The organism is Aeromonas sp. Marseille-Q7275, assembly GCF_965119515.1.
In genome coordinates this window covers 1-56,354 of sequence record NZ_CBCPLW010000001.1, presented here as the reverse complement: position 1 = coordinate 56,354, position 56,354 = coordinate 1, and the positions used below count along the sequence as shown (strand labels likewise).

The 56,354-nt window shown below is 64.6% G+C and carries 44 protein-coding genes and 2 riboswitches (1 of these 46 running past the window's edge); of the genes, 21 read left to right on the top strand and 23 right to left on the bottom strand.

The features are described from left to right. On the bottom strand, positions 1-549 hold the 5' portion of the coding sequence (locus tag ACWPWQ_RS00220; RefSeq protein WP_454008725.1) for a patatin-like phospholipase family protein. Its footprint begins 288 nt before the window's first position; the window shows 549 of its 837 coding nt (coding positions 1-549); it begins with the start codon at positions 547-549; the stop codon falls past the left edge of the window. 143 nt (positions 550-692) lie between these two features. On the opposite strand from ACWPWQ_RS00220, the gene ACWPWQ_RS00215 reads away from it, so the two are divergent. Then, positions 693-2,060 carry an endonuclease/exonuclease/phosphatase family protein gene (locus ACWPWQ_RS00215; protein ID WP_454008724.1) on the top strand — a complete coding sequence of 456 codons (1,368 nt, stop codon included), beginning with the start codon at positions 693-695 and terminating at the stop codon, positions 2,058-2,060. Between the two features lie 62 nt (positions 2,061-2,122). Here the strand turns inward: ACWPWQ_RS00215 and ACWPWQ_RS00210 are convergent, their stop codons facing one another. The 3 genes from ACWPWQ_RS00210 to dsrO are packed head-to-tail and all read right to left on the bottom strand — an operon-like array spanning position 2,123 to position 7,123. Next, positions 2,123-5,230 carry a molybdopterin dinucleotide binding domain-containing protein gene (locus ACWPWQ_RS00210; protein WP_454008723.1) on the bottom strand — a complete coding sequence of 1,036 codons (3,108 nt, stop codon included), beginning with the start codon at positions 5,228-5,230 and terminating at the stop codon, positions 2,123-2,125. Continuing rightward, entirely contained in the window at positions 5,230-6,351 is a 1,122-nt protein-coding gene (gene nrfD / locus ACWPWQ_RS00205) for an NrfD/PsrC family molybdoenzyme membrane anchor subunit (protein WP_454008722.1), read from the bottom strand. Before nrfD ends, ACWPWQ_RS00210 begins: the two co-directional genes overlap by 1 nt. Next, complete coding sequence (gene dsrO / locus ACWPWQ_RS00200) at positions 6,338-7,123, bottom strand: sulfate reduction electron transfer complex DsrMKJOP subunit DsrO (protein WP_454008721.1); 786 nt, start codon at positions 7,121-7,123, stop codon at positions 6,338-6,340. Before dsrO ends, nrfD begins: the two co-directional genes overlap by 14 nt. 291 nt (positions 7,124-7,414) lie before the next feature. Between dsrO and ACWPWQ_RS00195 the strand changes: the two genes are divergently transcribed. The 3 genes from ACWPWQ_RS00195 to pepE all read left to right on the top strand — a co-directional run bounded on the left by ACWPWQ_RS00195 (position 7,415) and on the right by pepE (position 10,746). Continuing rightward, positions 7,415-9,250 carry a sensor histidine kinase gene (locus ACWPWQ_RS00195; protein ID WP_454008902.1) on the top strand — a complete coding sequence of 612 codons (1,836 nt, stop codon included), beginning with the start codon at positions 7,415-7,417 and terminating at the stop codon, positions 9,248-9,250. A gap of 1 nt (position 9,251) precedes the next feature. After that, positions 9,252-9,863 (top strand): response regulator transcription factor, encoded by a 612-nt coding sequence (locus tag ACWPWQ_RS00190; protein ID WP_454008720.1) that lies wholly within the window; start codon positions 9,252-9,254, stop codon positions 9,861-9,863. A 142-nt stretch (positions 9,864-10,005) separates the two neighbouring features. Beyond that, a complete protein-coding gene (pepE, locus tag ACWPWQ_RS00185) occupies positions 10,006-10,746 on the top strand; it encodes a dipeptidase PepE (RefSeq protein ID WP_454008719.1) in 741 nt (246 codons plus the stop codon). 90 nt (positions 10,747-10,836) lie between these two features. On the opposite strand, the gene ACWPWQ_RS00180 is transcribed toward pepE, so the two are convergent. Genes ACWPWQ_RS00180 through ACWPWQ_RS00170 form a run of 3 tightly spaced genes read right to left on the bottom strand, consistent with a single transcriptional unit; the run spans position 10,837 to position 13,907 of the window. Beyond that, positions 10,837-12,372, bottom strand: coding sequence for a DHA2 family efflux MFS transporter permease subunit (locus ACWPWQ_RS00180; RefSeq protein ID WP_454008718.1), 1,536 nt, complete (start codon positions 12,370-12,372; stop codon positions 10,837-10,839). Position 12,373: 1 nt separating this feature from the next. Continuing rightward, entirely contained in the window at positions 12,374-13,441 is a 1,068-nt protein-coding gene (locus ACWPWQ_RS00175) for an HlyD family secretion protein (RefSeq protein WP_247627154.1), read from the bottom strand. Between the two features lie 37 nt (positions 13,442-13,478). After that, complete coding sequence (locus ACWPWQ_RS00170; protein WP_139434935.1) at positions 13,479-13,907, bottom strand: MarR family winged helix-turn-helix transcriptional regulator; 429 nt, start codon at positions 13,905-13,907, stop codon at positions 13,479-13,481. Positions 13,908-14,029: 122 nt separating this feature from the next. Between ACWPWQ_RS00170 and fumC the strand changes: the two genes are divergently transcribed. Beyond that, positions 14,030-15,421, top strand: coding sequence for a class II fumarate hydratase (fumC, locus tag ACWPWQ_RS00165; protein ID WP_454008717.1), 1,392 nt, complete (start codon positions 14,030-14,032; stop codon positions 15,419-15,421). A 203-nt stretch (positions 15,422-15,624) separates the two neighbouring features. Here the strand turns inward: fumC and ACWPWQ_RS00160 are convergent, their stop codons facing one another. Then, on the bottom strand, positions 15,625-16,062 hold the full coding sequence (locus tag ACWPWQ_RS00160) for a VOC family protein (protein WP_454008716.1): 438 nt from the start codon (positions 16,060-16,062) through the stop codon (positions 15,625-15,627). A gap of 143 nt (positions 16,063-16,205) precedes the next feature. Between ACWPWQ_RS00160 and ACWPWQ_RS00155 the strand changes: the two genes are divergently transcribed. After that, the gene (locus tag ACWPWQ_RS00155; protein ID WP_454008715.1) at positions 16,206-16,391 is read left to right on the top strand and encodes a hypothetical protein; all 186 of its coding nucleotides are present in this window, start codon (positions 16,206-16,208) and stop codon (positions 16,389-16,391) included. A 79-nt stretch (positions 16,392-16,470) separates the two neighbouring features. Continuing rightward, the gene (putA, locus tag ACWPWQ_RS00150) at positions 16,471-20,424 is read left to right on the top strand and encodes a trifunctional transcriptional regulator/proline dehydrogenase/L-glutamate gamma-semialdehyde dehydrogenase (RefSeq protein WP_454008714.1); all 3,954 of its coding nucleotides are present in this window, start codon (positions 16,471-16,473) and stop codon (positions 20,422-20,424) included. Between the two features lie 151 nt (positions 20,425-20,575). Here putA and alr read toward each other — a convergent pair whose 3' ends face one another. Together alr and dnaB are read right to left on the bottom strand one after the other, a co-directional pair. After that, a complete protein-coding gene (gene alr / locus ACWPWQ_RS00145) occupies positions 20,576-21,649 on the bottom strand; it encodes an alanine racemase (protein WP_454008713.1) in 1,074 nt (357 codons plus the stop codon). 147 nt (positions 21,650-21,796) lie between these two features. Beyond that, on the bottom strand, positions 21,797-23,191 hold the full coding sequence (gene dnaB / locus ACWPWQ_RS00140) for a replicative DNA helicase (RefSeq protein WP_005330482.1): 1,395 nt from the start codon (positions 23,189-23,191) through the stop codon (positions 21,797-21,799). 426 nt (positions 23,192-23,617) lie between these two features. Here dnaB and ACWPWQ_RS00135 point away from each other — a divergent pair, with 426 nt between their 5' ends. Further along, positions 23,618-24,469, top strand: a complete 852-nt coding sequence (locus ACWPWQ_RS00135) for a Tim44 domain-containing protein (RefSeq protein WP_454008712.1) — start codon at positions 23,618-23,620, stop codon at positions 24,467-24,469. A 207-nt stretch (positions 24,470-24,676) separates the two neighbouring features. Here ACWPWQ_RS00135 and ushA read toward each other — a convergent pair whose 3' ends face one another. Next, on the bottom strand, positions 24,677-26,347 hold the full coding sequence (gene ushA, locus ACWPWQ_RS00130; protein ID WP_342058799.1) for a bifunctional UDP-sugar hydrolase/5'-nucleotidase UshA: 1,671 nt from the start codon (positions 26,345-26,347) through the stop codon (positions 24,677-24,679). 252 nt (positions 26,348-26,599) lie between these two features. Here ushA and ACWPWQ_RS00125 point away from each other — a divergent pair, with 252 nt between their 5' ends. The 3 genes from ACWPWQ_RS00125 (at position 26,600) to ACWPWQ_RS00115 (ending at position 28,357) form a co-directional block, all read left to right on the top strand. Then, entirely contained in the window at positions 26,600-26,941 is a 342-nt protein-coding gene (locus tag ACWPWQ_RS00125) for a DUF2956 domain-containing protein (RefSeq protein WP_319917088.1), read from the top strand. A gap of 117 nt (positions 26,942-27,058) precedes the next feature. Then, positions 27,059-27,394, top strand: coding sequence for a hypothetical protein (locus ACWPWQ_RS00120; RefSeq protein ID WP_043132774.1), 336 nt, complete (start codon positions 27,059-27,061; stop codon positions 27,392-27,394). 99 nt (positions 27,395-27,493) lie between these two features. Then, a complete protein-coding gene (locus tag ACWPWQ_RS00115; protein ID WP_454008711.1) occupies positions 27,494-28,357 on the top strand; it encodes a hypothetical protein in 864 nt (287 codons plus the stop codon). Positions 28,358-28,569: 212 nt separating this feature from the next. Here ACWPWQ_RS00115 and ACWPWQ_RS00110 read toward each other — a convergent pair whose 3' ends face one another. Both ACWPWQ_RS00110 and fkpA read right to left on the bottom strand, forming a co-directional pair. Beyond that, entirely contained in the window at positions 28,570-29,973 is a 1,404-nt protein-coding gene (locus tag ACWPWQ_RS00110) for a sigma-54-dependent transcriptional regulator (RefSeq protein ID WP_454008710.1), read from the bottom strand. A 149-nt stretch (positions 29,974-30,122) separates the two neighbouring features. Continuing rightward, positions 30,123-30,929, bottom strand: a complete 807-nt coding sequence (gene fkpA, locus ACWPWQ_RS00105; protein ID WP_454008709.1) for an FKBP-type peptidyl-prolyl cis-trans isomerase — start codon at positions 30,927-30,929, stop codon at positions 30,123-30,125. Positions 30,930-31,048: 119 nt separating this feature from the next. Here fkpA and ACWPWQ_RS00100 point away from each other — a divergent pair, with 119 nt between their 5' ends. Together ACWPWQ_RS00100 and ACWPWQ_RS00095 are read left to right on the top strand one after the other, a co-directional pair. Continuing rightward, on the top strand, positions 31,049-32,017 hold the full coding sequence (locus tag ACWPWQ_RS00100) for a WD40 repeat domain-containing protein (RefSeq protein ID WP_454008708.1): 969 nt from the start codon (positions 31,049-31,051) through the stop codon (positions 32,015-32,017). A gap of 14 nt (positions 32,018-32,031) precedes the next feature. Next, positions 32,032-32,247, top strand: coding sequence for a SlyX family protein (locus ACWPWQ_RS00095; protein WP_005330500.1), 216 nt, complete (start codon positions 32,032-32,034; stop codon positions 32,245-32,247). Between the two features lie 59 nt (positions 32,248-32,306). On the opposite strand, the gene ACWPWQ_RS00090 is transcribed toward ACWPWQ_RS00095, so the two are convergent. Both ACWPWQ_RS00090 and ACWPWQ_RS00085 read right to left on the bottom strand, forming a co-directional pair. Next, positions 32,307-32,939 carry an FKBP-type peptidyl-prolyl cis-trans isomerase gene (locus ACWPWQ_RS00090; RefSeq protein WP_005330502.1) on the bottom strand — a complete coding sequence of 211 codons (633 nt, stop codon included), beginning with the start codon at positions 32,937-32,939 and terminating at the stop codon, positions 32,307-32,309. A gap of 453 nt (positions 32,940-33,392) precedes the next feature. After that, positions 33,393-33,599 (bottom strand): YheV family putative zinc ribbon protein, encoded by a 207-nt coding sequence (locus tag ACWPWQ_RS00085; protein WP_033130616.1) that lies wholly within the window; start codon positions 33,597-33,599, stop codon positions 33,393-33,395. 39 nt (positions 33,600-33,638) lie between these two features. On the opposite strand from ACWPWQ_RS00085, the gene ACWPWQ_RS00080 reads away from it, so the two are divergent. The 3 genes from ACWPWQ_RS00080 to ACWPWQ_RS00070 all read left to right on the top strand — a co-directional run bounded on the left by ACWPWQ_RS00080 (position 33,639) and on the right by ACWPWQ_RS00070 (position 36,433). Continuing rightward, entirely contained in the window at positions 33,639-34,328 is a 690-nt protein-coding gene (locus ACWPWQ_RS00080; RefSeq protein ID WP_454008707.1) for a hypothetical protein, read from the top strand. Positions 34,329-34,490: 162 nt separating this feature from the next. Then, positions 34,491-35,390, top strand: a complete 900-nt coding sequence (locus tag ACWPWQ_RS00075; RefSeq protein ID WP_005330506.1) for a chemotaxis protein CheV — start codon at positions 34,491-34,493, stop codon at positions 35,388-35,390. A gap of 59 nt (positions 35,391-35,449) precedes the next feature. Continuing rightward, positions 35,450-36,433, top strand: coding sequence for a hydrolase (locus ACWPWQ_RS00070; protein WP_247627164.1), 984 nt, complete (start codon positions 35,450-35,452; stop codon positions 36,431-36,433). Here ACWPWQ_RS00070 and ACWPWQ_RS00065 read toward each other — a convergent pair. Next, positions 36,415-37,566, bottom strand: a complete 1,152-nt coding sequence (locus ACWPWQ_RS00065) for a membrane-associated sensor domain-containing protein (protein WP_454008706.1) — start codon at positions 37,564-37,566, stop codon at positions 36,415-36,417. The two genes, ACWPWQ_RS00070 and ACWPWQ_RS00065, sit on opposite strands and share 19 nt — an antisense overlap. 89 nt (positions 37,567-37,655) lie before the next feature. On the opposite strand from ACWPWQ_RS00065, the gene ACWPWQ_RS00060 reads away from it, so the two are divergent. The 3 genes from ACWPWQ_RS00060 (at position 37,656) to ACWPWQ_RS00050 (ending at position 39,596) form a co-directional block, all read left to right on the top strand. Continuing rightward, positions 37,656-37,901, top strand: a complete 246-nt coding sequence (locus ACWPWQ_RS00060) for a YheU family protein (RefSeq protein WP_139434965.1) — start codon at positions 37,656-37,658, stop codon at positions 37,899-37,901. A 276-nt stretch (positions 37,902-38,177) separates the two neighbouring features. After that, positions 38,178-39,047, top strand: coding sequence for a phosphoribulokinase (locus ACWPWQ_RS00055; RefSeq protein ID WP_005330514.1), 870 nt, complete (start codon positions 38,178-38,180; stop codon positions 39,045-39,047). Between the two features lie 15 nt (positions 39,048-39,062). Continuing rightward, on the top strand, positions 39,063-39,596 hold the full coding sequence (locus ACWPWQ_RS00050; protein WP_139434967.1) for a DUF4136 domain-containing protein: 534 nt from the start codon (positions 39,063-39,065) through the stop codon (positions 39,594-39,596). 67 nt (positions 39,597-39,663) lie between these two features. Here ACWPWQ_RS00050 and ACWPWQ_RS00045 read toward each other — a convergent pair whose 3' ends face one another. Beyond that, positions 39,664-39,963, bottom strand: coding sequence for a hypothetical protein (locus ACWPWQ_RS00045; RefSeq protein WP_025328080.1), 300 nt, complete (start codon positions 39,961-39,963; stop codon positions 39,664-39,666). A 48-nt stretch (positions 39,964-40,011) separates the two neighbouring features. Further along, complete coding sequence (locus ACWPWQ_RS00040; protein ID WP_454008705.1) at positions 40,012-40,416, bottom strand: OsmC family protein; 405 nt, start codon at positions 40,414-40,416, stop codon at positions 40,012-40,014. 373 nt (positions 40,417-40,789) lie between these two features. Between ACWPWQ_RS00040 and crp the strand changes: the two genes are divergently transcribed. Continuing rightward, positions 40,790-41,428 (top strand): cAMP-activated global transcriptional regulator CRP, encoded by a 639-nt coding sequence (gene crp, locus ACWPWQ_RS00035; protein WP_025328082.1) that lies wholly within the window; start codon positions 40,790-40,792, stop codon positions 41,426-41,428. Positions 41,429-41,550: 122 nt separating this feature from the next. After that, the gene (locus ACWPWQ_RS00030; RefSeq protein ID WP_454008704.1) at positions 41,551-42,351 is read left to right on the top strand and encodes a putative RNA methyltransferase; all 801 of its coding nucleotides are present in this window, start codon (positions 41,551-41,553) and stop codon (positions 42,349-42,351) included. An 89-nt stretch (positions 42,352-42,440) separates the two neighbouring features. Here ACWPWQ_RS00030 and ACWPWQ_RS00025 read toward each other — a convergent pair whose 3' ends face one another. The 5 genes from ACWPWQ_RS00025 to ACWPWQ_RS00005 form a co-directional block, all read right to left on the bottom strand. Beyond that, on the bottom strand, positions 42,441-44,807 hold the full coding sequence (locus tag ACWPWQ_RS00025) for a M66 family metalloprotease (RefSeq protein ID WP_454008703.1): 2,367 nt from the start codon (positions 44,805-44,807) through the stop codon (positions 42,441-42,443). A gap of 188 nt (positions 44,808-44,995) precedes the next feature. After that, on the bottom strand, positions 44,996-47,674 hold the full coding sequence (locus tag ACWPWQ_RS00020; protein WP_454008702.1) for a PKD domain-containing protein: 2,679 nt from the start codon (positions 47,672-47,674) through the stop codon (positions 44,996-44,998). A gap of 376 nt (positions 47,675-48,050) precedes the next feature. After that, positions 48,051-48,136: riboswitch (cyclic di-GMP riboswitch) on the bottom strand. A gap of 328 nt (positions 48,137-48,464) precedes the next feature. Beyond that, the gene (locus tag ACWPWQ_RS00015) at positions 48,465-51,062 is read right to left on the bottom strand and encodes a glycosyl hydrolase family 18 protein (RefSeq protein ID WP_454008701.1); all 2,598 of its coding nucleotides are present in this window, start codon (positions 51,060-51,062) and stop codon (positions 48,465-48,467) included. Between the two features lie 111 nt (positions 51,063-51,173). Continuing rightward, positions 51,174-51,260: riboswitch (cyclic di-GMP riboswitch) on the bottom strand. Between the two features lie 202 nt (positions 51,261-51,462). Further along, positions 51,463-54,936 (bottom strand): hybrid sensor histidine kinase/response regulator, encoded by a 3,474-nt coding sequence (locus ACWPWQ_RS00010; protein WP_454008700.1) that lies wholly within the window; start codon positions 54,934-54,936, stop codon positions 51,463-51,465. Positions 54,937-55,018: 82 nt separating this feature from the next. Next, positions 55,019-56,161 (bottom strand): 3-phenylpropionate MFS transporter, encoded by a 1,143-nt coding sequence (locus ACWPWQ_RS00005; RefSeq protein WP_247627171.1) that lies wholly within the window; start codon positions 56,159-56,161, stop codon positions 55,019-55,021. Between the last annotated feature and the right edge of the window lie 193 nt (positions 56,162-56,354).

The window sequence follows — 56,354 nt, the reverse complement described above, 5'->3', positions numbered from 1 at the left end:
CACTGTGATGTCCCGCGCCCCCTGCTCATAGGCGTGGCGCACCGGGATGGAGTCAGCTACCCCGCCGTCGGTCATCGCCTCGCCCCCCAACCGCACGAAGTCGCGATAGGCTAGCGGCACCGAGCAGGAGGCCTTGATCTGCTGCTCCAACTCCTCCACCGTCGCCTTGAGATAGGCGGCCTGCCCGTCCGAGACTCTGGTGGTCACCACCGTCAGCGGCACAGGGTTAGCGGCAAACCGCGCCAGATCGAGCCGGCACTCGCGGATGGTGATCTCCCACAGCCAGTCGAGATCCAGCCAATGACCGCCGCGCATGAACTTCGCCAGGCTGATGAACTCGGGGCGACAGGAGTAATCCGTGATGACTCTGTGGTTGCGCCCCTGCTGGCCGGCCAGGAAGGCCGCCAGATTGACCGCCCCCGCCGAGACACCTATGCAGTGATCGAACGCCGTCACTCCCCTGGCCATGAAGGCATCCAGCACCCCGGCGGCAAAGATACCGCGCATGGCGCCCCCCTCGACCACCAGGGCCGTTTGTTGCCGACTCATCTCCTCTCTCCTCCGCGCTACGCTGTGAATGGACTCACACTTTGGCTCATTCAGAGCCCGTTTCAGATCTGCATCTCTATAATGGGCCCGCCTGGGCCTCTTCGGTGCCCTGGCATAACCTGTTGATGCTACGGAATATTACAATGAAAAATAGCCACAAGACCCTGCTCGCCGCTGCCATTTCCCTCGGATTGATGGCAGGCTGTCACAGCAACAATGACTCCAAGGCCCCCGATCCCATGGTTCGCTTCGCTACCTTCAACCTCTCCTTCGATCGCACCGCCCCCGGCATGCTCTCCGGCGAACTGGCGCTGGACCGCGCCGCCCAGGATGCCCTGCTGGCCCGCCTCGCCGACGGCACCTTGAGCGGGGCAGAGAAGACCAGGGCCCTCGACGTGCAGCAGATCCGCAACATCGCCGAAATCATCCAGCGCACCCGGCCGGATGTCTTCCTGCTCAACGAGTTCGACAACGACGGCAAGGGGGAGAGCGCAGCCGATCTCAAGGCCTTCAACGACAACTACCTGGCCCATGCCCAGCACGGCGAGGTTCAGGCCATCAGCTACCCTGTGATGCAGAATTTCGCCACCAACACAGGGCTGATGAGCGGCCATGACCTCAACCTGGATGGCAAGCGCAACAGCGGGCCTGACGACGCCTGGGGCTTTGGCAACTACCACGGCCAGTACGCCTTCGCCCTGATGTCGAAGTATCCCATCGACACCAAGGGGATCCGCACCTTCCAGCACTTCAAGTGGAAGGACATGCCGGGCGAGACGAACCCTGTCATCGACGACTGCAACAACCCCAGGGCGCCGATCCCGGCTGGCCGCCAGTGCGGCGAACCCTGGTATGACGACGCCGCCTGGGCGCAGTTTCCACTCTCCTCCAAGAACCACGCGGACGTGCCGGTGCGGGTCAAGACCGCCAAGGGGGAAGAAGTGATCCATTTCCTCATCTCCCACCCGACGCCCCCCATCTTTGGCAATGCGGCGCGCCACAACGTCAAGCACAACAGGGCCGAGGTCGCCTTCTGGCAGGACTATGTGGAGAGCGCCAGCTACATGGTGGACGACGCCGGCAAGGCGGGCGGCCTGCCACAGGGTGCCCGCTTCGTCATCGCCGGGGATCTCAACGCCGATCCTCAAGCAGGCGATGGGGATCTCAGTGCTATCCAGGACTTGCACAACCATGTGCTGGTCAATCAGGCGGTCACCAATGGCGCCCTGATCCCGGTGAGCCAGGGAGGCCCGGAGTGCCTCGCCAGCCAGCCGGACCTGTGCAAGCGCAACAACAACCGCACCACCCCGGAGCGCATCACCAGCAGCAGCGGCCTGCAGCTCGATCACCTGATCCCCTCAGCCAACCTCAATGCCATCGCCTCTGGGGTGTTCTGGCCCGCCAGCTTCGAGCCGGGCTACCACCTGGTGTATGACGCCAAGCTGGGCATCGCCAAGGGGGTCAGCTCGGATCACCGCCTGGTGTGGGTGGACTTCGAACTGGACCAGTGATGTTCAGGAGCACGCAATGAAAAGCGGGGCCATGATGGCCCCGCTTTTTTTTGCCTCTGGCGCTACACCAGCTTCTCCACCCGGGCTGGCAGGCCCTGGCGCGCCGAGGAGCCGATGGCCCAGTCCACCAGGGGGTAGCGGCCGTGGCGACTAGGATCCAGCACCGCCAGATCGTTGAGGTTCACCCCGGCGCCGCGCAGGGCACTGGCCACCACCTCCTTACCGTCGACCCAATGCGCCCGCGCCCCCAGCTCCTTGTGACCGAAGCCGTGCTCGATGGCGATGGCATCTTCCTGCACCCCGGCCACGCACTCGGCCAGCCCGATCACGCTGCCATTGGGGGTGCTGACCCGCACCCTGTCCCCGCTCACTATGCCAAGGCGGGCCGCCGTCTCCACGTTGAGCCGCACCCCGTTGCTGGGGTGCACCTGGCGCAGGCGATCCGAGCCTATGCTCATGGAGCTCATGGTGTGGGACTTGTAGCTGGTGAGCAGCAGGGGCCACTGGGCCGGCTTGAACGCCTCGTTGAGCTGCGTGCCGTCCGCGAGCTGGGGGCGGAAGAAGCGCGGGGTGCCGCTCAAGTATTGACCGCTCTGGCTGTGGCGCCGGCTGCCCACCGCCGGGTTCCACAGCATCAACGGCTTGGGCCAGCGCTTGCTCGGCTGACCCGATTCATCGCGCCCCTTGGCCACCGGCTCGAAGCGCCCGCCTCGAGCGAAGAGGTAGGCGGCGCGGCCCGCCTCCTCCGCACTCAGGGTGGCATTCAGCACCGGCAGGATCCGCTCTACCCCGGACCAGGCGAGATCCTCAGGCCCGATGGGAGGCACAGGCTCGCCGAGATAGGCGACGTTGGCCGCCCCGTAGAGGGAGAAGTCCGCCGCCTTGTTCAGGGCGTGCAGCTTGCCATCCGCCCCTTTGAGGGCCTCCTCGCCAAAGCCCGGCAACCCCAGGCGCTTCGCCACGGCGATGAAGAAGGACTCCATACAGACCGGATCCCCCGAGGCTGTCTTGGCGACTCTTGGCTCCACCACGGGCCAGCGGCCGGTGGAGACCTTGGTCATGACCCCGTGCCAGGCCGTGGCCCAGCCCCAGGACTCATAGGTCAGGGTGTCAGGCACTATGTAGTCCGACAGCGCCGAGGATTCGTTGATGAAGCTGTCGATGCTGACAAAGAGCGGCAGCACGCCCGGGTCCTTGAGCTGCTCGCCGATGGCATGGCTGAGCCCCGCCTGACCATAGAGGGGGTTGCCCATGTGGTTGATCCAGGCCTTGGCGCGGTAGGGATAACCGCTCACCGCCGCGGTCAGGTGCTCGCCGAGCAATGGGCCGGAGAGTGGGAACCAGGGCTCGTGGGCCGGATAGGGATTCTGGCCCGCCTCGCGCTTGCGGCGATATTCCGAGGTCTTCTCGTAGGGGAACCTGGAGCGCGACAGGAAGACCCCGGCGGGTTTGACCATGCCGGGGAAGCTCGCGAGATCGTAGCGCGGCCCGGCCCCGAAGGGGTCGAACTTGCCGCCGCTCGCCACGGCGCCGCCCCGGGCGTTGAGGTTCCCTATCATGGCATTGAGCATCATGATGGCCCAGGCCGAATAGAAGCCGTTGGCGCTCATGGTGCCGCCATGGGTGATCACCGCCGCCCGGGTGCCGTGGCTGGTGAACTCCCGCGCCAGCTCGACGATGTCGCTTACCGGCACGGCGCACTCGGCGCTGTATTGCTCGAGAGAGTGCTCCCGGCTCGCCTCGGCCAGCAGCTGGAAGCTGCTCTTGACCATCAGCTCCCCCTTGGGGCCCTGAATGGGGCGATCCACCCAGAGCCGGGCCCGCTCACACTGGCCTGCGGGTCTCGGCTCATCGCTCCCCTCCTCGACCACCAGCACCGCATCCCCCTCGCCATAGGGCTCACCGCCGTGGGGCAGCCCCAGATCGCTGGCGTGCAGCATCTGGCCGAAGCGGGGGTGGGACTCGTCGCAGACAACCAGATGGCTGGCGTTGCAAAAGCCGCGATAGCCGGCCCGCTCGGCGGCCTCGGCATGGGGGGCCGCCAGGAAGGGCTCGGCGTAACGCTCGTTGTCGATGATCCAGCGCAGCATGGCCATGGCCAGGGCCGAGTCGGTGGCGGGGCGGATGGGCAGCCAGCGGTTGGAGGGGGCGGACGGCAGGTTCACCGTGTTCGGCAGGCTGGGGGCCACCACCACGTAGGAGAAGGGCTTGCCCTGCCGCGCCCGCCCCGCCGCCAGCTGGCGGGACTGGCGCTTGAAGGGGTTGCCGGACTGCTGGGGGGAGGTGCCCATGAACAGCAGGAAGTCGCTCTCGTCCCAGTCCGGCTTGAGGTGGGCGTTCTTCTCCAGATCGTCCAGCAGGGCGCCGGCCCCGACCCGGAACGACAGGCCGCAGTAGGCGCCGTGGTTCGCGAAATTGCGGGTGCCGAAGCTGTTGAAGGTGAAGCGCTTGATGAAGGCGTCGCGCCCCTCGTCCGAGGCGTTGCTCACCAGCAGCTGGTTGGCCCTGGGGCCGTACTCCGGGTTCGCCGGGTCCAGCGGCTCGGCGAGGTTGCGGATGGCCCTCAGCCCCTCCACTTTTCCCTCCCCGAACAGGTCGCCCCCCTCCACCACCTCCTCGATCAGCTGCTCGAAGGGGATGCTCTGCCAGCGGCCGCTGCCGCGGGGGCCGACCCGCTTGAGGCAGCGGGTGACCCTGTGGGGGCTGTCGAGCTGCTCCAGCATGGCGTTGCCCCGGGCGCAGGCGGTGGAGCGCCCCTCCAGCCCTCCTTCCTGATAGCCGCTGGTCGCGAGCAGCGCCTGCTTGACTGGCGTCTTGAAGTCGATGTGGTGCAGGGCCGAGAGGGGGTGATAGGGGTTGCCCAGGATGCGCACTATCCTGTCGCTCTCGTTGTCGATGCGGGCCCGCACCCCGCACAGGGTCCAGCAGCCGAGGCACATGGTGTTGGCGAGGCGCTGATCCGGGTTGGGGTGAAGCTCCCCCTGCCCGTCGACCCTGTACTCCACGGCGAGCGAGTTGCCGTGAATGGGATCCCGGGTCGGCTTGCCGGAGCTGCCGGTGGCCACCCCGCTCGCCACCTGCTTGAGGGTGTCGCTGTAACCGGCGACAAACAATCCGGTGCCCCCGGCGATGGCGGCCCCTTTGAGAAACTTGCGTTTGCTGTGATCCATCAGAGTGCCTCGCGAGCGGAGTTGGCTGCCTGGGTGGCAGAGGAAGTGGTGGTGGATGGCAGAGCCGGAGCGCGCACCAGTTCGGAAAGCGCCACCAGCAGGGCCAGCAGCAGGCCGAAGGTGCCGAGAATGCCGAGCACCCCAGCCGGTCCCCAGGCGATGTCGTAGAGATAGACCCCGGCCCCGTATTTCGGGACCAGCTGCCCCTGGATAAGCACCAGCCAGCGCAGGCCCCACACCAGGTGCAGTGCCAGCAGTCCCAGGCCCCAGGTTTGCAGGCGGGGGGAGAGTCTTGCTCCAGCCAGCAGCAGCAGGCCGAGCAGACCCAGGGTCAGCAGCAGCCAGTGAGCCGCCAGCCGCCAGCTGGGATCCAGCCGATAGAGGGCACTCGCCTCAGCCGCCGAGGCGCCGCCAGCCAGGGCCCAGCCCAGCAGGGAGAAAGCGAGCAGCGCCAGGGTCGGGCGGATCTGGCGCAGCAGCCCCGTCTCGGTGTGCTGCTGCCAGCCGGCCAGCAGGCGGTTGAGCAGCAGCAGGGCGCTCTGGGCCGCCAGCAGGGCGCTCAGCGCCAGCAGCCAGGGCAACCAGGGGGTATGCCAGAGCGGGCGTGCCTGCACCGCCATGGTCTCGAGCCCGGTGTAGAGGGCGATGCTGAGACCGCTCAAGGCAGCCACCACCGCAAGGGGCCTCAGCCACGCATCGCCGGACCAGCTTCCCAGGCAGAGCAACCGCGCCAGGGCGGCCACCCTGTCATGCTCCTCGCCGCGCCTGGCCAGGGCGGGCCTGAGCAGCAGCCAGCCGAGCAGCATGGAGAGCAGGCTGAACAGGGGCAGCAGGTAGGCGCCATACCACATGACGGAGGTGAAGCGGGTCTGGGCGTAGAAGTGCCAGGCCCGGGCCGGCTGGTGCAGATCCGCGGTCAGGGCGATGGGAGCCACCAGGCCGGCTGCCACCATCAGCACGGCGGCCAGGGTCTGCAGCCGCGGGTCCTGCGCCTTGCGCCACAGATCAAAGGCGCCGAGCCAGAGGGCACCGTAGGCGAGGCCGATGAGGAAGAAATATTGTACCGCCCAGGGCAGCCAGGTGATGGGTTGATCCGGGGCCAGCAGTTCATGAATGGTCATGGGCTATCTCCTTGCCGTCGTCGCCGAGCAGGGTGCGCTGCGGCGGATGGCCGTCGATCTTGCTGACGAAGGCCTCGTCCATCCCGAGATAGAAGACCCGTGGCTGGGTATGGGCCTCGGGCTTGAGCACCTTGATGGCGGGCTCGTGTTCCTGCAGCAGCCGGCTTATCCGGCTTTTGGGATCGCTTAAGTCCCCTATGATGCGCGCCTCGCCGACGCAGCTCTCCACGCAGGCGGGCAAGAGTCCCGCCTCCAGCCGGTGGGCGCAGAAGGTGCACTTGTCGGCGGTGTTGGTCTCGTGGTTGATGAAGCGGGCGTCGTAGGGGCAGGCCTGCACGCAGTAGCCGCAGCCGACGCACCAGTCGTTGTTGACCACGACGATGCCGTCGTCGCGCTGGAAGGTGGCTCCAGTGGGGCAGACATCGAGGCAGGCGGGCTCGGCGCAGTGGTTGCACAGCCTCGGCAGCATCAAGAGGGAGGCGGGAGCCTCGAGGGCCGCCACGTCGCTCACCTCGTACTGGCTCACCGTGGTGCGAAACTGGCCGAGGGGGGGCTGGTTTTCCATGGTGCAGGCCACGGTGCAGGCCTGGCAGCCGACGCAGCGGCGCAAGTCGATCAGCATGCCGTAACGCTTGCGCCCGTCCCCGCGACTGATGGCCGCCCGCCCATTGCGGGGAACGGGGACGGACTGGGCCTGAGTCACGGGGATCAGGGCCGCCCCTGCGGTGAGGGCGGCGATCCCGGATAACAATCGGCGCTTGCTGGGCTCCATGGCGTCTTTCCTTCTGCTGAGCTGGCTTCCCCGAAAGGGGGGTTGGGCCGATTGTCCGCAACGCAGGAAGTCGCCTCTATTGTGGTTTTCCACATACCGGGAGCCGGGTTGATCCAGCGCAATAAAACCGGCCCCATAACCGCCAAACTGTGACCAAAACCCCATTCGCCGCCCCATCACGGCGCCAGGGCGGCCCAGCACATCGCCCCGGTGATAGACTGGCCTCCCCATCAGCCGCCCAAGGAGAGCGCCCTGTTCCGTCACGCCCCCTCATCGCCCGCCCGCAAGTCCCTGCTTGCCCTGTTGCTCTGGCTCTGGCTCGCCCCCGCCCTGGCAGGGCCTGTGCCGCCCCAGGCAGAGTCGGTGCTGGCCCGGAGCGAGCCGGTCCGCATAGGGGTGCTGGCGACCCGCGGCCCGGCGCTGGCCAGGGCACAGTGGCAGCCGCTGATGGCGTGGCTGGACGAGCGCGTGCCTGCGCGGCGCTTCGCGCTGGTGCCCCTGGAGCTCGATGCGCTGGCCGAGGCCGTCGCGCAAAGCAGGCTCGACTTTGTCATCACCAACCCGGGCCAGTCGGTGAGCCTGGCGCGCCAGTATCCGCTGGCCTGGCTCGCCACCCTCAAGAGCCCGGCGGGGGGTGACAACCTCGCCATCGGCGCCGCCCTGGTGGTGCGCGCCCAGGCCCCCTACCTGCACTGGCAGGATCTCGAGGGGCAGCCGGTCGCCGCCGTGTCGGAAAACGCCTTCGGCGGCTACCTCGCCTACCGCTTCGAGGCAGACATGCAGGGGATCAGGCTGGAGCGCTTCTTCTCCGCCGTGCGCTTCACCGGCTTCCCGCTGGACAGGCTCATCGAGCAGCTGGCGGCAGGGGACGTCGCCGCCGCCATAGTGCCGGTGTGCCAGCTGGAGCGCATGGTGCGGGAGGGCAAGGTCGCCGCCTCGGATTTTCGGGTGCTGGACAACCAGGCACCGGCGGGCTTTGGCTGCCAGAGCTCGACCCGGCTCTACCCGAACTGGGCCTTCGCCCAGACGGAGCAGGCCTCCCCTGCGCTCGCCCTGGCGGTGACGCGAGCGCTGTTCGACCTGCCTGCACACAGCGAGGCGGCCATGGCCGCCGATTCGGCGGGCTGGACAGTGCCCACCAGCCAGCTCGCCATCGACCGCCTGCTCAAGGCGCTGGATCGCCACCCCCTGCAGGGCCCCTGGTGGCAATCGGCCTGGCACTGGCTGCGCCAGCATCAGCAGTGGGGCTGGGGGGCCCTGGCGCTGGTGCTGCTGCTCGGCGGTCACCACCTGCTGCTGCAACGGCTGTTCAACCGCAGCCAGCGCCGACTGCTCGCCACCCGCCAGCAACTCGAGGAGAAGGGGCGCCAGCTCGAGCAGGCCAGACGCCTCGCCGAACTCGGTGAACTCGGCGCCAACGTGGCCCACGAGATCAACCAGCCTCTCACCGCCATCGCCAACTACAGCCAGGGTGCCCTACTGCGTCTGGCGAGGCAGGGGCAGGATCCCTCCCAGGAACCCCTGCGCCAGGCCCTGGAGCAGATAGGGCTCCAGGTCCAGCGCATCACCCAGACCGTCAACCGGCTGAGATCCCGGCTGCAGAAGCGCCCCCGCCAAGCCGGGCCCACTGACCTGGTCGCCCTGGTGGAGGGGCTGCAACCCCTGCTCGGTCAGATGCTGGCCCCCCTCGGGGTCGCCTTCGCCCTGCGCTGGCAGGGGCAGCCGCGCCTGCTCCCCCTGGATGGCACCGGGGTGGAGCAGTTGCTGATGAACCTCATCAAGAATGGCGCCGAGAGCGCGGCTCGAACGGGCGGCCCAGCGGCGCAAAGGGCTGAGCCGGGCCGGGTCGAGCTGCTTGTCTCCTTCGAGGCGGCGCTATTGGTCTTGGAGATCCGTGACAACGGCCCCGGCCTGAGGATGCCAGAGGCCTGGCTGCAGCAGGCGTTTCACAGCGACAAGGACGACGGCATGGGGCTGGGGCTCGCCATCTGCCGGGACGTGGTCGAGTGTCATCGGGGCCAGCTCGCCTTGAGCAACCTGAGCCCCCATGGCTGCCTGGCCCGGGTGACCCTGCCCGCCCCTCGGCAGCGGCTTGGGGCCGCGTCCCCTCTCAATCCAAGGAGCTGATATGCAGTCCACTGACCGCCCTCCCCTCTATCTGGTCGATGACGACCAGGCCGTGCTCGACTCCCTGCGCTTCATGCTGGAGAGCTGCGACGAGCGGCCGCTGCACTGCTTTGCCGACGGCGAGCGCTTCCTGGCCGAGGTCGATCTGCGCCTGCCCGCCTGCCTCATCCTGGATTGCCGCATGCCGGGGCTGTCGGGCCCCGAGGTGCAGCAGCGGCTGAAGGCGGCCCGGAGCCCCATCGCCATCCTGTTTCTCACCGGTCACGGGGAGGTGCCCCTGGCGGTGGAGTCCCTCAAGCAGGGGGCGGTGGATTTCTTGCAAAAGCCGGTGCAGCTTGCCCCTTTGCTCGCCGCCATGGCGCGGGCCGAACAGGCGACGCAGAGTGCGGCCACCCGTTTCGCCCAACTGGCCGCCTATCAGCGGCTCACCCCCCGCGAGCACCAGCTGTTGCAGCTCATCGCCCGGGGTCACAAGAACCAGCAGATAGCGCAGGATCTCTGCATCTCGGTGCGCACCGTCGAGGTGTGCCGCGCCAGCCTGATGAAGCGCCTCGAGGTGGGCTCACTGGCCGAGCTGATGCTGCTCTATGCGGCGGTCAACGGGCAGCCCTGACTGGCCCACGCCATGGGCGAACCCCAACCCCGGGACACAAAACGCGGCGAGATCACACACTTGGTACCGTCTTGGGGGTAGAGTAGCCCCTTCCCTTTATCAGGACGGACCGAGGTCCTGCGCATTATTTCGAGGAGACAACATGGAACTGCTTCTGCTTAGCAACGGCAAAACCACAGAACACCCGGGCCTGCTCGGCTGGGCCCGCGACCGGGTGCAGACCCTGCTCGCCCGCAAACAGGTCAAGCGCATCCTGCTCATCCCCTATGCGGTGATCCGCAGCGACTGGGATGCCCGCGCCCAGGATCTCACCGAGAGCCTGGGGGTGGAGACCATCAGCATCCACCAGTTCGACGATCCCGTGGCGGCCATCAATCAGGCAGACGCCATCTTCATCAGCGGCGGCAACACCTGGCGCCTGAACCAGCTGCTGCACGAATACGGCTTGGTGGTGCCCATACAGCGCGCCGTGCGCGAACGGGGCGTGCCCTATGTGGGCTGGAGCGCAGGCTGCAACGTGGCGACCCCCAGCATCCGCACCACCAACGACATGCCGGTGTGCAACGCCGCCGTGCTGCCGGCCCTCGGCCTGTTCCCCCAGCAGATCAACCCCCACTATCTGGACGCCAGCATCAGCGGCCACATGGGGGAGACCCGGGACGAGCGCCTCGCCGAGTTCTGCGCCATCAACCCGAGCGAATCAGTAGTGGCCCTGCGCGAGGCCAGCCTGCTGCAGATCAGTGGCGAGAGCGGCGGCGAGACCGTCGAGTACTGGAGCGTGCGCGGCGAGGGCTTCAAGATCTTCAAGCACGGCGAGGCGATCCAGGAGCATGAGGACGCCGCTCCCCTGGCCGCCCTCACCCCCTTCACTCCCAAGATCTGAGTCAGGGGCGCTGCAATGAAAAGAGGGATGGCCAAGGCCATCCCTCTTTCGTATGCCCGCTCGCGCCGGGGTGATGCCCCGCAAGGGCCCTCACTCCAGGATCGCCAGCGCCTCCTTGCCGCCGAGTTTGGGGGCCTTTAGCAGCAACACCAGCGGAATGGCGCACAGGCTGACCCACATCATCAGGCGGAAGTCCTGCAGGTAGGCGAGCAGGCTGGCCTGGCGGGTCACCTCGCCGTTGAGCATGGCGAGCCCCTTGGGGGTGATCAGCGCCGCCGTCCCCATCCCCTGCTGCAGACCGGCATTGAAGGGATTGATGTAGGAGGCGAACACCTCGTGGTTCATCTGGGTGCGCTGGGCCAGGTAGGTGATCACCACCGAAATGCCGATGCTGCTGCCGATGTTGCGCACCAGGCTGAACAGTGCCGTGCCCTCGTTGCGAAAGCGCGGCGCCAGGGTCGCGAAGGTGATGGTGGAGAGCGGCACGAAGATGAAGCCGAGCCCCAGCCCCTGGACTATGCCGGTGCGCACTATGTCCCAGCTGCCGATGTCGGTGTTGAACAGGGTCATCTCCCACATGGAGAAGCTGGTGAGCAGCAAGCCCAGCAGGATCAGGATGCGCACATCCACCCGGCCCGACAGCCTGCCCACCAGCATCATGGCGAACATGGTGCCGACCCCGCGCGGTGCCAGCAGGTAGCCGACGTCGATCACCGGGTAACCCATCAGCCCCTGCATGAAGGGGGGCAGCAGCGTCATGGTCGCCAGCAGTATGATGCCGACGATGAAGATGAACACCAGGCCGACGCTGAAGTTGCGATCCTTGAACAGGGCCGGCTCTATGTAGGGATGGGGGTGGGTGAAGATGTGCACCACGAACAGATAAAACGCCATCACCATCATGACGGTCTCGATCACTATCTCCCGGCTGGCGAACCAGTTCTGGGACTCCCCGTGGTCCAGCGCCATCTGCAATGCCCCTATGCCCAGGCTCAGCAGGGCGAACCCCAACAGATCGAAGCGGCGGCTGGCGTCTATCCTGGTCTCCTCGATAAAGGCGGCAAGCCCGAACCAGGCCAGCAGGCCGAACGGCAGATTGATGTAGAAGACCCAGCGCCAGTTGTAGTACTCGGTGAGCCAGCCCCCCAGCGAGGGCCCCAGGATGGGGCCCACCATAACCCCTATGCCCCACATCGCCATGGCGGAGCCGTGCTTCTCCGGCGGATAGGTATCGAGCAGCACCGCTTGGGAGAGGGGCACCAGGCTGGCGCCGAAGATCCCCTGCAGCAGGCGGAACAGCACTATCTGATCCAGGCTCTGGGCCGCGCCGCACAGCATGGAGGCGACGGTAAAGCCCGCCACCGACCACATGAACAGTCTTTTGCGACCAATTCTTGCCGAGATAAAACCGGTCAGCGGCATGAAGATGGCGGCCGCGACTATGTAGGAGGTGAGCACCCAGGAGATCTGATCCTGGGTCGCCCCCATGGCCCCCTGCATGTGGGGCAGGGCCACGTTGGCTATGGTGGTGTCCAGCGCCTGCATGATGGTGGCCAGCATCACCGACAGTGTGATGAAGGTGCGGCGGGAGACTTGGCCGGCCTCCTCTGTGCCTGCTGTCGTCATATCAACCTCGACCTGACAAGCCGGGCAGAGTGCGCTGGTGGCCGGTATCGATTTCGGCGGTGGCGCTCAGGCCGGCGCGCAGGGTCGGCAGATCCGCCCCCTCGTCCAGCTTGATCCGCACCGCGACGCGCTGGGCTATCTTGACCCAGTTGCCGGTGGCGTTCTGGGCCGGGATCACCGAGAACTCGGAGCCGGTGGCCGGGCTCAGGCTCTCCACCACCCCGTGCCAGCGGGCATCCGGGTAAGTGTCCACGCTGATGTCGACCCGCTGGCCCGGCTGCACATGGGTCAGCTCGGTCTCGGTGAAGTTCGCCTCCACCCAGGGGGTGTCCGTCTCCACCAGCATCATGGCGGTCATGCCCACCAGGCTGTACTGGCCGGGCTTGGGCAGCTGGCTGGCGATGCCGTTGGCGGGGGCATAGATGGTGGTGCGGGCCAGATCCAGCCTGGCCTTGGCCAGACCGGCGGCGGCTTCTCGATAGGCGGGCTGCTGCTCCACCGGCAGGTTCACATCCCCGTTCAGGGAGGCTTCGATCTTCTTGAGCCCCTCCTCCAGCGCCACCTGCTGCTGGGCAGTCTGTATGGTGAGCTGGCGGGCGTCATCGTAGTTGGCGGTGGAGGTGAAGTGCCTGGCCACCAGATCCGCCTGGCGACGCTCCTCCTTCAGGGCATAGGCATGGCGAGTGCGGGCCACGTCTATCTCGGCCTGCTGGCCGCGATAGCTGGTCTGCAGCGCCACCAGATCGGTGCGCACCTTGGCGAGTTCCGCCTCGGCCTTGGTCACGGCGACCCGGAAGGACTCGGGGTCCAGCTCGAACAGCGGCTGGCCGGCCTTGACCTGCTGGTTTTCAGCGACGAACACCTTGGCCACTCGGCCCAGCACCTCGGTACTGATGGGCACCTTGTCCGCCTTCACATAGGCATTGTCGGTCTCCACATAGCGTCCGCCATGAAGATAGATTGCGCCCGCCCCGACCAGGGCCAGTGCAGGTACCACCACCAGCAACAGCAGGCGGGTACGGCGCCGGTTCATCCTGGGACGGGGGGAGGAGGGTGAGTCAGTGGTCATAGCATCGCTCCGCTGTGTGTTGCGTCAAAATGAGAAATCAGGGATGAGAGAGGTTGGCGCGCAGGATCTTGAGGGAGTGGCAGAGCGCGTCCGTCGCCTCCTCCCCCAGCTCGCCGATGGCGCGCTGATGCACCAGATCGGACGCCTGCTTGATCATCGCCAGATAGGGGGTCGCGGCCTCGGTCAGGTAGAGCTGATAGGCCCGGCGGTCGCTGGGATCGCTGCGCCGCTCCACCAGGCCGTTCTCGGCCAGCTGATCCAGCTGGCGGGCCAGGGTGATGGGCTGGATATCCAGGCCGTCGGCCAGCTCCACCTGACGGATCCCCTCGCTGCGCGCGATGTGTACCAGGGCGCGGGCCTGGGCCAGGGTCAGACAGCTCCCTTCCAGCTGCTGCTGGAACTGGCGGCGCATCAGACGCTGTACGTCACCGATCAGGAAGCCGAGGGAGTCGGGTTGTTTGTTCATAGCATGTAACCTATATAGTAAGCTTTGCTTATTATAAGCCATGAACCGACATATGCAAGCTGGCCCCGGCCGCCGTTTGGGTTCATGCTGGGGAGCACCACCTCAACGGCAGGAGAAATGTCATGGATATCAGGATGGAGCGGGACAGTCTGGGGGAGATAGCCGTCCCGGCGGCGCGGCTTTGGGGGGCCCAGACCCAGCGCTCCCTGCACCACTTCAACATCTCCGGAGAGCGCCAGCCCATGGAGATCATCCATGCCCTCGCCCGCATCAAGTCCGCCTGCGCCAGGGTGAACCATGCCCTGGGGCTGCTGCCCGCTCGCAAGGCCCAGGCCATCATGGCCGCCGCCGACGAGGTGCTGTGCGGCCTGCACGACGCCGAGTTTCCCCTGATGGTGTGGCAGACCGGCTCAGGCACCCAGACCAACATGAACCTCAACGAGGTGCTGGCGAACCGGGCCAGCGAGCTGCTGGGCGGCGCTCGGGGAGAGGCGCGGCTGGTGCACCCCAACGACGAGGTGAACAAGAGCCAGTCCAGCAACGATGTCTTCCCGAGCGCCATGAACCTGGCAGCGGTCACCGCCATCACCGGCCAGTTGCTGCCGGCTCTCGTTACCCTGAAAAACACCCTCGCCGACAAGGCCGCCGCCTTCGACGACCTTGTCAAGATTGGCCGCACCCATTTGCAGGACGCCACCCCCCTCACCCTGGGTCAGGAGATCTCCGGCTGGGTCGCCCAGCTCGCGCAGGGGGAGCGCCACCTCGCTGCCGCCCTGCCCCATCTGTGTGAGCTGGCGCTCGGCGGCACCGCGGTCGGCACCGGTCTGAACTGCCCCCCCGGCTTTGCCGAGGCGGTGACCAACACCCTGGCCGAGCAGACCGGCTTGCCCCTGGTGAGCGCCCCCAACAAGTTCGAGGCCCTGGCGGCGAGCGATGCCCAGGTCCATGCCCATGGCGCCCTCAAGACGCTGGCGGCTTCTCTCATGAAGATCGCCAACGACGTGCGCTGGCTGGCGAGCGGCCCCCGCAGCGGGCTCGGGGAGCTCAGCATCCCGGAGAACGAACCCGGCTCCTCCATCATGCCGGGCAAGGTCAACCCGACCCAGAGCGAGGCGCTCACCATGCTCTGCGTCCAGGTGATGGGCAACGACGTGGCCATCAACATCGGCGGGGCCAGCGGCAACTTCGAGCTCAACGTGTTCAGACCCATGATCGCCTACAACTTCCTGCAGAGCGTGCGGCTGCTGGCGGACGGCATGCAGAGCTTCCACGATCACTGCGCCGTCGGCATCGCTGCGAACCGGGCGCGCATCGACGAGTTGCTGGCCCGCTCCCTGATGCTGGTGACGGCCCTCAACCCCCACATCGGCTATGACAAGGCCGCCGAGATCGCCAAACTGGCCCACCACCAGGGCCTGACTCTGCGGGAGGCAGCCATCGCCTCCGGCCACCTCAGAGCAGAGCAGTTCGATGCCTGGGTGGTACCCGCCGACATGGTGGGACGGCAGCCATAAGCCAAGTGGCCTTGGGCCATCTCGGCCCCTGGGAGTCCGATGTCTGGATCGTTCCCGGCGAGATGGCGGGACGGCAGCCATAGGCCATCTCAGCCCTCTGGGAGTCAGATGCCGGGCCTGCCCAGATGGTGGGACCAGGTAATTGGAAGTGGTTAAAAACAGAAGGGGCGCCGCGGCGCCCCTTCTCATTCACAGGCAAGGGCTCAGCTCTTGCTCCGGCAGTTGAACATCCAGCGGGTGCCGAACCTGTCCACCAGAGAACCGAAATAGTCGCCCCAGAACATCTCCTGCAACGGCATCTCCACCTGGCCGCCCTCCCCCAGGGCCGCAAACAGACGGTCGGTCTCGGCCCGGCTGTCCGGCTCCAGGTTGAGGTAGCTGTTGTTGCCCTGCACCAGGGTGAACCCCATGCTGGCGGGGGCGTCCGTTCCCATCAGCACGTGTCCTCCGAGGATGGCGAGCTCCACATGCATCACCAGATCGCCATCCTCCTCCGACAGGGGCGGCTGGCCCGGGCAGCCGGGGGACTCCTTGAATCTGTGGATGGGGCCGTTGAACTCGCCGCCGAACACCTCGCGGTAGAAGAGGAAGGCAGCCTCCGTCTCCCGGGCAAAATTGAGATAGGTACTGACACGCGCCATGTTGATCTCCCTGGTCATTGATAGCGGATTTCGAGGCCAGCTATCAGCATAGAAGAGCCAACGCCACCCGGGTTGATCAGTACACCCGTGAGTCCACAGCGGCGGTCTTACCCGTTTCCCCATGAGTACCTAGCTGATATTTCATGAAAAAAGAGCAACCCGGATACACCAAAGGTTGCACCCTGTTTACCATCCAGAAAATATGCATACAACCCATTAATATTTCGGTGAAAACCTGTATCCAGCCCTATTTTCATGCTCAATCTGCCGAGCCATTTGCCATAGAAGAATTCAACAATGTAGCCGGGACATTAAAAATTCTTGCTTGAAGGTTGCACCTGGTTGCGCCATTCTCGGCAAAATTTAACCGTCCGGTAATATTGTTACCTTCTAGACACAGGAAGTCCCATGGCCACTACCACCCTCGGCGTTAAACTCGATGAAGCGACCCGCGACCGTCTCAAGCAGGCCGCCCAGACCCTGGATCGCACCCCCCACTGGCTGATCAAGCAGGCGATCTTCACCTATCTGGAGCAGCTGGAGCGCGGCCTGACCCCGCCCGAGCAGTCCGGTCTGGCTGCTGCCGCCGGGGAAGAGGCCATCGAGACCCTGACCGAGCAGGGGATCCAGGTCTTCCTCGAGTTTGCCGAGAGCATCTTGCCGCAGTCCGTGCTGCGTGCCGCCATCACCTCCGCCTATCGTCGCCCCGAGACCGAGGCCGTGCCCATGCTGCTGGAGCAGGCCCGCCTGCCCAAAGAGAAGGCCGAGGCGACCCAGAAGCTCGCCATGAGTATCGCCGAGAAGCTGCGCAACCAGAAGAGCGCCAGCGGCCGTCAGGGCCTGGTGCAGGGGCTGCTGCAGGAGTTCTCCCTCTCCTCCCAGGAAGGGGTGGCCTTGATGTGTCTGGCGGAGGCGCTGCTGCGCATCCCCGACAAGGCGACCCGCGATGCCCTGATCCGCGACAAGATAAGCGGTGGCAACTGGAGCCAGCATCTGGGCCAGAGCGCCTCCCTGTTCGTCAACGCCGCCTCCTGGGGCCTGCTCATCACCGGCAAGCTGGTGGCTACCCACAACGAAGCTGGCCTCAACAGCTCCCTCAAGGGGCTGATCGGCAAGGGGGGCGAGCCGCTGATCCGCAAGGGTGTGGACATGGCGATGCGCCTGATGGGGGAGCAGTTCGTCACCGGCGAGACCATCGCCGAGGCGCTGGCGAACGCGGGCAACATGGAAAACAGGGGCTTCCGCTACTCCTACGACATGCTGGGGGAAGCGGCCCTCACCGAGGAGGACGCCAAGCGCTATCTCGCCTCCTACGAGCAGGCCATCCACGCCATCGGCAAGGCCTCCCATGGCCGCGGCATCTATGAGGGCCCGGGCATCTCCATCAAGCTCTCAGCCCTGCACCCGCGCTACAGCCGCGCCCAGTACGATCGCGTCATGGAGGAGCTCTACCCCACCCTGCTGGGGCTGACCCAGCTCGCCAGGCAGTACGACATCGGCATCAACATAGACGCCGAGGAGGCCGACCGGCTGGAGATCTCCCTCGACCTGCTGGAGAAGCTCTGCTTCGACCCGTCTCTCGCGGACTGGAACGGCATCGGCTTCGTCATCCAGGCCTATCAGAAGCGCTGCCCCTATGTGATCGACTACGTCATCGATCTCGCCAAGCGCAGCCGTCACCGCCTGATGATCCGGCTGGTGAAGGGCGCCTACTGGGACAGCGAGATCAAGCGCGCCCAGCAGGACGGCCTCGAAGGCTATCCGGTCTATACCCGCAAGCCCTACACGGACGTCTCCTATCTCGCCTGCGCCCGCAAGCTGCTGGCGGTGCCCGAGTCCATCTATCCCCAGTTCGCCACCCACAACGCCCATTCCCTGTCGGCCATCTACCAGCTGGCGGGGCAGAACTACTACCCGGGCCAGTACGAGTTCCAGTGCCTGCACGGCATGGGTGAACCGCTCTACGAACAGGTGGTCGGCAAGGTGGCCGACGGCAAGCTGGGTCGCCCCTGCCGCATCTATGCACCGGTCGGCAGCCACGAGACCCTGCTCGCCTACCTGGTGCGCCGCCTGCTGGAGAACGGAGCCAACACCTCCTTCGTCAACCGCATCGCGGACAACAGCATCTCCCTGCAGGATCTGGTGCAGGATCCGGTGCAGCAGATCGAGCAGATGGCCGCCCGTGAAGGCAGCCTGGGTCTGCCCCACCCGCGCATTCCCCTGCCCCGTGAGCTGTACGGCGAAGCCCGTCCGAACTCCGCCGGCCTGGACCTCGCGAACGAACACCGTCTGGGATCGCTGTCCGCCGCCCTGCTCGCCAGCACCAACACCGCCTATCAGGCCCTGCCCATGTTGGGTACCGAGGTGCCGGCGCCGACCGAGTTCCAGCAGGTGGTCAACCCGGCGGATCACCGCGATGTCGTCGGCCAGGTGAGCGAAGCCACGGTAGAGCTGGTGGACAAGGCCCTCGCCTGCGCCCTGGCCAGCGGCCAGATCTGGCAATCCACCCCGCCGGCCGAGCGTGCCGCCGTGCTGGAGCGCGCCGCCTATCTGATGGAATCCGAGCTGCAACCCCTGATGGGCCTGCTGGTGCGCGAGTCCGGCAAGACCTTCGCCAACGCCATCGCCGAGGTGCGCGAGGCGGTGGACTTCCTGCGCTACTACGCCGCCCAGGCGCGCAACCACTTCGCCAACGAGAGTCACAGACCGCTCGGCCCCGTGGTCTGCATCAGCCCCTGGAACTTCCCGCTGGCCATCTTCAGCGGTCAGGTGTGTGCGGCGCTCGCGGCCGGCAACACGGTGCTCGCCAAGCCTGCCGAGCAGACTCCCCTCATCGCGGCGCAGGCGGTGCGCATCCTGCGTGAGGCCGGCGTCCCCGCCGGTGCGGTGCAGCTGCTGCCGGGCCGCGGTGAAACCGTGGGCGCGGCGCTCATCGCGGACGAACGAGTGCGCGGCGTCATGTTCACCGGCTCCACCGAGGTGGCGGGCATCATCTCCCGCAACCTGGCCGGTCGCCTCGACGCCCAGGGCCGCACCATTCCGCTCATCGCCGAGACCGGCGGCCAGAACGCCATGATCGTCGACTCCTCCGCTCTCACCGAGCAGGTGGTGATGGACGTCATCTCCTCGGCGTTCGACAGCGCCGGTCAGCGCTGCTCCGCCCTGCGGGTGCTGTGCGTGCAGGACGACGTCGCCGAGCGGGTGATCCGCATGCTCAAGGGTGCCATGGCCGAGTACAAGGTCGGCAGCCCGGAGCACCTCTCCACCGACATAGGCCCTGTCATCGACGTCGAGGCCAAGGCCAACATAGAGCGCCACATCAAGGCCATGGGGGACAAGGGTCGCCGGGTGCACCAGATTGCCCGCACCCAAGAGGGCGCCTGCAACCGCGGCACCTTCGTGCTGCCGACGCTCATCGAGCTAGACAGCCTGGACGAGCTGGGCCCAGAGGTGTTCGGCCCGGTGCTGCACCTGGTGCGCTACCCCCGTGCCAAACTCGGCGAGCTGCTCGCGCAGATCAACGACAGCGGCTACGGCCTGACCCTGGGGGTCCATACCCGGATCGACGAGACCATAGCCCAGGTGGTCAACACCGCCAAGGTCGGCAACCTCTACGTCAACCGCAACATAGTGGGCGCCGTGGTCGGGGTGCAGCCGTTCGGCGGCGAAGGGCTCTCCGGCACGGGTCCCAAGGCGGGTGGTCCGCTCTACATGTACCGTCTGCTCGGAGCGCGTCCGCAGGAGGCGGTGGCCAGCCAGCTTCGCCAGGAGCCGGGTGCAACCCCGCAAGCCGAGGCCGCCAAACCGGCGCTGCTGGCCTTGCGTGGCTGGGCGGGCAAGCAGGCCCCGGCACTGGTGGCCCTGTGCGATCGCTACGGCGAGCTGGCGCTGAGCGGCCTGACCCAACAGCTGGTCGGCCCCACCGGCGAGCGCAACAGCTACAGCCTGCTGCCCCGGGAGCGGGTGCTCTGCCTGGCCGCCGACGATAAAGAAGCCAAAACGGATCTGCTGGCCCAGCTGGCGGCCTGTCTGGCCGTCGGGACGCAAGTGCTGTGGCAGGACAATGCCCAGAACCGCACCCTGCTGACCAGCCTGCCCGGCGAGGTACAGGCACGTATCCAGCTGGTTGCGGACTGGGCCAGCAGCGACATCGGCTTCGATGCCCTGCTGCACCACGGCGACTCGGATCAGCTGCGGGAAGTGGCCAAGCTGGCCGCCGCCCGTGCTGGCGCCATCGTCGGCGTGCACGGCCTGCACCGTGGCGAGACCGACATCCCCCTGGAGCGGCTGCTGATCGAGCACGCCCTCTCGGTCAACACAGCCGCCGCCGGTGGCAACGCCAGCCTGATGACCATAGGCTAAGCGCCACGCAGTAACTGAAAACCCAGGCCCCGCTTATGCGGGGCTTGTTCTTTCGCCCACGGAACACGCGCATGAAAAAGGCCGCCCTTGTCGGGGCGGCCTTCTTGTTCTCCCTTCTCCCCTCGCGGGAGAAGGGTTGGGGATGAGGGGGTTAAACGTACTCCATAAACACCCGGGAGGTGAGCTTGGTGATCAGCTCGTAAGGAATGGTGCCTATCTCCTCGGCGACCCGCTCCACCGGCAAGCCCTCGCCCCAGAGCACGGCCTCGTCACCGGCCTTGTCGGTGGCGTCAGGGCCGAGATCCACCGTGGTCATGTCCATGGAGACCCGGCCCACCAGGGGCACTATGCGGCCATTGACCAGCACCGAGGTGCCGTTGGGTGCCATGCGCGGGTAGCCGTCGCCATAGCCGATGGCGATGACACCGAGCCGGGTATCCCGGGTCGACACCCAGTTCGCGCCATAGCCCACCGGCTCCCCCGCCTTGTGATCCCGCACCGCGATGAGCTGGGTCTTCAAGGTCATCACCGGCTTGAGGTCGTAATCCTCCGCCACCGTGTTCGGGAAGGGGGAGACGCCGTAGAGGATGACGCCGGGACGCACCCAGTCGCAGTGGGAGTCCGGCCAGGCCAGGATGCCCGCCGAGTTCGCCATGGCGCGCTCGCCCTTGAGGGGGGCGGTCAACTTGCTGAACAAGTCGATCTGCTCGCGGGTGGTGGATTGCTCCAGCTCATCGGAGCGGCTGAAGTGGGTCATGACGTTGAACGGCTGCACCACGTTCTTGCACCTGCCAAGCCGTTCGATGAAGGCGGGCATCTCCTCGGCCCGCACCCCGAGCCGGTGCATGCCGGTGTCGAGCTTGAGCCAGGCCACCACGGGAGCCGGCAACTCCGCCTGCTCCAGGGCCTCGAGCTGCTCCCAGGTGTGCACCGCGGTCTGCAGGTTGTTGGCCGCCAGCACCGGTAGATCGGCGCTCGAGAAGAAGCCTTCCAGCAGCACTATGGGTTTGACCACGGCGCAGGAGCGCAGCATCAACGCCTCCTCGATGCGGGCCACCGCATAGGCGTCAGCATCCACCAGGGTGCGGGCCACCGGCAGCAGACCATGGCCATAGGCGTTGGCCTTGACCACGGCGATGATCTTGCAGGAAGGCGCGTGGCGCTTGACCACGGCGAGGTTGTGGCGCAGGGCCGAGGTATCGATTTGGGCAATAGCCGCTTTCATCTGTTTTCCCTTACGAGGGCATGATGGCGCACCTGCGCCAGGCACCGAGTGGTGTCATCCCTTGATAGTCATCGTCTAAGGCCGGACCGGCAGAATTGTCGAACCGGGAAAACTGTGTCTTGTCATCTGGGAGCGGTTCGCTCCCGCTTAGTAGTCATCGTCAAACGCCGGGCCGGCATAGTTGTCGAACCGGGAGAACTGGCCCTGGAAGGTGAGGCGCACCCGACCTATGGGGCCATTACGCTGCTTGCCGATGATGATCTCGGCAATCCCCTTGTCGGGACTGTCGTCGTGATACACCTCGTCGCGGTAGATGAACATGATCAAATCCGCATCCTGCTCGATGGAGCCGGATTCCCGCAGATCCGAGTTGACCGGCCGCTTGTCGGCCCGCTGCTCCAGGCTTCGGTTCAGCTGGGAGAGCGCCACCACAGGGCATTGCAGCTCTTTCGCCAGGGCCTTGAGGGAGCGGGAGATTTCACCGATCTCCAGGGTTCTGTTGTCAGAGAGCGCCGGTACCCGCATCAGCTGCAGGTAGTCGATCATGATCATCGAGAGGCCGCCGTGCTCGCGGGCGATGCGCCGGGCACGGGAGCGCACGTCGGTCGGGGTCAGGCCGGAGGCGTCATCTATGTACATCTTGCCCTTCTCGAGCAAGAGCCCCATGGTGGAGGAGAGGCGCGCCCAGTCTTCGTCGTCGAGCTGGCCGGTCCGCACCTTGGTCTGGTCGATGCGCCCCACCGAGGCGAGCATACGCATGATGATCTGCTCGGAGGGCATCTCGAGGGAGAAGATCAGCACCGGCTTGTCGGCGGTGAGGGCCGCGTGCTCGCACAGGTTCATGGCAAAGGTGGTCTTGCCCATGGAGGGACGGGCCGCGACTATGATGAGGTCCGAGCGCTGCAGGCCGGCGGTCATCTTGTCGAGATCCCCATAACCGCTGGAGACCCCGGTCACCCCGTTGTGAGGGGTCTTGAACAGCTCCTCAATCTTGTCGACCGTCTGCTCGAGGATCAGCTTAAGAGGCTGCGGGCCCTCGTTGGCGCTGGAGCGCTGCTCGGCAATCTGGAACACCTTGCTCTCGGCCAGATCCAGCAGATCGCCGGAGGTGCGGCCCTGGGGCTCGTAACCCGCTTCGACTATCTCGTTGGCGACCGAGATCATCTCCCGAACCACGGCCCGCTCACGCACGATTTCGGCGTAGGCATTGATGTTGGCGGCGCTCGGGGTGTTCTTGGCGATCTCCACCAGATAGGCGAAGCCACCGGACTCTTCCAGCTGCTCGGAGCGCTCCAGCTCCTCCTGCAGGGTGATGAGATCGATGGGGTTGCCCGCATTGGAGAGGCGGGTCATGGCCTGGAAGATCAGGCGGTGGGGACGGCTGTAGAAATCCTTGTCGATCACCCGCTCGGCCACCCGATCCCAGGCCTCGTTGTCCAGCATCAGGCCGCCCAGTACGGACTGCTCGGCCTCAAAAGAGTGGGGGGGAACTTTCAGCTGTTGTGTCTTGGCGTCTTTTTTCGCCGTCACTTGCTCTGCCATACACATAAAAACCGCAGCGGGAAGGGGACGGGAATTTTACAAAAGAAACCCCGCCATCGCGAGCGCTAATGCGCGCTATTCACCTCATCCGGTGGCCAGCCTGCTTTCGGGTGGCCGGCTCATCGGCTCCTGGGGCCCTCCTTGCCCCTCACAGCACGAGGAAGGGCCAGACCAGGGTCTGATCCTTCGCCTTGGATTTGAGCTTGTTGCGCAGCCTGCGCACCGAACGACTCGGTCGTCTGTTTCTCATGGGTATCCTCCTTGGTGCCCCCGGGAGGGGCAATCTGTTCATGAATAATTCATGCCAGACATGTTAATCATACCCGCAAGCTGCAACACAAAAAGGGACCGGCAGCCTGCCATGCGCCTCGCTAAGCTTGCACAAGCAGAGCATGCCCCCACCTACATGAGAGTGAAAGAGTCAAAATGAAAAAGATGCTGACCCTGTTTGCCGTGATCCTGGCCATCGGCCTTGGGGCACCCATCGCCGAGGCCAAGAAATTTGGTGGCGGCAAATCCTTTGGCAAGAGCTACAAGACGGCACCGGCCCAACCGGCTCCGACTGCAGCTCCCGTGAATGGCAAGAACCCGACCCTGGCTGCGGCGCCCAAGAAGAGCGGCATGATGGGTGGTCTGCTGGGCGGCCTGCTGGCCGGTGGCCTGTTCGCCTACCTGCTGGGCAGTGGCGCCTTCGAAGGCCTGCAGGGCATGGACTTCCTGCTGATCGCCCTGCTGGCGCTCGGTGCCGTGTTCCTGATCCGCGCCCTGCGCAAGAACAAGGCGGCGGCGATCCCACCCCAGGCGGCCTATGCGGGCTATCAGCCACCGTCGGCGCCGCAGCAGTTCGAACAGAGCCACGGCGCCCCGCAGGCGACCGGCTTTGCCGACAGCGACGTCCCCTTCCGCCTGCCGCCAGGCTTTGACATGAACGGTTTCCTGTCCGGTGCCCGCGATCACTATCGCACCCTGCAAGAGGCCTGGAACAAGAACGATCTGGAGAAGGTACGGGAGTACGTGAGCCCGGAACTGTTCCAGCACCTCCAGGCCGAGCGCGCCGAACTGACCGGCGAGCAGCACACCGAGGTGATGTATGTGGACACCCAGCTGGTGCGTGCCGACTACGGCAGCGACTGGGCCCAGGTCAGCGTGCGCTTCAGTGGTCGCTACATGGACCGTCAGGAGCAGGTCGAGGAGGACATCAAGGAGGTGTGGCACCTCGAGCGCAACCTGGCCAAGGACAATGCCCCCTGGCACATCGTCGGCATCGAGCAGCTTTAAGCACGCCCGTCCGGCAAGCATGATGAAGGCGACCTCAGGGTCGCCTTTTTATTGCCGTCGCACTCATCACTGCGGCTCATGGAATATTCCCCCTGCCTTGCGAGGGGCCGGGAATAATCGCCATCAGCCCCTGTTGATGACCTCGAAAATAAAAAAGAGAGGCAGCCATGGCTGCCTCTCTTTTGTTATTGGCCCAGGGCCGCTGGATTATTTGCAGCCATCCGTCGAGGCGGAATTAACATAGCTGACCTCGCCGGCCGGCTGATAATCGGCCACCTGTATGGTCTTCTTCGCCGCGATATATTCCTTCAATACCCCGGCATCCACCAGACCGGCGTTGATGGTGTTGATCTTCGGATAGCCGTCGCCACCGGCCGCGCTGAAGCTCGGGATGGAGAAGCTGTAGCTGGCCGCCGGATCGAAGGCCTTGCCGCCCACGCTGGTGATGGTCACGCTCTTGGCCTGGCAGTCCACCGCCATGTTGATGCCACCAAACTGGGCGTAGCCGCCGGTGTTGACCGTCTTGGTCGCCACCTGGCCCAGATAGGTCGCCAGCTCGCTGCCGCTCATGGTCGCCTTGTTGACCGTGTTGCCGAACGGATGCACCGTCAGCACGTCGCGATAGCTGATGTCGCCAGCCGCGATGGAGGCACGTACCCCGCCCGAGTTGACGATGCCAAAGTCGGTGCTCAGCTTCTCGGCGGTGGCCGTGGTGATGAGGCGACCCAGGTTGGTCTGCTTGTTGCGCACATTGGCACGCTCGCCGTCCAGCACGCCGTCGGTGGAGCCTATCACTACGCCCAGCTCCTGCTGACCCTTCTCCTGATAGGTGAGCAGGGTGTTGTAGAGCTCGGGATCCTTGGTGATCTCTTCCTGAATGAAGGCGCCGCCAGCGTCTTTGAGGTTGACCGGGATGAGGTCGTACTGGGTCAGGGTCAGCTTGCCATTCTGGTAGTCGAACTGGGCGCGGCCCACATACTTGCCCCACTCGTGGGCCTGCATGATCCAGGTGCCGTTCTGCTGATCCGGCAGGCAGTCGTCACCCGGCTTGAAGTCGGCGTACTTGTCCGGCGTGCCCGGCTCCATGCAGACCGGGTTCTGGGAGTGACCGCCAATGATGGCATCCAGGGTGCCGGCCGGCAGCGCGCGCGCCATCTCCACATCCCCGGGGGCATTGCTGCCGTGCTGGCCATTCTCGTAGTGACCCATGTGGGTAATGGCCAGGACCAGGTTCGCCTCTTTGCCGTCGCGGATCTGCTTGCCGAGAGTGGCCGCTTCCGTGGTCGGATCGCGGAACTCCAGGGTCTGGACGTTGTTGGGGTCCACCAGCTGGGCAGTGTCTTCCGTGGTCAGGCCCAGCACGGCGACCTTGAGGCCGTTCTCCAGCTTGAACACCTTGTAGGGGTCGAAGTAGCGCTTGCCGCTGGCCTTGTCGTAGATGTTGGCGGAGATCATGGGGAACTTGGCCCACTCACGCTGCTTCTCGAGGATGCTCAGGGGGTTGTCGAACTCGTGGTTGCCCACCGCCATGGCATCGTAGCGGATGCTGTTCATGGCCATGAAGTCCGGCTCGGCATCCTGCAGATCCGACTCCGGCACCCCGGTGTTGACGTCGCCACCGGAGAGCACCAGCACCTCGCTGCCAGCCGCCTTGGCCTCCCCACGCAGGCGCTCGACCAGGGTCTTCTGGGCGGCCATGCCATATTCGCCCTTGTCGTTGTGCCAGAAACGACCGTGGGTATCATTGGTGTGCAGAATGGTCAGCTTGCAGATGTTTTCGGTGCAGGGGGCGACGCTTTCATTGCTTGAGGTTTTACAGCCACTCAGCGCGGCCAGCACAGCCAGCGCGACAGTTCCTTTGACAAATTTATAATTCATTTCCATATCACCTTGTTATTTTGTTATTGGACGACCCTATCCAGGATCGGGCGGTAATATAACAAACAACATGTGACGCTTTTTCATCGGTGACTCACAAATTCCGCCAAATGTGATCACCCACGCAACCTGTCTCCTCATATTTTCATCACGAGCCAATCGCCTGCCGCCTCATTTCGCCCGCAGGGATGGCAGCCTGCCGGAAACAGTTATGGCATACTTCCCGCCAATCGATGCCAAGGAGAGCCGTGAATGGCAAAGTACGACAAGATTTCCCCCGAGACCCAGCAGGAGGCGATGAAAATCGCCCGCGCCAACCAGAAGCCGGGGCAGACCAAGGAGCAGACCCAGCTGATCGCCCAGGGGGTTCAGAAGGGCATAGACGAATACAAGAAACAGATGAAGGCACGGGCCCGGGAGGCGAGCCGCCAGAAGAAGCAGCAAGCCAGGGCGAAACAGCCACAGCAGGGCGAGCAGGAGGAAGAGGTCCATGAGATAGAGCTTGTCGAGATCAGCCGCCAGCACCCGTTGCCATGGGTATTGCTGGTGCTGAGCTGGCTGGCCTTTGGCTGTGCCTGGATCTGGCTGCGCTGACCCCTTGCCTGGCAAACCTTTGCCCTGGGATCGGCCTCACAGCCCGGGGCCGGGGCGCTGGTCATCCCTTGCCCCGGCTGCTTACACTCTTACCCCCGTTGTCTGGAGACCCCCATCATGAACCCGGCCCCCCTCTATCTGCTGGCCCCCCTTGTCCTCTTTATCGTGACCCTGGTGCTCTATCGCATCTCTCCCCTGCGAGCGGTCGCCGCCGGCAACGCCCGCTGGTTTATCCTGCCCGCCTTCACCCTCTTCATCCTGCTCATCGTCATCAATGGGGCGGCAGACCCGAGCCTGCGCAGCCCCGGCTTTCACTGGCTGATGCCGGGGCTCGGCTTCGCGCTCTGCCTGTTCCCGGCGCTGCCCAAGGCGCTGGTGCCGCGCCTGGCCATCAAGGAGGGGGCCTTCGCCGCCCTCGGCCTGATGCTGATGAGCCTGGCCATGGTCTACTGACCGGCGGGCCGTTGGCATTGACTCAAGAGGCTCTCCCTTTCTTGTACAAACAATGGCCTTCAGGCATCTTGGTGGGCGGATAACCGGCAAGGAGGCCAGATGAACAATCCGCACGATTTCATGGCGCAGTGGGATTACCAGGATCCCGCCGCCACGGCCCTGCGTTTTCGACGCCTGCTCGAAGAGGCGCAGGACGACCTGCAATACGAACTGGAGCTGCTGACCCAGCTGGCCCGCACCCACTCCCTGCAGCGCCAGTTTGCACAGGCGCACCAGTTGCTCGACGAGATAGAACCCCGCCTCACCGACAGCACCCCGCGAGCACGGCTGCGCGCCTTGCTGGAGCGCGGCCGCACCTTCAACTCCGCCGGCGACAAGGCCAGCGCCAGGACACTGTTCGAGCAGGGATGGCAACTCGGGCTCAAGCTGGGGGAGACAGGACTCGCCATAGATGCGGCCCACATGGTGGCCATCGCCGCCCCGCTGGAGGAGCAGAGCCGCTGGCATCAACTGGCCATGGACCTGGCCGAACGCAGTGCCGACGATAAGGTGCGCGGCTGGCTGCCCAGCCTCTACAACAATCAGGGCTGGACCCTGTTCGAGCTGGGACGCCTGGAGGAAGCCAGAGCCTGCCAGCAGAAGTGCCTGGCCTGGCACCAGCAACACAACAACCAGAGCAAGGCCTTTATCGCCCGCTGGAGCCTGGCACGGCTGAGCCGGGCCCAGGGATGGCACGAACAGGCGATGGCCGAGCTGAGCCAGCTGAAAGCCGACATGGCCGAGGCCAGCGCGCCGGAAGATGGCTATGTGTTCGAGGAGCTGGGGGAGAACGGCCTGATGCTGGACGATCCGGCCGCCCCCGAATACTTCGCCCGCGCCTGGTTCCTGCTCTCGCGGGATGGCTGGCTGCAGGCCAACGAGGCGGAGCGGCTGGCCAGGCTCAAGCGCCTCGCCAAGCTCTGACGGCGGATCACAAAAAGAGCGGGCGGCCCGCGCCGCCCGTCACTCAGACCAGACCCCCTCTTCCCGACCCTGCCTCTTGCGACAGATAAGGGAAGCCCTGAGCCCAGCCGTGCTTGAGCCTTGAGCCTTGAGCCAGGCTCGCCTCTTCCCAGCCCTGCCTCTTGCGACAGATAAGGAAAGACCTGAGCCCAGCCGTGCTTCAGCCTTAAGCCTTAGGCCAGGCTCGCCTCTTCCCACCCCTGCTTCTTGCGATAAATGGTCGAGGGACTGATCTCAAGCAGCGCCGCCGCCTTGGGGATGTTGCCATCACAGCTGGCGATGGCCTGCTCTATGGCCTCCTTCTCCACCAGCCAGAGCGGGCGTACCGGCAGCGGGGTCGACACGGGCTCGGCCAGGATCTCGGGGGGTGCGGCAGGGGCAGGCATGGGGAGCGCACGGCCGCCGTTGAGCGGCGGTGGCAGTATATCCTTGCTCACCAGCTCGCGATCGTTGAGCACCACTATGTTGCGCACCACGTTCTGCAGCTCGCGCACGTTGCCGGGCCAGGGGTAATCGAGCAGCACCCGCACGGCGTCGGCATCGAAATCCCGGAAGCGCTTGTGCTCCTCCTTGGCATATCGCAGCAGGAGGTCGCGGGCCAGCAGCAGTATGTCTTCGCCGCGCTCGCGCAGGGGGGGCAGGGAGAGCGGGATCACGTGCAGCCGGTAGTAGAGATCCTCGCGAAAACGCCCCGCCTTCACCTCCACCAGGGGATCCCGGTTGGTGGCGCAGACGAAGCGCACGTCCACCGTCTCCACCTTGCCGCTGCCGACCCGCTGCAGGGTGCCGGTCTGGATGAAGCGCAGCAGCTTGCTCTGCAGGTCGAGATCCATCTCGCAGATCTCGTCGAGGAAGAGGGTGCCGCCGTCCGCCAGGCTGGCCGCCCCCTTGCGATCTCCCTGGGCGCCGGTAAAGGCTCCCTTCACATGGCCGAAGATCTCGCTCTCCATCAGATCGTGGGGAATGGCGGCGCAGTTGAGTGCGATGAAGGGCTGATCCCGGCGCGGGCTGCACTGATGGATGGCCTCGGCACAGACCTCCTTGCCGGTGCCGCTCTCCCCCGTGATGAAGACGGTCGCCTTGCTCGGCGCCGCACTCTCTATGATGCGATAGACAGCCTGCATCGCCATGGAGGCGCCGATGAAGCCCGCAAAGGAGCTGCGCTCGAAGTTCTCCCTATACTGGGCCACCAGCGAGCTGAGCTGTTGATGCTTGTAGGCGTTGCGGGCGGTGGCGCACAGCCGCTTGCCGTCGAACGGCTTGGTCAGGAAATCGAAGGCACCGCAGCGCATCGCCTCCACCGCCACGTCCACCGAGCCGTGGGCGGTGATCACCACCACCGAGCAGGGCAGTTGCTGCTCGGTGATCTGCTGCAGTATGGCCATGCCGGACATGTCGGGCAGTTCGAGGTCGAGCAGCACAACGGGAGGCGGGCTGGCCAGCAACTGCGCCAGTGCCTGCTGGCCGCAATCGGCCAGCAGCACCTCATAGCCATCCTGAACCAGGTACTGCTCATAGACGACGGCCAGACTGCGGGTATCTTCCACCAGCAGGACACGGGGTTTGCTTTCAGCCACGAGATCCATCCTTGCGATTGATTTTGTTGTCTATTCTGGGGGCTAGCCGCCACACACTCAAGACGGTCCCCCCAGCTTTCTCTCGCCCATACTGGCGCGACACAAGTAAAAACGGCTCCCTGGGGAGCCGTTTTCATCGCATTGACTGCTTATTTCTTCGCATCGGCGCCATCGGCAGCCGGCTTTTCGATGGCCAGCAGCTCGACGTCAAATACCAGCACGGCGTTGGCCGGGATGGAGCCTGCACCGTGCTCGCCATAGGCCAGCTTGGACGGCAGGAAGAACTTGAACTTGGAACCGACCGGCATCAGCTGCACGCCTTCGGTCCAGCCCGGGATCACCTGGTTGAGCGGGAAGGTGGCCGGCTCGCCGCGATCGACTGAGCTGTCGAACTTGGTGCCATCGGTCAGGGTGCCGGTGTAGTGTACCTTGACGATGTCGGTGGCCTTGGGCTTGGCGCCGTCACCCAGCTTCTCGACCTGATACTGCAGGCCGGATTCGGTGCTCTTCACGCCCTCTTTCTTGGCGTTGGCGGCCAGGTACTCTTCACCCTTCTTCAGGTTTTCTACCGCATCCTTGTCAGCCTTGGCCTTGGTCAGCTCGTTGATCTTGGCGTCGTATTCCTGCAGGACCTTCTGGATCTCCTCGTCAGTCATGCTGGCTTCCTTGCCCAGACCGTCGGTCACCCCCTTGAGGATGACGCTGTTGTCCAGCTTGATGCCGAGTTCCTGCTGACGTTCCAGGGTATTGGCGATATAACGACCCATGGAGAGGCCGATCGCATAGCCGGATTGCTCTTCAAAGCTCTTGGCTGCTGCCTTGGGGGCCTCTGCCGGCTTGCTGGCTTCTGCCTTGACCTCTGCGGTATTGGCAGGAGGCTTCTCATCTTTTTGGCAAGCAGTCAGACCCACGGCAACGGCCGCAGCCAACAGGGACACCTTCAGAAAATTGTTCATCAGTTTCTCCAAAACTCTAAATACCGCTCTCGGTTCCTTCGTGAAATGAGAGGTTTATCGTGATAAGCGCCTTATACTAACGCCGTGATCGCAGGTAACGAAAGCATGAGACAGGAAAAATGATCAAAAGTGCCATTTATCTCATCGGTATCTGCCTGATGCTGACAGGGTGCGAACAGAGCTCACTTCCCGGCCAGCAGATCCGCCTCGCCAACCAGGGCTTGCTGAGTGCGGATCTCGCCAGTTCCGGCAAGCAGGCCATCGTCTCCAGCCTGGGCCAGGGCACAGTGGTCTGGGATCTGGAACAGGGCAAGGAGCGCTGGCGCTGGCGTCAGAGCGAGGACCAGGAAGAGTTCGTCACCCTCACCCGCTTCTCCCCGGGCGACAGCCACGCCATCACGGCCACCCAGCGCACCTTTGCCATCTGGCGCCTGCAAGATGGTCGCTCCCAAGGCTACTATTCACTTCCTGAATCCAGCCTGAGGGATGCGGCACTCTCGGCCGATGGCCGTCTGGTGCTGATCGGCCGCGAAGATGGCAAGGCGGAGCTGGTGGATACCCGCACCGGGCGCAGGCTGCAGTTCCTCGGCCATACCGAGCAGGTCAACACAGTGGATCTCTCCGCCAATGGCCGCTACGCCCTCACCGGCGGCAACGACTACAGCGCCTATCTGTGGGATACCCACAGCGGCCAGGTGGTGTGGCGTTTCAACCACGCTGGCCGGGTGGTGATGGCGAGACTGGATCCGGCGGGGCGCTTCGCCTTCACCGCCGACAGCCGTCAGGCCAGCATCTGGGATCTCAAGACTGGCAAGGAGGTGAGCCGGCTGCAGTTCGATCACCGCTTCGAGGTCTACACCAGCGCGCGGTTCGTCAAGGATGGCGACTGGCTCGTCACCGGCGCCCCCTCACGCCAGCTCTCCCTGTGGCGGGTGAGCGATGGCAGCCTGCTGCAAAGCTGGCGCGTCTCTCCTCATCCCAGGGTGAAACCACCGAGCGCTGTGGTCTATGGCGTGGCTTTGCGCGACAATGGCCACCTCGTCAGCGCCAGCTCCAGTGGCCTGGCCGAAATCTGGACTATCAAGTAAGGACCAAGAGGCCCATGAGTCAGCAAGTTAACGATCGTCTCGAGACCCTGGAAAGCCGTCTCGCCTATGCCGAATACACGGTGGAGCAGCTCAACGAGGAGGTGACCACCCAGGGCCGTGAACTCGACCGGCTCAAGCATCAGATCCAGCTGCTGGTGGACAAGCTGCAGAGCGTGCAGCCGAGCCAGATCGCCAGCATGGCCGAAGAGACGCCGCCCCCGCACTACTGAGTGCGCCGCCATAAAAAAACCCGCACGCAGCGGGTTTTTTCATCTTGCCAGTCGGCAGATCAGTGGTGATGGCCCTTGCCACCGCAACCACCGCCGCCACAGCAACCGCCGTGACCCTGCTCGTCGCCGTGGTCATGACCGTGATCGTGGCCGTGACCGCCGCAGCAACCGCCGTGGTCATGGTCGTGATCGTGACCGTGGTCATGGCCATGATCGTGACCGCAGCCACCGGCACCGTGCACGTGGCCGTGAGCCAGCTCTTCGGCGGTGGCGGCACGCACGTCCTTGATCTCGACCTTGAAGCCCAGGGTCACACCGGCCAGGGGATGGTTGCCATCCACCTTGATGAACTCTTCGGAGACTTCGATGACGGTCACCGGACGGTGGCCATCGTCGGTCTCGGCCACAAAAGTATCCCCTTCAGACACTTCCATGCCATCGAACAGCTCGCCGGGCACTTCTTGCACCAGGTTCTCGTCATACTCGCCATAGGCCTGGCTCGGCGTCAGGGTGACGTCGAACGCCTCGCCCACGCTGCGGCCTTCGAGCTCGGCTTCGAGGCCGGAGACCAGATAACGGGTACCGTGCAGATACACCAGAGGCTCTTTACCGACAGTGGTGTCGATGACTTCACCGTGTTCGTCGGTGACCGTGTATTCCAGCGTAACCACGCTCAGGGGAGCTACTTTCATGTCAGGGATCCTGCGGATAGAAAAAAACGGGCCCAGAATACCTTAAAAAGGTGGCCAAGCATATGATCTGCCCCGCTCCGCCATGCTGAAAAAGTCAGCAGTCCAGAACGAGCCTTGCCCCACCCCGGGTATTATCAAGAGGCCCCTCACTGGAGGCGATACACCTTTATCAGCGGTTCGGCCTCCCGGATGACTCGGTCCACCCCGGCCATCCGGCAGTAGGTCACTGGGAACTAAAGACTCCTATGACTGTTCGGCCTCGCGGATGACCCGGTCCACCCCGGCCATCCGATGGTCGGTCACCAGGAACGAAAGACCCCTATGACCTGTTCGGCCTCCCGGATGACCCGGTCCACCCCGGCCAGCCGGCGGTAGGTCACTGGGAACTAAAGACCCCTATGACCTGTTCGGCCTCGCGGATGACTCGGTCCACCCCGGCCAGCCGGCGGTAGGTCACTCGGGACGAAAGACCCCTATGACCTGTTCGGCCTCCCGGGTCGCCTTGTCCACCTCGGCCTGGGTCTGCACCTGGGTATCCCCGCAGTCGACACAGGTCACCTTCTCGACTCCATGCTCCATATACAGCATCATGGTGTCCATCTTGCCGCACGCCGGGCAAACCGCACCGGCAATGAAGCGCTTTTTACGTCTGGTTTCCATTTTTGTTACCTCCAGGCAGCATCATATCAGGGTTTTTACATGCATCACGCCATCGAATATCAGCATTTTTCCACTCCTTGCCTGCAGGTCGGCCCCCGCAAACGCTCCCCTCTGGGTCAGCTGCTGCGCGTCACCCGGGGCGCGGCGCTGCTGAGACTCGGCTCCCATGAGCTGTTGCTGACGGCGGGCAGCCACTTCTGGCTGTGCGCCGATGCCCTCGCCGCCTTCACTCCCCTGGCGGGTTGTCAGCATGATTTGCTGACCTGCTCGGTGCGGGTGACGCAACCGGCCCAGGCTGGCTGGTTGCAACCCACCCCGCTGATGGACGCCCTGCTGGACAGCCTGGCCAGCTGGTCCAGGCCCCGTGACTGGCAAGAGGCCTATGGCCACCGGCTGCGGGTCATCGGGGACGAGTTGCAGGCCTGTGCCATCCTGGCGCAGGCGGATCAGCCGCTGCAAGCCGCCTGGCGCGCCCTGGCCAGTCAGTCGGAAGGCAGCGCCGCGGCCTGGCAGGCTTGCCTCGTCCAGCGGGGCATCGAGGATCCCGCCCTGGCGGCCGATGCACTCGGTGCCCAGTGGCAGTTGCTGCAAGGGGTACGCCTGCTCAGAAGTGGCAGCAAGCCGGCCCAGGTCGTGGCAAAGCTCGGCTACCGGGATGAACAGGCTTTGGCGCAGGCGTGCCAGCACTGGCTCGGGCTGACGCTGGAGGCAGTGGCCTCCCCCCAGTGAACCGGACGAGAAAATAAATGAGGGTGACAGGGTCCAGTTTTGCGGCTCGCGGTCGCTAATAACCGTTAATAACCGTTAATAACAACGGCATCATCCTGGTCACCATCCTCTATGCTGAACACCAGATTGACCGTCACCGATTAGATCAACAGGACATCCGCCATGACGAGCAAGGCCAACCAATCCCAGGGCATGTTGCTGTTTCACCTCTCAGCCAGGCAATCCTTCGCCATCGGCACCCTCAAGGTGAAGGAGATAGTCCCCTACACCCAGCTCACCGCCCTGCCCCATTCGCACCCGACCGTGCTCGGGGCGGCCAGCATGCGGGGCACCACCATCCCCGTGATCGACATGGCGATGGCGGTGGGCTATCGCCCCATCAGCCGGGAGGAGATGCCCAGCTGCTTCATCATCATCACGGATTGCCGCCGCACCCTGGTGGGCTTCCTGGTGCGGGGCATCGACAAGATCACCGAGTGCAACTGGCGCGACATAGAGCCGCCGCCCCCTTCCCTCGGGCAGAACGTCTTCGTCACCGGGGTGACCAAGGTGGGGGATCAGCTGATCCAGCTGCTGGACGTGGAGCTGATCCTGTCCCGGGTCTATCCGGACGATCCCAGCCACCTCTACCCCGTGCTGACCGATGTGCAGCGCGAGCGGCTCAAGCCGATGCGGATCCTGCTGGTGGACGACTCCTCCGTCGCCCGCCGCCAGCTGATGGCGGCCCTCGATTACATCAACATTCCCTACGAGGTGTGCACCAACGGGCGCGATGCCCTCAGCCTGATGCAGGCCAGGGTCGCCCAGGGCAGCCGGATCGACATCCTGGTGAGCGACATAGAGATGCCGGGGCTGGACGGCTACGAGCTGGCCTTCGAGGTGCAGAGCGATCCCAGGCTGGCGGAGGCCTACATCATTCTGCACACCTCCCTCTCCAGCGAGATCAGCGTGGAGCGGGCCCATCAGGTCGGCGCCCACGAGGCACTGACCAAGTTTGAAGCCAACGAGCTGATCCAGGCCATGCTGCGCGGCGCCGAACACCACGACCGCCTGCCCGCCTGATACCGCGGCGGGCCCAGGGCTCGCCGCCCGTTTCCTCTTCTGCTGCCCCGAGTCGTTGCATGCTGACAGAAAGCCACTTCCACGCCCCCTGGTGGGCCCGCAATGCCCATCTGCAAACCATATTGCCGAAATGGCTGCGCCGCGCGCCGGCCCGCTTCATCCCTGAACGGTTCGAACTCGCGGATGGGGATTTCGTCGATCTCGCCTGGAGCGGGGCCATCAGCCCGGATGAGCGGCCGCTGCTGGTGCTGTTTCACGGTCTGGAGGGCAGCATCCACTCCCACTATGCCAAGGGACTGTTTGCCCATCTGCAGCGGCAGGGGAACGACGCCGTGCTGATGCATTTTCGGGGGTGCAGCGGCGAGCCGAACCGGCTGCTGCGGGCCTATCACTCCGGCGCCATCGAGGATGCAGAGGCGCTGATCGCCGAGCTGGGCCGCCGTTTCCCCGGCAAGCCGCTGATCGCCATCGGCTACTCCCTGGGGGGCAACATGCTGGTCAATCTGCTGGCGCGGGCCTGTCCGGATGAACTGACCGCCGCCGTGGTGATCTCGGCGCCGCTGCAACTGGCGAGCTGCGCCGACAGGGTCAATCAGGGATTCTCACGGGTGTATCAGAGCTACCTGCTGCGCACCATGAGGGCCAATCTGCAGAGCAAGATCCGCCATCAGGCCGCGGCCCAGTCCCGCTGGCAACCGGAGCAGGTGAACCGCATCGCCACCCTGCGCGACTTCGACGAGCAGGTCACGGCCCCGCTCCATGGCTTCGACAGCGCCGATCACTACTATCAGACCTGCTCCGGCCTTGATCTCCTGGCGCGCATCACCATCCCGACCCTGATCATCCACGCCGCCGACGATCCCTTCATGACCGGGGCCGTGATCCCCAGACCGGAGCAGCTCTCCCCCATGGTGCGCTACGAGCTGAGCCGGCGCGGTGGCCACGTGGGCTTCCTGCACGGTACTCCCTGGCGACCCCGCTTCTGGCTGGAGGAGCGGATCAGCCAGTGGCTGCGGGAGCAGACTCAGGACGCCAGGCGGTAGCCGTTGCGTCCTGCCCCCTTGGCTTGATAGAGGGCGCCGTCCACCCGCTCGAGCAGCATGACCAGGCTCTCCCCCGGACGCCACTGGGCGATCCCCTGGCTCAGGGTGAGATGGGGAGCCACGTCGGATCCCTCGTGGGGCAGCGCCCGGGCCGCCAGGGTGGCGCGAATGCGCTCCGCCACCTCCTGGCCACCGGCCAGCGTCGTCTCCTGCAGCAACACCACAAACTCCTCCCCGCCGTAACGGGCCACCAGATCGCCGGGTTCGCGCACGCTCTCCTCCAGACACTCGGCCACCAGGATCAGGCACTCATCCCCCGCCTGATGGCCGTAGTGGTCGTTGTATCGCTTGAAAAAATCCACATCCAGCAGGATCACGGTGAGCGGTGTCTCCAGCGTCGTTCCCTGGGCGATGGCTTGTTTGCAGACCTGATCGAAGTGGCGGCGGTTGGCGAGCCCGGTCAGGGGATCCCGATGGGCCATGGCATCCATCTTGCGTGCCAGCATCAGGTTGTCATATTCGCGCGACACCGCCAGCTCGAACCAGCCGTTGAGCATCCGCCGCCCCGTCTCCAGGACGATCAGCAGACACATGGCCGCCAGCCAGTGAACGGTGCCGGACGGTAGTATCACCCAGCGTTCCTCGAACAGCAGGAAGAGCAGAGGCGGGGCACTCAGGCAATAGAAGACGCGCCACTCGCTGTAGAAGGCGATCAGGGCCGTCAGCAGCAACAGGCTGACGATGTTGAATGCCAGGCTGAAGCCCCCTCTGAGTTCTATGGTGGCGATGGCATAGGCCGTCATCGCCCAGGCCAGTCCCCACAACATGGCGCAACCCCAGAGCCAGGGCTGCCATCTCGGCGTTCCCTGACGAGAGAACCAGCGCCAGCCCAGGGGCGGCAGCACGCTCGCCACCAGCACCAGGGCCAGCTGGCACTCATACCGCCAGGGCAGCCCCTCGATCGCCACCAGGCGGGCATCCTGATAGATATAGAAACGCGCAAGCAGAAAGAGGATCGCCAACTGGTTGATGGCCCAGAACCAGCGCAGCCCGGCGCTCAGGGCACGGCGACGCGCATCGTAAAGGTGATGGTCAAACTCACTGCTTGGGCGACGCTGTTCAGCTGATGCCATGAGAACCCTCGCTCAGGTCCAGATAAACTCCTTGCGCTTGCCGGTCAGACACCGACAATATCCGCATCGCTTTGACTGAAGATGAAATCATGATTATCCCCTGGCAAGAACTGGATCCAGACACCCTCAACAACCTGCTCGAACATTTCGTCCTGCAAGAAGGCACCGAATACGGCGAACAGGATGTCAGCCTGGCCGACAAGGTTGAAGAGGTCAGACAACAATTACTACAAGGTAGTGCCGTGCTCGTCTACAGCGAGTTGCACGAGAGCGTCAACGTCGTGCCCAAGACGCATTTGAGCAATGCGCCGAGGGACGACTCTCCGGCAGAGTGACACAAGAGAAGGAACACGAGCTGAACAATGCCCGGCCCGGGCCCTGCCGAGCACTGCGGTGCGGCGTTCAGTTCAGGGGGAAGATGGGCGGCCCGCCCGATGAGACAGGCGCTTCGAACGGGCTTGTTTTGCCTCCCTCGCCGACTGTCGCGGCGCCGATGGAGGCCAGCCGCCGGGGGCATGGGGGGCTCATGATGCCGCCCGCGCTGCAAGGCTGCACTTGACCGCACTTTGAACCTGCCTTTATAACGGAACTCCCAAGGAAGAGAGAATTCTATGTCGGCCAAGCATCCCATCATTGCGGTTACCGGTTCCTCCGGTGCCGGCACCTCCACCTCCACCAACGCCTTCCGCTCCATGTTCCATCAGCTCGGATACAAGGCGGCCGTGGTCGAGGGGGACAGTTTTCACCGCTATACGCGGCCAGAGATGGACGTGGCGATCCGCAAGGCGCGCGAGCAGGGACGCCACATCAGCTACTTTGGCCCCGAGGCCAACGACTTCGGCCTGCTGGAATCCTTTTTCCAGGAGTACGGCCAGAGTGGCAGCGGCCAGTACAGGCGCTACCTGCACAGCTTCGACGAGGCGGTCCCCTTCAACCAGATGCCGGGCACCTTCACCCCCTGGCAGGCGTTGCCGGGGGAGACGGATCTGCTGTTCTACGAAGGGCTGCACGGCGGTGTGGTGACCGGCGAACACAACGTGGCCCGTCACGTGGACTTTCTCATCGGCGTGGTGCCCATCGTCAACCTGGAGTGGATCCAGAAGCTCATTCGCGACACCTCGGAGCGTGGCCACTCCCGCGAGGCGGTGACCGACTCCATCGTCCGCTCCATGGATGACTACATCAACTTCATCACACCGCAGTTCTCCCGCACCCACATCAACTTCCAGCGGGTACCGACGGTGGACACCTCCAACCCCTTCAGCGCCAAGGTGATACCCAGCCTGGACGAGAGTATGCTGGTGATCCGGTTTCGGGGCATCAAGCAGGTGGACTTCCCCTACCTGCTGTCGATGATAGACGGGGCCTTCATGTCCAGAATGAACACCATAGTGGTGCCGGGGGGCAAGATGGGTTTCGCGATGGAGCTGATCCTGCGTCCCCTGATCCAGCAACTGTTAGAAACCGGCAAGATCACCTGAGCCAAGGAGCTTATGATGCGCGGTGCACTTCTCTCATTCACGCTGGCAGCCCTGCTGGGCGGTTGCAGCACTGGCCCCGCCGCCCCCACGGTCGAGACGGGCACCATGGTGGTCCGTCCGGCAGACAACTGGGCCTACGGGGCGACGCCACGCTATGCGCTGGCGGAGCAGTTCCAGTACGCGGGCAACAGCGCCGCCCCCTGGCTGGAGCCGGTGCAGCAGGCCGTCACCCAGACGCTCGACGGCAAGGGCTGGCGCAGCGTGCCCCTCGATGAGGCCGACGTCTGGGTCGCCATCGGGGTGGCGGGCAGCCAGGACATGAGCGATGGGGAGATATTCTCCCGCATCGGCATGACCCCTGGGCTGAATGCCGCCGCCGATGCCCGCAAGGGCACCCTGGCCATACTGCTGATCGACAGGCGCACCCAGCAAAGCGTCTGGAGCAGCGCCATCCAGCTCGCCAGCGACGTGCCCATCGCCGAGGACGAGCGCAGTCAGCTGAGCCAGCAGCTCGCCGCTCAACTCCTCGGCTCCCTGCCCGCCCAATGAGCCCCATAACACAACGGCCTGCTTCAAGCAGGCCGTTGTGGATACACGCCGTTGCACGGCATGAGGATTACTTCAGCTCGCAGGTCAGCAGGGTCACGCCGTTCTTGACCAGGGTGGCCTGTTTTTCCTGATGGGAGAAGGTGGTCACCCCATCGGAATAGCTGGCGGTCTCTTTGGGTGACTCGATGCGACCCAGCTTGTGATAGACCCCGGCATAAGGGAACTGCACCATGTCGGCCTGGGCATCATAGGTGATGGCCAACAACTCTTCCCCGCACTGATACTGGCTGTACTGATACTGGGTCGGCTGCGGCATGCTGCAGGCAGCCAGCCCGAACAGGGGAAGCAACATCATTATCTTTTTCATCGCACTTTCCTTATGTCATGGCGTTATCGACGGGACAAACTACAACAATCAAGCTTCAACGATTTGATAACTATGGGTAATTTCTACCGCTTTTTCCAACATCAGGGAAACGGAACAATACTTCTCCATCGACAAGTCGACCGCGCGGGCAACCTGTTTCTCGGCCAGCCCCTTGCCGGTCACGACGAACTTGAGATGGATCTTCTCGAACACCCGGGGCACTGAGTCGGCACGCTCCCCTGCCAGCTCCACATGACAGGCGGTCACGGACTGGCGCGCCTTCTCCAGAATGGAGACCACGTCGATGGAGCTGCACCCACCGACGGCCAGCAGGATCATCTCCATCGGGCTGGCACCTTCGCCCGGGTTGGCGCCGTCCAGCGTCACCTGATGACCGGACTCGCTCTCGCCCACAAACTTCATGCCTTCAACCCAGCTGACCTTGGCTTTCATCTCACATTTCCTCTCAATGACGACGGTTCTGACGCCCATAGCATACCTCAAGCAGGGGTCGAGTGGCACATGCCCCGTCACGTTGCGCCACCCCTGGTTTCATGACCGCCTCGCCCCGGCGCCGGGACTTGTTCCGAAACCGCGGCAGACCCTGAAGGAAATAGATCGAAATCAACATATCTTCCCCCCTTCTTGCCTAGAATGGCCCGGATGGCGCAGCAGATCGATGCACACAGATGGACACCAAAGTCCCAAAGCCTTGTCAGCACAGACAAAGGCTCTTATTCTACTGCGACCAAAGACTAAGGAATGGCAAGCTTGGCAACTTGCCTGGACGCACAGTCCATAAAAATGACACTACAGAGGAAGTCTCATGATCATTGGCAAACCGCAAAGCGATCCCACCCTGGAGTGGTTCTTGTCGCATTGCCACATTCATAAGTATCCCGCCAAGAGCACCCTTATTCACGCCGGTGAAAAAGCGGAAACCCTCTACTACATCGTCAAGGGTACAGTCGCCGTCCTGATCAAGGATGACGAGGGCAAGGAGATGATCCTCTCCTACCTGAATCAGGGGGATTTCCTGGGCGAGATGGGGATGTTCGAAGAGAACGAGAATCCGGAGCGTTCCGCCTGGGTACGTGCCAAAGGCGCCTGTGAAGTCGCCGAGATCTCCTACAAGAAGTTCCGCCAGCTGATCCAGGTCAACCCGGACATCTTGCTGCGCCTCTCCGGCCAGATGGCCAAGCGCCTGCAGCACACCAGCCAGAAGGTCGGCAACCTCGCCTTCCTGGACGTGACCGGCCGGATTGCCCAGACCCTGCTGAACCTGGCCAAGCAGCCGGACGCCATGACCCATCCGGATGGCATGCAGATCAAGATCACCCGCCAGGAGATAGGCCAGATCGTCGGCTGCTCCCGCGAAACCGTCGGCCGCATCCTCAAGATGCTGGAAGAGCAGGAGCTCATCTCGGCCCACGGCAAGACCATAGTGGTGTTTGGCACCCGCTGACCGGGTTCCCCGACGGCTCAGCACAGGGCCGTTGGATAAAAAAGGCTGCCACGGCAGCCTTTTCTGATCTCCTCCCCTATAATCCCGCACGCCCTTCCCCGGCCTCAACCAAGCGAGTGTGTATGCATCTTCAATGTCCCCTGTGCCGCAGCCCCCTGCATCTTCATGAAGCCTCCCGCGGGGTCTATTGCGACAACAAGCACCATTTCGATCCGGCCCCGGAAGGTTATCTGGATCTCATCCCGGGCAAGAAGGATCCCAAGGACAGCGACAGCCGGGCCCTGCTGCGTGCCAAGCGCCGTTTCCTGGAGCAGGGACACCAGCTGCCCCTGGTGGAGGCCATGGCGGCCCTGCTGGCGCCACTCGGCGAGCGCGAGCTGATCCACCTCGGCTGTGGTGAGGGGTACTACTGCCGCGCCCTGGCAGAGCGCCTGCCGGGCTGGCAATTTGGCGGCTTCGATCTGGCCAAGAACGCCATCTTCGCCGCCAACAAGGCACAACCCGACGGCCATTTCGTCATCGCCGATCCGGCCAAGGCACCGCTGCTGGCCGGCTCCGCCCAGGTACTGCTGGTCAACGACCTCAAGATCAAGACAGAGCTGCTGGTCAGCCTGCTGACCCCGAGCGGCTACCTGCTCCACCTGCAACCCGGCCCGCGCCACCAGTGGCAGTTGAGGATCAGCCTCAACCCGGTGAGCATGGAGCACCCCCTCAGCTGGCCAGCACTGGCCGGGCTAGTCCCCGTTGAGCGGCAACGCTGCCAGTTCTCCATGACCATGGATCAGGCTCTGCGCGCCCATGTGCTGGAAACCAGTCGCCTCGGCTGGCGTGCTGGCGGTGAGCAGCGTCACGCCTTCACCCACCAGGGGCCTGACGAGCTTGAACAGGATCTGCTGTTGAGCCTGTGGCAAAAACCCCTCTGATTTCCATGAAAAAAAGGCCCATACGGGCCTTTTTTTGCTTCTTCGCCAATGGCGATGTGCTCTCCCCCGGCAATGAAGGCGCAACCCCCTTACTCGAGCGGGCGCCCGTTGACGGTGAAGGAGAGATCCACTGCCGGCGCCGAGATGGCCCTCTGAACCTGGGTCCCGGCGGCGCAGATCACGGCGGCGCCCCGTGGCTCGCTGGCCGTGGGCACATTGACATGGAACTTGTTCATCACGCCGGCATTGAGCCGGTGATTGGCCAGCCGGAAGTGCAGCAAGCCCTCCCGGGTCTCCACCTGCAGCTGGCAATCCCCCGCCCCGATCCGCTCGCCGTCATCCTCATAGCCGAAGCCGTAAGCGCCGTGCAGGGCCGGATAGAGGTAGCTCGGCAACAGCCCGCGAGGATCGTAATAGCCCACCAGGGTCGTCACCGGCACCCCGAATGCCTGCGGCTTGCGTGCCACCCGAGTATCCACCACAGGCCCTTCGTGCCAGCGGCTGCCGTCCGAGGTGTAGCTCTTCTTGAAACCACGGGAGACGGTGATCTGCTGGCCGTTGATGAAGAGGATGCTGTTGTAGCCGGCGCCGTGCTCCACGGTCAGGATGCGCCCCGCATTCCCGGCGGCGGCAGGGGGCGCCTGGATGTTGCGCGTCCAGTTGCCGTCCCACATGGCTACCTTGACCAGATCATACTCCGCCAGCAGGGCCGCCAGCGTCGCCTCGCCCAGATCCTTGATGGGCGCATTTATCTGCTCCAGCTGCTCCACCCTGTGCTGGTAGGGCACCATGGTGGCGGTGGCGGCATCCCACTTGCTGAATCCGGTCGGGGAAGCGGCATCGAACACCGCCTTGCTCTCGAGGAAGCGCTGGATGATGGCGGCCGAGTTCGGGGTGTAGAGGGTGAAGCGGTTGAAGCCGGAGAAGGGCGAGCCGCCCGCCATGGCATCGAAACCGAACGGGTGGCCCTCGAAAGGCGGCTGGCACTGGCTGTCGAGACAGGCACTCTGGCCGCTGCGGCTGACGCCGAAGTTGGGAATGAAGCGATTGCGATCCCCGTCCCAGCCCCAGCTCGAATTGACCGCCTCGGCGCTGCGGTGCACCGAGCCCTGGAAGCCGCCGACATAGTGGCCGAGACCATAGTTGTGGCCCACCTCGTGGCTGAACTCGTTGCCAAGGGAGCTATCGAGGGTGACTATGCCGCCCCCGCCCGACCCGCCGTGCACCTGGATGCCGTTGGCGTACTTGCCACGGCTGTTATGGGCCGCCAGCTGGGCCACCACATAGGGATGGCTGCTCTCCCCCTCGCCGGCCGTGCTGTTGATGCCGTAGTTCGCATTGTCTATCCCGTGGGAGATCAGCTCCTTGCCGATGCGCTGGCGCATGGTGCCCTCGTGCCAGCCCCCCTGACCGGGATCGAAGTCGGTGAGCAGGGTGCCGTTTGGCAGCATCACCTCCGGCAGCGACAGGGGAGCATACTGGCTGACGATCAGCCGGCTGGTCGGCACCGTCTGGAAGTACTCGCGATGGGCTTCGGGATCCCTGGCGAAGGCAAACTGATCCCGGGGGGTGGTCAGCATGCCAAGGTCTATGGTGTGGATGAGCAGCTCGCTCGGGGCACCGATGGCGAGATCCGTGAGCTCGCCGCCGAGGCTTCCCTGATTGAACTGCAGACTCAGGCCTGGCCGGATCCACTCCGCCGGCAGCACCACGCTCCAGGCGTCGGTCGCATAGCGGATACCGTTGTTCTCGAGCTCCCCGTCACGGATCCACTGACCCCCGACGAACTTGAACTGCAGGGTCTGACCGCGGGAGAGCGTCACCTGGCGGCCGCTGTAGCGCACCGTCGAGTTGTAACCGGCATTGGAACTCGCACGCACCATCTTGCCTTCCAGGGCGATCCCCTCCGGCATATAAATATCCCTGACCCATCGGCCATCGGCGGTCTTCACCTCCACCAGGGCATGCTGTCCCAGGCGATCCCGCAGCAAGCTCGCCGTGGCATCATCCAGCCGGGCCAGCTCGGCACTGCTGCTGATGACATTGGTGGTTCCCGCCGCCGGGGTGAAGTCGACCCCCTCTTCCGGCGAACCATCGAGGTAATAGGCCGTCTTCGGCAGCTGCTCGGGCGGGTTGAGGCCGAGCGTCCCTAGGGTCTGCCCAGCGCCATCTCGCGCCGTCACCGTCATGGGCACGCCGGCCTCGGCTTGCAGCAGCCTGACCAGCAGCAGGCTCTTGCGCAAGGCGGTCAGCCTGGGCTGGCTGTCCCCTTCGGCGACATGGGCCGGTAAGATCTGGCTCTGGGCGAATTGAACCTGCGCCGCCAGGGATCCTTGCAGATCGTTGGTCGGTGGTTGGGTATTGAAGGGCAAGGAGGTGGGAGCCTGAACGGCAGCCAACAGGGGGCCGCTCGCCAGAGCGGCCATGATGAGGCTGGCTAACTGTGTTTTTGTCATTGTTATGGTTCTCGTTGTGGTGGGCATGTCCACATGCCCTGTTGCAGGAATCAATACAAAATGGGCGTCGGGGGCCAGGTCCTACCACCCGACCTGAGCCTCGGTTCTGGTTGCCGCGCAGCGGCATCACCGCAGGCTGAAACAGGAGTGGAAAAAGGAGTGGGGCCCCGGGGCCCCCTTCCTGATGGTCATAGGTTGCAGCTGGCGGCACCCTGATCCAGCCAGACATCGTGCTTGCCGGGCTCGTTGCCCTTGGTCCAGTAGCGGGCCTGCCACTTGCGTCCCTTGTGGTTGGCAAGCTCACCGGCGCTGTAGGCCACGGCGGCATGCCAGCCGAGCTGCACCTGGCTCACCAGCTTCCACTGATCCGCCGTCTGGCTCGGCTCGTTGCCCTGAGTCCAGTACCTGGCCTGCCAGACCAGCTGGTGGTGGCTCACTTTGGTATCGGTGTTGTAGACGGTGCTGGCGCTCCAGGCTGGCCAGTAGGCCGCGTCCGGATCGGTGGCACTGCATTCACCGCCGCTTGCCGGGGTGACGGTGAGCCGGGTCTGGCCCTGGGCATCCTGGGCGCCATCGGTCACGGTGACAGTCAGATCGTAATCCGTGCTGGCCACCACGTTCGGGCCTGTCACCACCAGGGTCTTGCTGCTCTGGCCGCTGGCGGTCAGACCGGCCGGTACCGTCCACTGGTAGCTGAGCGCATCCCCATCGGGGTCGGTGGCGCTGGCGGTGAAGCTCACCTGCATGCCCGACTGCACCGAGGCGGGAGCCAGCGCGGTCAGCACGGGTGGCTGGTTGGGCGGTGGTGCCTGATGGGTCACCACCACGCGGTCCACGCCCGCCAGTCCCTGCTCATCGGTGACGGTCAGCTCGAACGTCAGCTGGGTATCCTGGGCGACAGTGCCCAGACTCAGCCTGGCTCGTGCCTGCTCCGCATCCCTCAGGGAGGCCTGCGGACCGCCGACCTGGCGCCATTGATAGCGCAGGGCACCGTTCTCCGGATCCCGGGAGGCGGCACCGTCGAGCACCAGCTCGGCCGGGCCCGTGGTACGCATATCGCCACCGGCGTTGGCCAGGGGGGGCTGGTTGGTAGCTGGCGGAGGCGACTCAGGCTCACCACTCGCCTCGCTGACCCCCGCATCACCGGCCGCTATTCTGGCCTCAAGGGTCTGGTGCATGGTGCGCCACTGGGGGGCGAAGAAGACCCCTTCCTTGCGGCCGACATACATGAGGTTGCCGCTGCCGTTGGTGTCTGTGTTACTCATGTGCCACAGACCCAGGTTGTGGCCCAGCTCATGTGCCAGGGTCATCGCCTGGCCAAACTCGGTGGCGTTGCCAGGGCAGGCCGCGCGGTGTCCTTCGCGGGGCGGTGCGTCCAGTGCCCCGATGCCGGTGGAAGAGCCGCCGCCCGAGCCGGAGCAAGCCCGCGCTGGATCCTTGTAGGCGCGGAGTACATAGAGGTTGGAGAAAACCTGTTCCCGATCCGGGATCCAACCCTCATCGAAGGGGGCCTCCCGCTCAGCGCGATCCGCCTCGTAGGACTCGCCATCGCCATCCTTGTCCCACTCGTGCACCAACACCCCGTTGTCCACCCACTTCAGGCTGAGGTTGTAGGGGGCGTAGCGGCGGGCTATCTCGTTCTGGATCAGGGCACCGTCATCCCACAGGTGAGTCTTGGTCTCGCCGGGGAAGGCGATGTAGCTGTAGGAGAGGCTCAGCTCCTTGGGCACAGTGACTATCAGGCGAACGAGATCCACCAGCTCGCCGCCGGCGCGGATCTCCAGGTTGGTCTCCCCCTGGGCGAGGCCGGAGAGCACCAACCGATCCTGACCTTGCGCCGGTAATACCTGGAGGGTCGCCAATACCGGGTCGGCGATGGCATAACTGAGCGTCTCGCCACCGGCCAGCTTACGGACATGGAGCACCTCCTCGCCCCCTGCGCTGCTCAGCAGCTTCTCCTTGAGCGGGCGGCTCAGGCCGGGATCGTAGGCCAGCTTGTTAGCGGGGTCCGGCAGTACCTGGGCATAGGGATAGAGTGACTGGCGCTGTTCTCCCTCGGCTACCAGCCAGAGCTGGCCTGCCTCGTTCTTGCGAAACCCTTGTTGGTCGGCCCCTGCCAGATAGCTGAGAGTGAAGCTGTAGTCCCGTGCCTTCTTGATGGTGACTGGGGTGGCTGGGATCATGCGACCACCGCTGAAAGTGGCGGCGCCGTCATAGACGACTGTCTCATCCTCATTGTCGATCACCAGAATGGCGAACTGGCGGTTGTTGCCGCCCCAGTGACCCTCTTGCAGCCGGAAGGCGGTGAGAGTGAGCTCGTCGCCAATGAGAGGCAACTCCCCGGCCTCGACACGAAAGTCGCGGCTCAGGGAGCCGCCGATGGGCAGGTAGAGGTTGGTCTGGACGACGGTGCCCTCATCCCATAGCTCGCCAAAAGGGATGGCCCGCGCCGGGATCCCCTCGGCCGGATCGTAGACTGTCACCGGCAGCGAGAAGGTGACGGTGCTGCCGCCCCAGCCCTTGAAGCCATCCACGTCAGGCAGGCCATCGTCCTTGACCTGGTACTGGGCCACATAGCTGCCCGGTACCTGGGTATTGACCCCGCTCACCTGAGTGAGGCGGGCTGTGATGTCCCCATCCTCCACGTCCCAGGCCGTCAGCAAGGGGGCAAAGGTCGCGCCGAGCGGCAACTGCTGGGCAAAGTTGTTGACCATGCCCTCCTGACTGTAAATCCTGGGCTCACTGTTGTCCTTGCGAAACTCCCCGGTGGTACTGCTCTGCTGGGCCAGCGCCTGCGGCACCGCCCCTGCGGCCAGCAGGGCGAGCATGCCCCCCTGCATCGCCAGATTTACCTTGTTTTTTTTCATCTGCATTCCGTGATGTCCCTATTTTTGGCGCCTGCGTCGGTGGCAGGGGCGTCGTTGTTGTTGCCTTGACATGAGCACAGGGTTCGACCCCCTTCTCCTGCCGCCACTGACGGCGATCACCCTGAGCGGCAGGGCGTGAGCGGGCGGGCTGAGCCCGGTGATGGCGAAGCGGGTTTCACCCCAGCCGAGGCGGGGTGTGCCTGGCGCGGCGACATGAAGGGGGAAGGCAAGCAGGGAGCCAACCAGACAGGTCGGCAGTAAGAAGGGGTGGACTTTGCATGGCGAATAATCCTTTTTCGTTATTAGTCAATACGATAAGGACGACGTAACCAGCAGATGGTGCAAGATCTCCCCTTGGCAGAGGATCGAAACGACCTGTGGCGGCCCCGCTGTCCTAGATCATGGATCCTTAGACCGGAAGCTTTGCGTCCCGGCCTTTCAACCGGTTTGCCCTTATACACAAATTAATCAGTAGTGCGCCGCGATTATTCTCCATAGCCGCAGTCACTGCAAATGGCAGAGCGGGATCCTGACTGGGTGTTCTATCAGGAAATGCCCCCGAAGGCAGGGTTAAGCTCGGCGTGAGAGCGGATGTCAACCATCCAACTCACTCCATTGAAAGCGTTTTCAAGGTGAAAATATTTTTTCAACTTTGGGTGAAATGATTAATTCCCTAGCAAAGACTGACGCCGATGGCCATGGCTGGCGGTTTATCCGCCCCAGGCCGAGGTCAGCCCGCGAAACGCCACAGGAAAAAGGAGTGGGGCCAAGACCCCACTCCTTATGATCATCAGTTGCAGCTGGCAGCCCCCTGATCCACCCAGACGGCAGCCTTGCCGGGCTCATCGCCCTTGGTCCAGTACTGGGCCTTCCACTTGCGACCGTTGTGGTTGGTGAGATCACCGGCGTTGTAGGCCACAGCGGCATTCCAGCCGAGCTGCACCTGGCTCACCAGTTTCCACTGATCGGCGCTCTGGCTTGGCTCGTTGCCCTGGGTCCAGTACTTGGCCTGCCACACCAGCTGGTTGTGGCTCACCTTGGTATCGGCGTTGTAGACGGTGCTGGCGTTCCAGGCTGGCCAGTTGGCCGCATCCGGATCGGTTGCCTCACAGCCGCCACCTGTACTGGCTGGCTTGACGGTCAGGCGGGTGCTGGCACTGGCATCGAGCGCCCCGTCGGTCACCACCAGGCTCAGATCATAGAGAGTGTCGCTGGTGACGCTCGGGCCCGTGACCACCAGGGTCGCGCTGTCCTGGCCGGTGGCGGTGAGCCCCGCTGGCACTGTCCACTGGTAGCTCAGGGCATCACCGTTCGGATCGGACGCCGTGGCCTTGATGGTCACCTGCTTGCCGGAGTCGACGGTGGCACTGGTCGGTACGCTGACCACGGGGGGCAGGTTCGGCTGCGGCGCCTTGTTGGTCACCACCACCTGATCCTTGGCCGAGAGCCCCTGATCGTCGGTCACGGTCAGCTCGAACACCAGATTGATGTCGGTAGTGGCGGCGTCCAGCACCACCCGGGCCTTGGCCAGGGTGGCGTCCAGCAGGCTGGCCTGGGGCCCGGAGACCTGCTTCCAGCTGTAGGTCAGCGCACCGCTTTCCGGATCGTGGGAGGCGCTGCCGTTGAGGGTCACCTCGGCCGGGCCTGTGACGCTCAGATCGCTGCCGGCATTGGCTACCGGCGGCTTGTTGACCGGCGGCAGCGTACCCTCGCCGTGGCCCAGCCCCTCGTGCATGGCGTTGAGGATGTCGCCGTTGTCCGCGTCTATCTCCCAGGCGAACAGGCCGCCGAGCTGGTTCGCCAGCACGTACTGCCCCTTGGCCTTGACCGAGCGGTCGTTGTCGAAGCTGATGAGATCGCCGCTGCTGGCCTTGAACACATAGGGGGCCTCGGCCGACTCGTCATAGCCCTGCTCCCAGCCTGCACCCATGCGGTTGTTGACGATGTCGCGATAATCCACCACGCCGTTTTCCCAGGTGCCGCTGACCGGCCCGGTCGCGGTGCCGGTGAAGGGATTGCCGGCCTGGTAGTTCTTCACCCCGGTCCAGCCACGACCATACATGGCCGCCCCCACCACTATCTTGCCCGGTGTCACCCCCTGACCCAGCAGCGCCTTGACGCCCTTGTCGGTGGTGTACTTGGTGGCCGGATCCCAGCTGGAGGCAAAGAGGTTGGTCTGGTGGGCCAGATTCTGCAGGTCGAAGGCGCCGCTGAAGTCGTAGCTCATCAGGAAGATGTGGTCCATGTACTGCTGGGCAGCCTGATAATCGACCTTGGCAATCTTGTCACCGCCGGCGCTGATGGCCGAGGTGAGCTCATACTGGCGGCCGGTCTCGGCTTCCAGCTCGTCGAGCATGGCGCGCAGCTCCTGCATCAGCACCACATAGGTGGCACCATCGTTCGGACCGCCCAGGCTGGGGTTGGCACCCTGGCCACCCGGGAACTCCCAGTCGATGTCCACCCCGTCGAAGAATTTCCAGGTCTGCAGGAACTCCTTGACCGAGGCGACGAAGGTGTCGCGCTTGCTCTTGTCCCCCAGGAAGTAGAAGGGGTCGGAGAGGGTCCAGCCCCCGACCGACGGCAGGATCTTGAGGTCAGGGTGGGCCTGCTTGAGGGCCATCAGGTTGCCGAAGTTGCCCTTGTAGGGTTCATCCCAGGCACTGAGGTTGCCCTGGGACATCTGGATCGCCGCCCAGGGATCGTGGATGGAGACCTTGAAGTCCTCACGACCGGCACAGGAGCGCTGCAGCGCCTCGAAGCTGCCTGAGATCTCTTTGAGGCTGTCGTTGATGCCGTTGCCGCCGCAGATGGGGGTGAAGCCGTAGAGGATATGAGTCAGGTTCTGGGCCGGGATCTTGTCCACGGTGAACTTGCGGCCATAGACCCCCCACTCCACGTAGTAGGCCCCCACCACCTTGCCGGACTTGTTGGCGTAGGGCTTGTTGTTCTCCTTGAGAGGCGCATTGAGCGGCGCCAGGTGGCTGCCGTCGGTATCGGCGACCATCAGCTCCTTCTTGTCGGAGAGGGTGCAGCCGTCGGCGTTGCACAGGGCCACCTGCATCTGGTAGCGGCCCCCCTTGGTCACCTTGAAGTTGGCGGTGCCCGCGGCGGAAGCGGGGCCTGACCACACCTCCTGGCCATCGAGCAGCACCTTGGCGGTCTGGCCGACGTCACCGGACCAGAGGTTCCAGGTCACGCTGACCGGGGCGCCATCCTTGTGGACTGTCACCAGCTGGGTGTAGGCCGAGGCGGATTGATTGACTTCGACGATGGCGAACTTGGTGGGGCCCGAGCCTATGGTGGGTTTGCCCGGGGCAGCGGCGAAGGCGGAGGTAGCACAGAATCCCCCGACCAGGAGCGCCAGCAGGGAAAGTTTTGGACTTAACATATTTGAACTTCCTTATTTCGTTATTGGAATTAACAACGAAAAAGGCAACGCAACCTGCCAGGTAACGCAGACATCATCGCCACCATGGCTTGGCCCATGGACGATACAACCTGTGGTGACCCCGCTATCCTAGGTGCTTTGACCCTTAGACCGGAGGCTTTGCGTCCCGGACTTTCGTCCGGTTTGCCTTTTTGCACAACTTGATTTGCGACAAAAATAATCGCCGAATGACTATAGGAGGGAGTCGGAGGAGGCGCTACCTAGTAAAAATGACAGCGAATAGGACTCATTTTCCAGATTGTTCGCGAACATGCCGGCAAGCTGGCGCCAACATCGGTGATGCTGGCGCCTGATGACAGTTCCCGAACTTGCCAAACAATGCTTGATTGTGTGAAGGCTGTCACTGTATTGGCAGCAGCAGGCTGTTCATCAGCGCCCGCAGCTTGAGGGGTTTGACCGGCTTGCTGACGTAGCCAAAGCCGTGCTCGCGGATCTGGGTCTGCAGCTCGCTCTTGCGATCCGCGCTGATGATGATGCCACCTATGTCGTTGCCATGGGCCAGCCGGATCATGTGCAGCGCCTGCAGCCCCGTCTTGCCGTCATCCAGGTGATAGTCGGAGAGCACCAGCCGGGGCAGGAAACCGGCCCCTATGATCTCCTCTGCCTGCTCCAGGCTCTGGGCGCAGCGCACCTCGCAGCCCCAGCGTCCCAGCAGGGAGGCCATGGCGATGAGGATGTCCTCCTCGTTGTCGATGCAGAGCACCCGGATCCCTTCGAGCTGGCTGTCCCGCACCACGGGGGCCGCCAGCTGGCTCGGCGTCACCGGCCGGGTCGCGAGGTTGAGGGTGATGGAAAACACAGACCCCGCCCCGGGCCAGCTGCGCAGGGAGAGCTGATGTCCCAGCACCTGGGAGATGCCGCGGGCGATGGCGAGCCCGAGGCCAAGTCCCTGCTCCCTGGCGGTGCGGGAGTGATCGAGGCGGGAGAACTCGTCGAAGATCGCCTCCTGCTTGTCCAGCGGAATGCCGGGGCCATTGTCCCACACCTCGATGCGCACCTTGTCCCCCAGGCGGCGGCAGCCGAGCAGCACCCGGCCCCCTGGGTTGTAACGGAACGCATTGGTGAGGAAGTTCTGCAACACCCGGCGCAGCAGGCGCACGTCGCTGTAGACCGCGAGTCGGCTCTCCACCACGGAGAACTGGATCTCCCCCGCCTGGGCCAGCACCCCGAACTCCGCCTTGAGGTTGCCCAGCACGTCGCTCAGGGCGAAATCGAGCTTCTTCGCCTTGAACTTGCCCGCCTCGAGGCGCGAGATGTCCAGCAGATCCGTGATGAGATCCTCGGTCGCCCCCAGGGCATCGTCGATGTGGCGGGCGATGCGGACCTGCTCCGCCGCCTGCTCTCCTCCCTGCGGCAGCATCTCCAGCAGGGAGGAGGTAAACAGCTTGGCCGCGTTCAGCGGCTGGGTCAGATCGTGGCTCACCGCCGCCAGGAAGCGGCTCTTGGAGTGGTTCGCCCGCTCCACCTGCTGGTTCACCAGCAGCAGCTGGCGGTTGAGCTCGGAGAGTTCATGGGTACGCTCGGCCACCCTCGCCTCCAGGTGCTCGTTCGCTTCCCGCAGCACCCGCTCCGCCGCCCGGAAGGGGGTGATGTCGGTGAAGGTCATCACGAAGCCCCCCGCCGGCATGGGATTGCCCTGCATCTCGATCACCCGGCCGTCCGGTCGCTCCCGCGCCGAGACATGGGGGCTGCCCCGCTTCATGAAGGCGACCCGGCGCGCCACCTGGGCCTCGATCTCCCCCGGGCCGCAGAGCCCCTGCCCGGCGTTGTAGCGGATGATCTCCTCGATGGAGCGCCCCACCTGGATGAGCCCGTGCGGATAGTGGAACAGCTCGATGTAGCGCCGGTTCCAGGCCACCAGCTTGAGCTCCCTGTCCACCACAGAGATCCCCTGCCCCATGTGCTCTATGGCCCCCTGCAGCAGGCCGCGGTTGAAGCGGAACACGTCCGAGGCCTCGTCCACTATGGTGGCTATCTCCTCGAGCTGCATGTTGCGCCCCTGCAGGGCAGAGGCCAGCACCAGCCGGGCGGAGGAGGTGCCAAACACCCCCGCCAGCAGCCGCTCGGTGTGGGCAATCAGGTCGGCCGACGCCTGCATCTGGGGCGCCAGGGTACCGCCGCGCTCGCCGGCGAAGCGGCCGAAGGCGCGCTTGACCCGGCTCGAGCCGACGAAGCGGGCCGCCAGCATCTCCAGCTCCTTGACCGAGACCCGCGCCTGGTAGAGCGCCGTGGTATCCCGGCTCGGCTTGCCGACGAAGTTGGCGGCCTGCAGCCGCTCGCTCACCGCCGCCCGCGACAGCAGGGAGCCCGCCACGTAGCCGAGCAGGTTGAGCAACAGGCTCAGGAAGATGCACCAGGCCCCCAGGCTCAGCTCGCGAAAGGCGGGCCAGTCGGGGGGGGCCAGCAGCGCCTCCAGGGGCGAGCCCGCCAGCAGGCCGCTCTCGGCCAGCAGGGTCACGAACCAGAGGCTGACCCCGAGGGCGAGCCCGAGATAGACCCCCTTGCGATTGCCGTGCCGCCAGTAGAGGCCGAGCAGCAGGGCCGGGGCGAACTGGGCCACGGCGCCGAATGACAGATAGCCGATGCGCGACAGGCTGGTGAGATCCCCGAGCCAGAGATAGAGCACCCAGGCCGCCAGCAGGATCAGCAGTATGGCGCCCCGGCGCACCTGCAGCAGCAGCCGCATCAGCCGCTCATCCCGCCCCTGCTGCCAGAAGCGGCGCAGCAGCACCGGCAGCACCAGATCGTTGCTGACCATGATGGCCAGGGCTATGGTGCAGACGATCACCATGCCGGTGGCCGCCGAGGTGCCGCCGAGAAACGCCAGCATCGCCATGCCGTCGAAGCCCAGCGACATGGGCAGGCTGATGACATAGGTGTCCGAGGCCATGTCGGCCCCCACCCACTGCTTGCCCGCCAGCGCCAGCGGCCAGATGAAGAGCCCCATCAGGAACAGGTAGAGCGGGAACAGCCAGCGCGCCCAGTGCAGATCCTGGCCCTGGTTGTTCTCCACCACAGTCACGTGGAACTGGCGCGGCAGGCAGATGACGGCGCACATGGCCACCAGGGTATAGATGGCGAGCTCCAGCAGGCTGCCCGGCGACACCGCCACCACCGCATCGAGAAAGTCCCCGGCCACCAGGGTGCGGGCCTCGCTCGGCCTGGCGATGATGAGCCAGAGCGCGAAGCTCCCCACCGCCATGAAGGCGAGCAGCTTGACCACGGACTCGAAGGCGATGGCGACCACCATGCCGCGATGGTGCTCGGTGGCGTCCAGGTTGCGGGTGCCGAACAGTATGCTGAACAGGGCCAGCAACAGGGCGACGCCGAGGGCCAGCTCGGCCGTGTTGCCCGTGGGCCCCGCCGGCACCGAGTTGGCCATCAGCAGATCCAGCCCGGTGACGATGGCCTTGAGCTGCAGCACCAGGTAGGGAAGTATCCCCATGACGGCGATCAGGCTGATCACCATGGCCAGGCGCTGGGACTTGCCATAGCGGGCGGCGATGAAGTCGGCGATGGAGGTGATGTGCTCGCGCTTGGCCACCAGGATGAGGCGGGCCAGCAGGCGCCAGCCAAACAGGAACACCAGCATGGGGCCAAGATAGATGGGCACAGGCGACCAGGGGGATTCGCTCGCCTGCCCCACTGTGCCGAAGAAGGTCCAGGAGGTGCAATAGACGGCGAGCGACAGGCTGTAGAGCAGGGGCTGGCCCTTGAGCCGACGGCGCTTGCTCTTGTCCGCCACATAGGCGATGAGGAACAGCAAGCCCAGATAGGCGAGCGACAACCCGATCAGCAGCCATCCTTGGTGCATCTACATTCTTCCCTTGTTCAGATGTGTTGAGCACCGCGCCGGCTCAGCGTGCCGACGGGCAACCGTCATTGAGTGTGCCCGCTCAGGCGGCGGCGCCCTCATGCTCCCCGCGCAGCCGCAGCACGAAGACCGGCAGCACCACCAGCACCATGATGAAGAAGATGCCTCCACCGAGCGGCTCGAACAGCACACCGCAGATCGCCATCAGGGCCGCCACCGTCATGCCGAGGCCGAGCGCCGCATAGAGCGCCTGGGTGGGGATCTGCTGCTCGGCGGGCAGCTGGCGGGTCATGAAGCGCACGGCGCCGAGGTGGCTGATGCAGAAGGTGACCCCGTGCAGCAGCTGACCCAGCACCAGCACCGCCAGCTCGGTAGAGGCGCCGAGCAGCACCCAGCGCACCACGCAGCCGACGGCCCCCACCAGAAACAGGGTCTGGGCCCCGAAGCGGTGGAAGAAGCGCTTGTCCGCGGCAAACATGGCGATCTCAGCCACCACCCCCAGGGCCCACAGGTAGCCGATCAGGGTGCCGCTGTAGCCCGCCCCCTTCCAGTACATGGCGCTGAAGCCGTAGTAGGCGGCATGGCTGCCCTGCAACAGGGCAGTGATGAGCAGGAAGCGGCGCACCGGCGCTGACTTGAGGGTGACGAGCAGGGAGGCCCGGGCCCGCTCCCCCTTGAGCTCCTGGGGCTGCGGCCGCAGCGGCAGCGCGCTCAGCGCCAGCATGGCCAGCAGTCCCGCCACCATGGTGTGCAGCACCCAGTCGCTGCCGAAGTTGCTCACCAGGGCCCCCACCAGGGTGGAGGCGGCGATAAAGGCGAAGGAGCCGCACAGCCTCACCTTGCCATAGTCGAGGTGCGTCTGCACCACCATGCGGGTGGCGAGCGCCTCCCCCATGGGCATCAGGGTCGGGTAGATGAAGTTCGCCACCAGGGTCAGCAGCACCAGCCACCAGAGGCTGTGGCTGAGGTAGAAGCCCAGAAACGCCAGCAGGCTCAGCAGGCAGAGCAGCCGGGTGACGGGCAGCAACTGACCGGCCCCCTTGACCCGTCCCATCACCATCAGGTTGCCGGCAAAACGGATGGCCATGCCGACCCCCAGCAGCAAGCCTATCTGCTCGGCGCTCACCCCTATGCCCTCGAGCCACAGGGACCAGAACGGCAGATAGGCGCCGTAGACGAAGTAGAAGGCGCCAAAGAACAGGGCTAACCAGGAGAAGGCGGGCATAGGGGCTCGGCAGCGGGACAAGGGGCACAAATGATAACCGATTTTGGCGCGGGGATCCCCAGGGGCAAGGGGAGATAAAAACGATAAATATCAATAAAGTTGAACCTTTGTCACATCCCCCTGTCTATCTGGATAACACCGCTTCCTGATGAGTGTTGCAATCCTTACACCCGCCCCTGGCGGGTTTCTTTTT

Excerpts from the sequence above, each read along its gene's own strand:
- ushA (WP_342058799.1), bottom strand. The coding sequence starts at position 26,347 with ATGAATTATAAATTTGTCAAAGGAACTGTCGCGCTGGCTGTGCTGGCC.
- ACWPWQ_RS00135 (WP_454008712.1), top strand. The coding sequence starts at position 23,618 with ATGAAAAAGATGCTGACCCTGTTTGCCGTGATCCTGGCCATCGGCCTT.
- nrfD (WP_454008722.1), bottom strand. The coding sequence starts at position 6,351 with ATGACCATTCATGAACTGCTGGCCCCGGATCAACCCATCACCTGGCTG.
- ACWPWQ_RS00095 (WP_005330500.1), top strand. The coding sequence starts at position 32,032 with ATGAGTCAGCAAGTTAACGATCGTCTCGAGACCCTGGAAAGCCGTCTC.
- ACWPWQ_RS00180 (WP_454008718.1), bottom strand. The coding sequence starts at position 12,372 with ATGACGACAGCAGGCACAGAGGAGGCCGGCCAAGTCTCCCGCCGCACC.
- putA (WP_454008714.1), top strand. The coding sequence starts at position 16,471 with ATGGCCACTACCACCCTCGGCGTTAAACTCGATGAAGCGACCCGCGAC.
- ACWPWQ_RS00075 (WP_005330506.1), top strand. The coding sequence starts at position 34,491 with ATGACGAGCAAGGCCAACCAATCCCAGGGCATGTTGCTGTTTCACCTC.
- crp (WP_025328082.1), top strand. The coding sequence starts at position 40,790 with ATGATCATTGGCAAACCGCAAAGCGATCCCACCCTGGAGTGGTTCTTG.
- ACWPWQ_RS00055 (WP_005330514.1), top strand. The coding sequence starts at position 38,178 with ATGTCGGCCAAGCATCCCATCATTGCGGTTACCGGTTCCTCCGGTGCC.
- ACWPWQ_RS00170 (WP_139434935.1), bottom strand. The coding sequence starts at position 13,907 with ATGAACAAACAACCCGACTCCCTCGGCTTCCTGATCGGTGACGTACAG.
- ACWPWQ_RS00045 (WP_025328080.1), bottom strand. The coding sequence starts at position 39,963 with ATGAAAAAGATAATGATGTTGCTTCCCCTGTTCGGGCTGGCTGCCTGC.
- ACWPWQ_RS00100 (WP_454008708.1), top strand. The coding sequence starts at position 31,049 with ATGATCAAAAGTGCCATTTATCTCATCGGTATCTGCCTGATGCTGACA.
- ACWPWQ_RS00015 (WP_454008701.1), bottom strand. The coding sequence starts at position 51,062 with ATGTTAAGTCCAAAACTTTCCCTGCTGGCGCTCCTGGTCGGGGGATTC.
- ACWPWQ_RS00010 (WP_454008700.1), bottom strand. The coding sequence starts at position 54,936 with ATGCACCAAGGATGGCTGCTGATCGGGTTGTCGCTCGCCTATCTGGGC.
- dsrO (WP_454008721.1), bottom strand. The coding sequence starts at position 7,123 with ATGGAGCCCAGCAAGCGCCGATTGTTATCCGGGATCGCCGCCCTCACC.
- pepE (WP_454008719.1), top strand. The coding sequence starts at position 10,006 with ATGGAACTGCTTCTGCTTAGCAACGGCAAAACCACAGAACACCCGGGC.
- ACWPWQ_RS00030 (WP_454008704.1), top strand. The coding sequence starts at position 41,551 with ATGCATCTTCAATGTCCCCTGTGCCGCAGCCCCCTGCATCTTCATGAA.
- ACWPWQ_RS00155 (WP_454008715.1), top strand. The coding sequence starts at position 16,206 with ATGAAAAAAGAGCAACCCGGATACACCAAAGGTTGCACCCTGTTTACC.
- ACWPWQ_RS00160 (WP_454008716.1), bottom strand. The coding sequence starts at position 16,062 with ATGGCGCGTGTCAGTACCTATCTCAATTTTGCCCGGGAGACGGAGGCT.
- dnaB (WP_005330482.1), bottom strand. The coding sequence starts at position 23,191 with ATGGCAGAGCAAGTGACGGCGAAAAAAGACGCCAAGACACAACAGCTG.
- ACWPWQ_RS00125 (WP_319917088.1), top strand. The coding sequence starts at position 26,600 with ATGGCAAAGTACGACAAGATTTCCCCCGAGACCCAGCAGGAGGCGATG.
- fkpA (WP_454008709.1), bottom strand. The coding sequence starts at position 30,929 with ATGAACAATTTTCTGAAGGTGTCCCTGTTGGCTGCGGCCGTTGCCGTG.
- ACWPWQ_RS00040 (WP_454008705.1), bottom strand. The coding sequence starts at position 40,416 with ATGAAAGCCAAGGTCAGCTGGGTTGAAGGCATGAAGTTTGTGGGCGAG.
- ACWPWQ_RS00005 (WP_247627171.1), bottom strand. The coding sequence starts at position 56,161 with ATGCCCGCCTTCTCCTGGTTAGCCCTGTTCTTTGGCGCCTTCTACTTC.
- ACWPWQ_RS00090 (WP_005330502.1), bottom strand. The coding sequence starts at position 32,939 with ATGAAAGTAGCTCCCCTGAGCGTGGTTACGCTGGAATACACGGTCACC.
- ACWPWQ_RS00020 (WP_454008702.1), bottom strand. The coding sequence starts at position 47,674 with ATGAAAAAAAACAAGGTAAATCTGGCGATGCAGGGGGGCATGCTCGCC.
- ACWPWQ_RS00050 (WP_139434967.1), top strand. The coding sequence starts at position 39,063 with ATGCGCGGTGCACTTCTCTCATTCACGCTGGCAGCCCTGCTGGGCGGT.
- ACWPWQ_RS00210 (WP_454008723.1), bottom strand. The coding sequence starts at position 5,230 with ATGGATCACAGCAAACGCAAGTTTCTCAAAGGGGCCGCCATCGCCGGG.
- ACWPWQ_RS00085 (WP_033130616.1), bottom strand. The coding sequence starts at position 33,599 with ATGGAAACCAGACGTAAAAAGCGCTTCATTGCCGGTGCGGTTTGCCCG.
- ACWPWQ_RS00065 (WP_454008706.1), bottom strand. The coding sequence starts at position 37,566 with ATGGCATCAGCTGAACAGCGTCGCCCAAGCAGTGAGTTTGACCATCAC.
- alr (WP_454008713.1), bottom strand. The coding sequence starts at position 21,649 with ATGAAAGCGGCTATTGCCCAAATCGATACCTCGGCCCTGCGCCACAAC.
- ACWPWQ_RS00190 (WP_454008720.1), top strand. The coding sequence starts at position 9,252 with ATGCAGTCCACTGACCGCCCTCCCCTCTATCTGGTCGATGACGACCAG.
- fumC (WP_454008717.1), top strand. The coding sequence starts at position 14,030 with ATGGATATCAGGATGGAGCGGGACAGTCTGGGGGAGATAGCCGTCCCG.
- ACWPWQ_RS00070 (WP_247627164.1), top strand. The coding sequence starts at position 35,450 with ATGCTGACAGAAAGCCACTTCCACGCCCCCTGGTGGGCCCGCAATGCC.
- ACWPWQ_RS00060 (WP_139434965.1), top strand. The coding sequence starts at position 37,656 with ATGATTATCCCCTGGCAAGAACTGGATCCAGACACCCTCAACAACCTG.
- ACWPWQ_RS00080 (WP_454008707.1), top strand. The coding sequence starts at position 33,639 with ATGCATCACGCCATCGAATATCAGCATTTTTCCACTCCTTGCCTGCAG.
- ACWPWQ_RS00215 (WP_454008724.1), top strand. The coding sequence starts at position 693 with ATGAAAAATAGCCACAAGACCCTGCTCGCCGCTGCCATTTCCCTCGGA.
- ACWPWQ_RS00025 (WP_454008703.1), bottom strand. The coding sequence starts at position 44,807 with ATGACAAAAACACAGTTAGCCAGCCTCATCATGGCCGCTCTGGCGAGC.
- ACWPWQ_RS00175 (WP_247627154.1), bottom strand. The coding sequence starts at position 13,441 with ATGACCACTGACTCACCCTCCTCCCCCCGTCCCAGGATGAACCGGCGC.
- ACWPWQ_RS00115 (WP_454008711.1), top strand. The coding sequence starts at position 27,494 with ATGAACAATCCGCACGATTTCATGGCGCAGTGGGATTACCAGGATCCC.
- ACWPWQ_RS00120 (WP_043132774.1), top strand. The coding sequence starts at position 27,059 with ATGAACCCGGCCCCCCTCTATCTGCTGGCCCCCCTTGTCCTCTTTATC.